The sequence below is a fragment of the Tumidithrix helvetica PCC 7403 genome (assembly GCF_965232925.1).
In the GTDB taxonomy this organism is placed as follows: domain Bacteria; phylum Cyanobacteriota; class Cyanobacteriia; order Pseudanabaenales; family Pseudanabaenaceae; genus Tumidithrix; species Tumidithrix helvetica.
Map to the genome: position 1 here is coordinate 56,798 of NZ_CBDDRA010000016.1, position 56,877 is coordinate 113,674.

The 56,877-nt window shown below is 45.4% G+C and carries 55 protein-coding genes and 3 pseudogenes (1 of these 58 running past the window's edge); 28 read left to right on the forward strand and 30 right to left on the reverse strand.

Annotated features, from left to right (window positions below; all coding sequences use genetic code 11):
• Positions 1 to 395: 395 nt before the first annotated feature.
• Together ACP2WE_RS15470 and ACP2WE_RS15475 are read left to right on the forward strand one after the other, a co-directional pair.
• Entirely contained in the window at positions 396 to 659 is a 264-nt protein-coding gene (locus ACP2WE_RS15470; protein ID WP_425216446.1) for a hypothetical protein, read from the forward strand.
• Positions 643 to 771: pseudogene (locus ACP2WE_RS15475) on the forward strand (type II toxin-antitoxin system RelE/ParE family toxin); the annotation flags it as partial. The gene ACP2WE_RS15470 and the pseudogene ACP2WE_RS15475, both read left to right, overlap by 17 nt.
• Before the next feature lie 10 nt (positions 772 to 781).
• Here ACP2WE_RS15475 and ACP2WE_RS15480 read toward each other — a convergent pair.
• Positions 782 to 952, reverse strand: a complete 171-nt coding sequence (locus tag ACP2WE_RS15480; protein WP_425216447.1) for a hypothetical protein — start codon at positions 950 to 952, stop codon at positions 782 to 784.
• Between the two features lie 188 nt (positions 953 to 1,140).
• On the opposite strand from ACP2WE_RS15480, the gene ACP2WE_RS15485 reads away from it, so the two are divergent.
• From ACP2WE_RS15485 to ACP2WE_RS15520, 8 genes are all read left to right on the forward strand, one after another.
• Positions 1,141 to 2,340: an amino acid ABC transporter permease gene (locus ACP2WE_RS15485; RefSeq protein ID WP_425216448.1), complete on the forward strand. Its 1,200-nt coding sequence runs from the start codon at positions 1,141 to 1,143 to the stop codon at positions 2,338 to 2,340.
• A gap of 105 nt (positions 2,341 to 2,445) precedes the next feature.
• Positions 2,446 to 3,969: a cobyric acid synthase CobQ gene (gene cobQ, locus ACP2WE_RS15490; RefSeq protein ID WP_425216449.1), complete on the forward strand. Its 1,524-nt coding sequence runs from the start codon at positions 2,446 to 2,448 to the stop codon at positions 3,967 to 3,969.
• Between the two features lie 142 nt (positions 3,970 to 4,111).
• The gene (locus ACP2WE_RS15495) at positions 4,112 to 4,651 is read left to right on the forward strand and encodes a cyclic nucleotide-binding domain-containing protein (protein WP_425216450.1); all 540 of its coding nucleotides are present in this window, start codon (positions 4,112 to 4,114) and stop codon (positions 4,649 to 4,651) included.
• Between the two features lie 126 nt (positions 4,652 to 4,777).
• The gene (locus ACP2WE_RS15500; RefSeq protein WP_425216451.1) at positions 4,778 to 5,227 is read left to right on the forward strand and encodes a pentapeptide repeat-containing protein; all 450 of its coding nucleotides are present in this window, start codon (positions 4,778 to 4,780) and stop codon (positions 5,225 to 5,227) included.
• 305 nt (positions 5,228 to 5,532) lie between these two features.
• Entirely contained in the window at positions 5,533 to 5,901 is a 369-nt protein-coding gene (rplU, locus tag ACP2WE_RS15505; protein WP_425216452.1) for a 50S ribosomal protein L21, read from the forward strand.
• Between the two features lie 90 nt (positions 5,902 to 5,991).
• Positions 5,992 to 6,279: a 50S ribosomal protein L27 gene (gene rpmA, locus ACP2WE_RS15510; RefSeq protein ID WP_425216453.1), complete on the forward strand. Its 288-nt coding sequence runs from the start codon at positions 5,992 to 5,994 to the stop codon at positions 6,277 to 6,279.
• A gap of 347 nt (positions 6,280 to 6,626) precedes the next feature.
• Positions 6,627 to 7,409, forward strand: coding sequence for a carbonic anhydrase (locus ACP2WE_RS15515; protein ID WP_425216454.1), 783 nt, complete (start codon positions 6,627 to 6,629; stop codon positions 7,407 to 7,409).
• A 188-nt stretch (positions 7,410 to 7,597) separates the two neighbouring features.
• Positions 7,598 to 9,301, forward strand: a complete 1,704-nt coding sequence (locus ACP2WE_RS15520; RefSeq protein WP_425216455.1) for an NAD(P)H-quinone oxidoreductase subunit 4 — start codon at positions 7,598 to 7,600, stop codon at positions 9,299 to 9,301.
• Here ACP2WE_RS15520 and ACP2WE_RS15525 read toward each other — a convergent pair.
• Positions 9,298 to 9,504, reverse strand: coding sequence for a hypothetical protein (locus ACP2WE_RS15525; protein WP_425216456.1), 207 nt, complete (start codon positions 9,502 to 9,504; stop codon positions 9,298 to 9,300). The two genes, ACP2WE_RS15520 and ACP2WE_RS15525, sit on opposite strands and share 4 nt — an antisense overlap.
• Before the next feature lie 155 nt (positions 9,505 to 9,659).
• Here ACP2WE_RS15525 and ACP2WE_RS15530 point away from each other — a divergent pair, with 155 nt between their 5' ends.
• The 3 genes from ACP2WE_RS15530 (at position 9,660) to ACP2WE_RS15540 (ending at position 16,139) form a co-directional block, all read left to right on the forward strand.
• Positions 9,660 to 11,984 carry a PAS domain S-box protein gene (locus tag ACP2WE_RS15530; RefSeq protein ID WP_425216457.1) on the forward strand — a complete coding sequence of 775 codons (2,325 nt, stop codon included), beginning with the start codon at positions 9,660 to 9,662 and terminating at the stop codon, positions 11,982 to 11,984.
• Positions 11,985 to 12,115: 131 nt separating this feature from the next.
• Positions 12,116 to 14,548: a response regulator gene (locus ACP2WE_RS15535; protein WP_425216458.1), complete on the forward strand. Its 2,433-nt coding sequence runs from the start codon at positions 12,116 to 12,118 to the stop codon at positions 14,546 to 14,548.
• 58 nt (positions 14,549 to 14,606) lie between these two features.
• Positions 14,607 to 16,139, forward strand: a complete 1,533-nt coding sequence (locus ACP2WE_RS15540; RefSeq protein ID WP_425216459.1) for a hybrid sensor histidine kinase/response regulator — start codon at positions 14,607 to 14,609, stop codon at positions 16,137 to 16,139.
• 47 nt (positions 16,140 to 16,186) lie between these two features.
• Here ACP2WE_RS15540 and ACP2WE_RS15545 read toward each other — a convergent pair whose 3' ends face one another.
• Together ACP2WE_RS15545 and ACP2WE_RS15550 are read right to left on the reverse strand one after the other, a co-directional pair.
• A complete protein-coding gene (locus ACP2WE_RS15545; protein ID WP_425216460.1) occupies positions 16,187 to 16,465 on the reverse strand; it encodes a peptidoglycan-binding domain-containing protein in 279 nt (92 codons plus the stop codon).
• A gap of 193 nt (positions 16,466 to 16,658) precedes the next feature.
• Positions 16,659 to 17,291 (reverse strand): annotated as a pseudogene (locus ACP2WE_RS15550) (cysteine hydrolase family protein); the annotation flags it as partial.
• A gap of 268 nt (positions 17,292 to 17,559) precedes the next feature.
• Here ACP2WE_RS15550 and ACP2WE_RS15555 point away from each other — a divergent pair.
• Entirely contained in the window at positions 17,560 to 18,942 is a 1,383-nt protein-coding gene (locus ACP2WE_RS15555) for an NAD-dependent succinate-semialdehyde dehydrogenase (RefSeq protein WP_425216512.1), read from the forward strand.
• Between the two features lie 50 nt (positions 18,943 to 18,992).
• A complete protein-coding gene (locus tag ACP2WE_RS15560; RefSeq protein ID WP_425216461.1) occupies positions 18,993 to 20,630 on the forward strand; it encodes an acetolactate synthase large subunit in 1,638 nt (545 codons plus the stop codon).
• Positions 20,631 to 20,708: 78 nt separating this feature from the next.
• Here ACP2WE_RS15560 and ACP2WE_RS15565 read toward each other — a convergent pair whose 3' ends face one another.
• The gene (locus ACP2WE_RS15565) at positions 20,709 to 20,963 is read right to left on the reverse strand and encodes a hypothetical protein (protein ID WP_330483096.1); all 255 of its coding nucleotides are present in this window, start codon (positions 20,961 to 20,963) and stop codon (positions 20,709 to 20,711) included.
• 241 nt (positions 20,964 to 21,204) lie between these two features.
• Here ACP2WE_RS15565 and moeB point away from each other — a divergent pair, with 241 nt between their 5' ends.
• Complete coding sequence (gene moeB, locus ACP2WE_RS15570) at positions 21,205 to 22,371, forward strand: molybdopterin-synthase adenylyltransferase MoeB (protein ID WP_425216462.1); 1,167 nt, start codon at positions 21,205 to 21,207, stop codon at positions 22,369 to 22,371.
• Between the two features lie 196 nt (positions 22,372 to 22,567).
• On the forward strand, positions 22,568 to 23,122 hold the full coding sequence (locus tag ACP2WE_RS15575) for a pentapeptide repeat-containing protein (RefSeq protein ID WP_425216463.1): 555 nt from the start codon (positions 22,568 to 22,570) through the stop codon (positions 23,120 to 23,122).
• 68 nt (positions 23,123 to 23,190) lie between these two features.
• On the opposite strand, the gene ACP2WE_RS15580 is transcribed toward ACP2WE_RS15575, so the two are convergent.
• Complete coding sequence (locus ACP2WE_RS15580; protein WP_425216464.1) at positions 23,191 to 23,577, reverse strand: hypothetical protein; 387 nt, start codon at positions 23,575 to 23,577, stop codon at positions 23,191 to 23,193.
• Between the two features lie 366 nt (positions 23,578 to 23,943).
• Here ACP2WE_RS15580 and ACP2WE_RS15585 point away from each other — a divergent pair, with 366 nt between their 5' ends.
• Together ACP2WE_RS15585 and ACP2WE_RS15590 are read left to right on the forward strand one after the other, a co-directional pair.
• On the forward strand, positions 23,944 to 27,108 hold the full coding sequence (locus ACP2WE_RS15585; protein WP_425216465.1) for an FHA domain-containing protein: 3,165 nt from the start codon (positions 23,944 to 23,946) through the stop codon (positions 27,106 to 27,108).
• A 333-nt stretch (positions 27,109 to 27,441) separates the two neighbouring features.
• Positions 27,442 to 29,091, forward strand: a complete 1,650-nt coding sequence (locus ACP2WE_RS15590) for an FAD-binding oxidoreductase (protein WP_425216466.1) — start codon at positions 27,442 to 27,444, stop codon at positions 29,089 to 29,091.
• Between the two features lie 28 nt (positions 29,092 to 29,119).
• Here ACP2WE_RS15590 and ACP2WE_RS15595 read toward each other — a convergent pair whose 3' ends face one another.
• The 13 genes and pseudogenes from ACP2WE_RS15595 to ACP2WE_RS15655 form a co-directional block, all read right to left on the reverse strand.
• The gene (locus ACP2WE_RS15595) at positions 29,120 to 30,505 is read right to left on the reverse strand and encodes a GlnX family signal transduction membrane protein (RefSeq protein WP_425216467.1); all 1,386 of its coding nucleotides are present in this window, start codon (positions 30,503 to 30,505) and stop codon (positions 29,120 to 29,122) included.
• A gap of 101 nt (positions 30,506 to 30,606) precedes the next feature.
• Positions 30,607 to 30,894 (reverse strand): XisI protein, encoded by a 288-nt coding sequence (locus tag ACP2WE_RS15600; RefSeq protein ID WP_425216468.1) that lies wholly within the window; start codon positions 30,892 to 30,894, stop codon positions 30,607 to 30,609.
• Positions 30,851 to 30,946: a type II toxin-antitoxin system PemK/MazF family toxin gene (locus ACP2WE_RS15605; protein WP_425216469.1), complete on the reverse strand. Its 96-nt coding sequence runs from the start codon at positions 30,944 to 30,946 to the stop codon at positions 30,851 to 30,853. Before ACP2WE_RS15605 ends, ACP2WE_RS15600 begins: the two co-directional genes overlap by 44 nt.
• Positions 30,940 to 31,170, reverse strand: a complete 231-nt coding sequence (locus ACP2WE_RS15610) for a DUF2281 domain-containing protein (protein ID WP_425216470.1) — start codon at positions 31,168 to 31,170, stop codon at positions 30,940 to 30,942. Before ACP2WE_RS15610 ends, ACP2WE_RS15605 begins: the two co-directional genes overlap by 7 nt.
• A complete protein-coding gene (locus ACP2WE_RS15615; RefSeq protein ID WP_425216513.1) occupies positions 31,167 to 31,328 on the reverse strand; it encodes a DUF2281 domain-containing protein in 162 nt (53 codons plus the stop codon). Before ACP2WE_RS15615 ends, ACP2WE_RS15610 begins: the two co-directional genes overlap by 4 nt.
• 81 nt (positions 31,329 to 31,409) lie before the next feature.
• A complete protein-coding gene (locus ACP2WE_RS15620) occupies positions 31,410 to 31,706 on the reverse strand; it encodes a type II toxin-antitoxin system RelE/ParE family toxin (RefSeq protein ID WP_425216471.1) in 297 nt (98 codons plus the stop codon).
• A 9-nt stretch (positions 31,707 to 31,715) separates the two neighbouring features.
• On the reverse strand, positions 31,716 to 31,946 hold the full coding sequence (locus ACP2WE_RS15625) for an addiction module protein (protein ID WP_425216472.1): 231 nt from the start codon (positions 31,944 to 31,946) through the stop codon (positions 31,716 to 31,718).
• Positions 31,947 to 32,040: 94 nt separating this feature from the next.
• A complete protein-coding gene (locus ACP2WE_RS15630; RefSeq protein ID WP_425216473.1) occupies positions 32,041 to 32,415 on the reverse strand; it encodes a hypothetical protein in 375 nt (124 codons plus the stop codon).
• Positions 32,416 to 32,469: 54 nt separating this feature from the next.
• The gene (locus tag ACP2WE_RS15635; RefSeq protein WP_425216474.1) at positions 32,470 to 32,802 is read right to left on the reverse strand and encodes a XisI protein; all 333 of its coding nucleotides are present in this window, start codon (positions 32,800 to 32,802) and stop codon (positions 32,470 to 32,472) included.
• Positions 32,790 to 33,206 carry a XisH family protein gene (locus ACP2WE_RS15640; protein ID WP_425216475.1) on the reverse strand — a complete coding sequence of 139 codons (417 nt, stop codon included), beginning with the start codon at positions 33,204 to 33,206 and terminating at the stop codon, positions 32,790 to 32,792. The genes ACP2WE_RS15635 and ACP2WE_RS15640 overlap by 13 nt, the downstream gene beginning before the upstream one ends.
• Before the next feature lie 9 nt (positions 33,207 to 33,215).
• A partial coding sequence (locus tag ACP2WE_RS15645) for a HEAT repeat domain-containing protein (RefSeq protein ID WP_425216476.1) occupies positions 33,216 to 34,606 on the reverse strand: 1,391 nt, incomplete at its 5' end.
• A 19-nt stretch (positions 34,607 to 34,625) separates the two neighbouring features.
• Positions 34,626 to 36,350 (reverse strand): annotated as a pseudogene (locus tag ACP2WE_RS15650) (NACHT domain-containing protein); the annotation flags it as partial.
• A 333-nt stretch (positions 36,351 to 36,683) separates the two neighbouring features.
• Positions 36,684 to 38,075, reverse strand: a complete 1,392-nt coding sequence (locus ACP2WE_RS15655) for an NAD-dependent malic enzyme (RefSeq protein ID WP_425216477.1) — start codon at positions 38,073 to 38,075, stop codon at positions 36,684 to 36,686.
• Positions 38,076 to 38,394: 319 nt separating this feature from the next.
• Between ACP2WE_RS15655 and ACP2WE_RS15660 the strand changes: the two genes are divergently transcribed.
• Positions 38,395 to 38,928: an HAD domain-containing protein gene (locus tag ACP2WE_RS15660; RefSeq protein ID WP_425216478.1), complete on the forward strand. Its 534-nt coding sequence runs from the start codon at positions 38,395 to 38,397 to the stop codon at positions 38,926 to 38,928.
• 60 nt (positions 38,929 to 38,988) lie between these two features.
• Here the strand turns inward: ACP2WE_RS15660 and ACP2WE_RS15665 are convergent, their stop codons facing one another.
• Together ACP2WE_RS15665 and ACP2WE_RS15670 are read right to left on the reverse strand one after the other, a co-directional pair.
• Positions 38,989 to 39,975: an aldo/keto reductase gene (locus ACP2WE_RS15665; protein WP_425216479.1), complete on the reverse strand. Its 987-nt coding sequence runs from the start codon at positions 39,973 to 39,975 to the stop codon at positions 38,989 to 38,991.
• A 38-nt stretch (positions 39,976 to 40,013) separates the two neighbouring features.
• Complete coding sequence (locus ACP2WE_RS15670; RefSeq protein WP_425216480.1) at positions 40,014 to 40,607, reverse strand: MerR family transcriptional regulator; 594 nt, start codon at positions 40,605 to 40,607, stop codon at positions 40,014 to 40,016.
• 180 nt (positions 40,608 to 40,787) lie between these two features.
• On the opposite strand from ACP2WE_RS15670, the gene ACP2WE_RS15675 reads away from it, so the two are divergent.
• From ACP2WE_RS15675 to ACP2WE_RS15685, 3 genes are all read left to right on the forward strand, one after another.
• A complete protein-coding gene (locus tag ACP2WE_RS15675) occupies positions 40,788 to 41,393 on the forward strand; it encodes a DUF2703 domain-containing protein (protein WP_425216481.1) in 606 nt (201 codons plus the stop codon).
• Between the two features lie 31 nt (positions 41,394 to 41,424).
• Positions 41,425 to 42,042, forward strand: a complete 618-nt coding sequence (gene sigZ, locus ACP2WE_RS15680) for an RNA polymerase sigma factor SigZ (RefSeq protein WP_425216482.1) — start codon at positions 41,425 to 41,427, stop codon at positions 42,040 to 42,042.
• Between the two features lie 229 nt (positions 42,043 to 42,271).
• Positions 42,272 to 42,664: a VOC family protein gene (locus tag ACP2WE_RS15685; protein WP_425216483.1), complete on the forward strand. Its 393-nt coding sequence runs from the start codon at positions 42,272 to 42,274 to the stop codon at positions 42,662 to 42,664.
• A gap of 64 nt (positions 42,665 to 42,728) precedes the next feature.
• Here ACP2WE_RS15685 and ACP2WE_RS15690 read toward each other — a convergent pair whose 3' ends face one another.
• The 6 genes from ACP2WE_RS15690 to ACP2WE_RS15715 form a co-directional block, all read right to left on the reverse strand.
• Entirely contained in the window at positions 42,729 to 44,168 is a 1,440-nt protein-coding gene (locus tag ACP2WE_RS15690; RefSeq protein WP_425216484.1) for a flavin monoamine oxidase family protein, read from the reverse strand.
• Position 44,169: 1 nt separating this feature from the next.
• The gene (gene lptC / locus ACP2WE_RS15695) at positions 44,170 to 45,306 is read right to left on the reverse strand and encodes an LPS export ABC transporter periplasmic protein LptC (RefSeq protein WP_425216485.1); all 1,137 of its coding nucleotides are present in this window, start codon (positions 45,304 to 45,306) and stop codon (positions 44,170 to 44,172) included.
• Between the two features lie 47 nt (positions 45,307 to 45,353).
• The gene (gene dusB / locus ACP2WE_RS15700) at positions 45,354 to 46,418 is read right to left on the reverse strand and encodes a tRNA dihydrouridine synthase DusB (RefSeq protein ID WP_425216486.1); all 1,065 of its coding nucleotides are present in this window, start codon (positions 46,416 to 46,418) and stop codon (positions 45,354 to 45,356) included.
• Between the two features lie 84 nt (positions 46,419 to 46,502).
• Complete coding sequence (fghA, locus tag ACP2WE_RS15705) at positions 46,503 to 47,363, reverse strand: S-formylglutathione hydrolase (protein ID WP_425216487.1); 861 nt, start codon at positions 47,361 to 47,363, stop codon at positions 46,503 to 46,505.
• Between the two features lie 68 nt (positions 47,364 to 47,431).
• A complete protein-coding gene (locus ACP2WE_RS15710) occupies positions 47,432 to 49,099 on the reverse strand; it encodes a GMC oxidoreductase (RefSeq protein WP_425216488.1) in 1,668 nt (555 codons plus the stop codon).
• Positions 49,096 to 49,410 (reverse strand): STAS domain-containing protein, encoded by a 315-nt coding sequence (locus tag ACP2WE_RS15715; protein WP_425216489.1) that lies wholly within the window; start codon positions 49,408 to 49,410, stop codon positions 49,096 to 49,098. The genes ACP2WE_RS15710 and ACP2WE_RS15715 overlap by 4 nt, the downstream gene beginning before the upstream one ends.
• Before the next feature lie 237 nt (positions 49,411 to 49,647).
• On the opposite strand from ACP2WE_RS15715, the gene ACP2WE_RS15720 reads away from it, so the two are divergent.
• The 3 genes from ACP2WE_RS15720 to ACP2WE_RS15730 all read left to right on the forward strand — a co-directional run bounded on the left by ACP2WE_RS15720 (position 49,648) and on the right by ACP2WE_RS15730 (position 51,910).
• A complete protein-coding gene (locus ACP2WE_RS15720) occupies positions 49,648 to 50,574 on the forward strand; it encodes a glycosyltransferase family 2 protein (RefSeq protein WP_425216490.1) in 927 nt (308 codons plus the stop codon).
• A 116-nt stretch (positions 50,575 to 50,690) separates the two neighbouring features.
• Entirely contained in the window at positions 50,691 to 50,867 is a 177-nt protein-coding gene (locus ACP2WE_RS15725; RefSeq protein ID WP_425216491.1) for a sugar transferase, read from the forward strand.
• Positions 50,868 to 50,914: 47 nt separating this feature from the next.
• Positions 50,915 to 51,910, forward strand: a complete 996-nt coding sequence (locus ACP2WE_RS15730) for a glycosyltransferase family 2 protein (RefSeq protein WP_425216492.1) — start codon at positions 50,915 to 50,917, stop codon at positions 51,908 to 51,910.
• Between the two features lie 91 nt (positions 51,911 to 52,001).
• On the opposite strand, the gene ACP2WE_RS15735 is transcribed toward ACP2WE_RS15730, so the two are convergent.
• The 3 genes from ACP2WE_RS15735 to purF form a co-directional block, all read right to left on the reverse strand.
• Positions 52,002 to 52,358 (reverse strand): hypothetical protein, encoded by a 357-nt coding sequence (locus ACP2WE_RS15735; protein ID WP_425216493.1) that lies wholly within the window; start codon positions 52,356 to 52,358, stop codon positions 52,002 to 52,004.
• An 87-nt stretch (positions 52,359 to 52,445) separates the two neighbouring features.
• Entirely contained in the window at positions 52,446 to 52,922 is a 477-nt protein-coding gene (locus ACP2WE_RS15740; protein ID WP_425216494.1) for a VOC family protein, read from the reverse strand.
• On the reverse strand, positions 52,919 to 54,385 hold the full coding sequence (gene purF / locus ACP2WE_RS15745) for an amidophosphoribosyltransferase (RefSeq protein WP_425216495.1): 1,467 nt from the start codon (positions 54,383 to 54,385) through the stop codon (positions 52,919 to 52,921). Before purF ends, ACP2WE_RS15740 begins: the two co-directional genes overlap by 4 nt.
• Before the next feature lie 289 nt (positions 54,386 to 54,674).
• On the opposite strand from purF, the gene glpX reads away from it, so the two are divergent.
• Together glpX and ACP2WE_RS15755 are read left to right on the forward strand one after the other, a co-directional pair.
• Positions 54,675 to 55,712, forward strand: coding sequence for a class II fructose-bisphosphatase (glpX, locus tag ACP2WE_RS15750; protein WP_425216496.1), 1,038 nt, complete (start codon positions 54,675 to 54,677; stop codon positions 55,710 to 55,712).
• Between the two features lie 173 nt (positions 55,713 to 55,885).
• Positions 55,886 to 56,877 carry the 5' portion of a glutamyl-tRNA reductase gene (locus tag ACP2WE_RS15755; RefSeq protein ID WP_425216497.1) on the forward strand. The gene runs 328 nt beyond the window's last position, so the window shows 992 of its 1,320 coding nt (coding positions 1-992); its start codon is at positions 55,886 to 55,888; its stop codon lies beyond the right edge, outside the window.

Below are 56,877 nucleotides of genomic sequence, written 5' to 3' on the forward strand. Positions count from 1 at the left end.
GCTGTACAGGCTCAATCCTGTTGGAATTCTTGCATTTCTGCCTTCAAACTGTCTAAGCTATCAAATAGCATTGTTATAAAACATTAGATCGAACAAGCTTACTGCTGGTATAGAAAGTTCAATCCTGAGTTTGCCGATCGCTGTTTTTGGAGGTTATCGATCTCCAGATTTCGAGCGGGATGTATAATTCTGCTGACGAGTTTTTGACTGCTTTAATCGAACAAGATTGAGAACGGCAAGCTAAGCAAAAAATTAATACCATGCTGCGATCTACACTTCAAAAAGATAGAGCGATCGCAGCTACCAATGAATGCTGGGAACAGCAGCATCAATCTTCCAAAAGCTTAAAGATGTTATAGTTGTGGCGATCGCAGAAAATACTAACCCAAAAACCTATGCTAAAAACAGTCGAAGGCATTTATCAAAATGGGCAGGTTTATCTTAACGAATTACCTCAAGATATTAGCGAACATTCTCAAGTTTTTGTCACATTTCTCGCTTCTGGGAAAATCGATCCACTCAAACTACGCCAGCTAATCGAGCAACTGGAGATACTTGCGGCGACTCAGCAAGGCTTTGACGAACTAAATGCTGGTCAAACTCAACCGATTGGGAACTTTTTCCAAGAGATGCAACAAAAATATGACATTTCAGGTTGAGATTACCCCAATTGCGAAAGCTCAGATCGAACAAGCTTATCGTTGGTATCGAGAATTAAATCCTGAGTTTGCCGATCGCTGGTTACGAGGATTGATGAATGCGATCGCAACAAGAATTCAAATCAGCTAAAAACTTCTGCTACAGATTGCTCGAAATTGGGTAGCAATGGACTGCTCAAAACATCGCTACTAAACAACGTCGCCACTAAAGGTAAGCCTGCACTGCGGGACGCATCCTGCAAGGCATCGCGTCGAAAGATCTCGATGGATTTCCAACGAATTGTTTGGTACATTCAAGTTAGCCTCTAGCAATTACTTCTATTTTGACATAGCGTAAAGCGATCGCTCTATTAAGCGTAAACCCTCAACCCAAAAGCTTAAAAACGCTATATAGAAATGCAGTTTATATGCCATGATTTGGTTGCAAGTTTATAGCTGCGATCGCTGAGATTCGTTAAGAATTGCGAGAAATTCAAAAAACATGGAATCAAACCAAAGCCTAAATTTCCCTAGCCCTCCGCCGAATAAACCGATTGCTCCCTTGCAATGGATTAAAGAGAATCTGTTTAGCGATTGGTTTAATAGCCTCTTGACTATAGTTTGTATCGGGCTGATTTATTGGATTGCTAAAGGTCTGATTGTTTGGTGCACAACCCAAGCGCAGTGGTCGGTCGTGAGTGCAAACTTTCGCCTGTTTTTTGTGGGGCGATATCCCCTAGAGCAAGGTTGGCGACTTTGGATCGTGCTTGCCATGATTAGTGCGCTATCTGGACTGGCTTGGGGTGTTTGGGGAAGGTTCAGCCGCACGGTGGGCATGGCGATCGCTTCTCTTTCTGTGGCATTGGCTATTCTCGTTCCAGTGGAATTACCATCAAGGCTCTGGATTCTCAGTACAACGGTTTTGGTTGGGGCAGGTTTTGGCTTGGGACAAAGGCTCAAAACGGTTCGTTTCATTTCCCTTGGCTTATCCTTTCTGTGGTTGTTATCGCTTCCGATCGCACTTTGGCTGGTGGGCGGTGGACTTCGCATTCTCGAACCCGTAGAAGTGAATCTGTGGAATGGATTGCTCCTAACAGTTTTGATTGCCGTACTGAGTATCGTCGCTTCTTTCCCCTTAGGGGTTTTGCTAGCCTTGGGACGACAGAGCACGATGCCCGTGATTCGCTGGTTTTGCATTCTCTACATTGAGATTATTCGCGGCTTGCCTTTGGTGGGCATTTTATTTATGGCTCAGGTGATGCTGCCTTTGTTTTTACCGACAGGCGTGAGCCTCAATCAGGTGGTGCGCGTAATTGCGGCTTTCGTTCTGTTTAGTGCCGCCTATCTTGCTGAAAATGTGCGCGGAGGTCTGCAATCCGTGCCGAGAGGTCAAATTGAAGCAGCCAAAGCTTTAGGATTTGGTACTCCCCTGATTATTGTTTTGATTGTGTTGCCGCAGGCTCTGCGGGCGGTGATCCCTGCGATCGTCGGTCAGTTCATCGGCTTGTTTAAAGATACCTCCCTTGTCTCGATCGCTGGTTTAGTAGAATTAATGGGTATCTCTCGGTCGATTTTGTCACAGCCTGACTTTATTGGTCGTAATGCTGAGGTCTACCTGTTTGTTGGCTTGATTTACTGGGTATTTTGCTATGCCATGTCTCAAGGGAGCCAAAAACTTGAGAAGGTGCTTAATTCAGATTAAAAGCGGCTGTTACTAGCTCTACGTTATGATGCGAAGGCTGAAAGAATAGAAAATTATTCAAGTTTTTCAGATTTAGACCTTGTAGCATCATAACGTTTAGTCTCTATGCAAGCAATTATGGTGGTGGGAACCACTTCCAATGCAGGAAAATCTCTAATCTGTGCCGCGCTCTGCCGTCTCTATCATCGCCAAGGATGGAAAGTCACACCTTTTAAAGGGCAAAACATGGCACTCAATTCCTATGTCGTCAAGATGGAAGGGGAAGAAATTGGGGGTGAAATTGGCTATGCTCAGGCAGTGCAAGCATGGGCAGCGAATGTCGAACCCAGTGTCGCAATGAATCCAATTTTGCTCAAGCCCCAAGGCGATATGACTTCGCAAGTGATTTTCTTAGGCAAAGCTGTAGGTGTGACTCAAGCCTCAGAGTACTATCAAAATTACTTCGATCGCGGTTGGGAATGCATTCAAACTTCCTTGGCGAAGCTGGCAGAGCAGTTTGACTTGGTAATTTGCGAAGGGGCAGGCAGTCCCGCCGAAATTAATCTCAAACATCGCGATTTAACCAATATGCGGGTAGCGATGCATTTGAATGCCGCTACAATCCTAGTTGTCTGTATCGATCTGGGTGGAGCCTTTGCCCATGTGGTCGGAACCTTGCAACTGCTCGAGCCTGAGGAACGAGCGCAGATTAAAGGCATCGTTATTAATAAATTTAGAGGGCAGCGATCGCTCCTGCAATCTGGCATTGATTGGCTAGAGGAGTATACGGGTATTCCTGTGATAGGCGTGATTCCCTATCTCGATATAGCCTTCCCTGCCGAAGATTCGGTGAGCTTGTTTGAACGTCGCAGTCGGCTCTCGCCAACGGACATTAGTATTGCAGTATTGCGACTACCTCGTATTTCCAACTTCACAGATTTCGATCCGTTGATTGCTGAGTCAACAGTGGATTTGCGTTTTGTCGCTCTCGGACAAACCTTAGGCAAACCCGATGCCGTAATTTTACCTGGCTCCAAAACCACGATCGCCGATCTAATCGCCTTACAGGAATCAGGCATGGCTGACCAATTGCGTGACTATTGGCAAGGTGGTGGCACAGTCCTAGGAATTTGTGGCGGGCTGCAAATGTTAGGTCAAGCGATCGCCGATCCTGAAGGCAGAGAAGGAAAATCTGGAAGTTTTACAGGGCTGGGGCTTCTACCAATTACAACCACGATTACCGACACCAAAATTCTCCGCCAGCGTCAAGCTATGTCTATTTGTTCCCTATTTGGGAGGGGGTTTGAGCAGGAAGTTGAGCAAAGCAATTTCGATATCACTGGGTATGAAATTCATCAGGGTATTTCTAAGATTTTGCCAGAACAGGGAAATCAAGTCAGCGAGCTGTTTGATGATGCTGACCTTGGCATGGTGACAACCGATGGCAGGGTATGGGGAACTTATCTGCACGGATTATTTGACAGCGGTAAATGGCGACGCCATTGGTTAAATCAGTTACGGCATAAGCGCGGTATCTCACCTTTACCGATTGATACTTTAGATTATCAGCAACAACGCGATCGCATCTTTGACCAACTTGCCGATGCGATCGCGCCCCATCTCGATCTGAGTAAACTACTCAGTCTTTAGGAGAATCTCTAGAGTTTTTCAGGGTAAAGTTATAATTCCTGTAGAGCTTTGTAAGACCAGTGAAATGCAACCTAAAATGGCTTGATTCCGTCCCAAAGATGACTATTATCTCTCTCTCAATCCTACCCTCTGGAGACTGGCGATGAATAACTCACTCTTATTACTAGGCGAATTTTCGGAGCAAGATATTCTTTGGTTACAGCAGTTTTGCCAGAGAATTGATTTAAAAGCAGGAGAAGTACTCATACAAGAAGGTGTTCCGATCGAGATGCTTTATTTTCTCCTAGAGGGCAGGCTCACGGTCAAAGTTTTATCATCCAATAACCACGATCGCCATCGGATGCTGGCAAATCTAACCCCAGGAGAGATTATTGGCGAGATGTCCTTTATCGATCGTCGCCCTCCTTCTGCAACGGTCATTGCTAATAGCGAGGCAGTCTTATTGGCAATTCCCCATGCGTTATTAGCGCAAAGAACTGAGGAGGATATTGACTTTGGGCGACGTTTCTATCGCGGACTTGCCTATTGCTTATCAAATCGCCTGCGATTGATGAACGTCAGCTTACCTCAAGCTGGTATTGAAGTCAGTGGCACGGTTCCTTCGGAATTTGCCAATTCCGAAGTTGCGGCTAAACTTCCAGTTGCCCAGGCTCGACTTGAGACTCTCATTGCGTCTATATAGAAGGGTGGGTATAGGCTGAAAGCCCGTGTAGGTAAGATGCCTGCGCTGCAAATAAACTACAATTTATCTAGGATTTTTATACTTACCACTATTGTTCTCTTCAACCATTAAAAACAAATTGGCATTATGAAACCAGCGATCGCACTAATTGTTCTAGTCTTTATGACCTTGTTGCTACTTCCTACGGCTGTTTATGCCGCAAATCCCAGCCATGTTGTGAGGTTGCGTGAAACCCAAGAATGTGTAAATTGCGACCTCAGTAATGCGTATCTAATTGCCGCGAATTTGGAGGGGAATTATATGCTTGGCTCTAATCTAAGCAAGGCAAATTTAAAGGCGGCAAATCTCGGATCCGCCCGTCTCAGTCGGACAAACTTAACAGGAGCCAATCTAAGTTTGGCAAATCTCAACCACGCTAGTTTAGTGTTAGCTAACTTGACCAATGCTAATTTAGACCATGCCGACCTCAGCTATGCCGATCTCTTAAGCGCCTCGTTAGTGGGAGTTAACCTCAACAACATTAAACTCTGTCAAACTACTCTGCCTGATGGCGTCATCTCCAATCGAGATTGTTAAACTTTATTCCCGCAAATAGTAGTCTGTCAACGATTCGTTGATGGGTATGTAGAATCTAGAAAGCTTTTTGGGTGTGTTTTTGAAGGTTTTCAACCCTCAAAAAATTCTTGACAAAACACTAAGAAGTTAAGCCTTTACGACAAGATCTAAAAAATCTCGATCTTTTTAGATTTGCCCGTTATATAGAATGTATTTTGATGTTAAGATTAAAGACTGTGCAATTATTTACGCTCGGATCAGGTGAATGCACCAAAGTCGGAGACCATCCGATTACCTGTACGGCATCTAAACATCAAATTCAAATTATGAGTTACGCAATTATTCAAACAGGTGGTAAGCAATATCGGGTTGAGACTGGCAGATTCTATGATGTAGAGTTTCTCCATGTCGAGCCAGATACAAAACTCACCATTACAGATGTCTACCTTGTTAATCTTGATGGCAACGTCAGTATTGGGCAACCTTTGGTAGAAGGTGCAGCGGTAGAAGTGACGATCAGGCAGCACTTGAAGGCAAAGAAAGTAATTGTCTACAAGATGAAGCCCAAAAAGAAAACTCGTTCAAAAAATGGACATCGTCAAACATTAACGCGCATTATGGTCGATGCCATTAGCCTTAATGGTGTGGTATCCAATGCCAATAATATTAAAGTAGACGAGCCTGTAGCAGTCTAGAGTTTCGAGAATTCAGACGATTCGATTTAGATTGGTCTGATTAAGTTCAACCTGCGTAATTTATTCAGTAAAGTTAGAGGTTAATAGGTCATGGCACATAAGAAAGGTACGGGTAGTACGCGTAACGGGCGCGACTCTAATGCTAAGCGTTTAGGTGTTAAGCGTTATGGTGGCGAAAAAGTTACCGCAGGTAGCATCTTAGTCCGTCAACGTGGAACCAAGTTTCACCCAGGCAATAATGTTGGTATTGGCAGTGACGATACCCTATATTCCACAGTTGCTGGCATTGTCACGTTTGAAAGATTAGGCAAAACTCGCCAAAAGATCAGCGTTTACCCTGTTGCAGTCGAAGCAACTACAGAGGCTGTAGCAGTATAGGCGATCGCAAATTACGCTTATAAAGATAACTTGAGGGGAGCCAAGCATTGCTTGGCTCCCTTTTTTATTGCTAGATTTTTCTGACCCGTTAAAGTTTGTGGCGCTTTGTCTATTTTGGGGGAATCCATCAAGCTACGAAGATGCGAACTTCAATCAAGCGTTCTCGCCTGTGAATTTGGACTCTTCATAGTATGTCTAGCTTATTTCAAGCCTTTTATAGTTAGAATTTTACTTTTTTTATCTCGAACTAGCATTTATTGTCGGTTTAATAACTTTCTTATGAAAATTTCTTGCTTTGTTTACAGGGTGATTACTATATATCCATGTCGTAGTTTTAGAATATTCAAATGAGCCCAATCAAAAAAATTAGTCGCAAAATCTTGTTGATTGTTGCGGCATTTGTTATCGGTTTAATTGCTGCATCATCCATTTCCATTCTTGCTGTTGAAGCAGCGCCACAGTGGAGTTATGGTGGTGCAGAAAACCCCACGAGATGGGGCGATCTCAGCACTGATTTCGCAATGTGTGAGATCGGCAAGGAACAATCTCCTATTAATATCGCAGGTGCTGCAAAAGGAAGCCCCGCAAAAATCGTCTTTCACTACAGTCCAGCACCCTTAGTCGTTTTTAACAATGGTCATACGATCCAAGTAAATTATGCAAAAGGAAGCACCGTGACGATTGATGGCAATGAATACGAACTTCTCCAGTTCCACTTCCATACCCCAAGCGAACATACCATTGATGGGAAAGCTTCAGCAATGGAACTGCACCTAGTTCACCGTAATACGGCAGGCAAATTAGCTGTTGTTGGCATCATGCTGGATGAAGGATCTGAAAATCCTCTAATTAATGAGATTTGGCAGAATATTCCTGCTGCTGGCAAAACCAATAAGGTCAGCGATCGCACGATTAATGCTGCTGATTTCCTACCTAAGAGCAAAGCTTACTTTAGCTATAATGGTTCGCTCACAACCCCCCCCTGTAGTGAAAGTGTGAAATGGAATGTTCTTGTAGAACCCATTACAGTTTCCGAAGCAGAAATTGATGTATTTCAAAAGCTCTATCAGGTGGATGCGCGTCCAGTTCAGCCCACAAACGGTAGAGTGATTACATTACATCGCGAATAGTTAATAGCTTTTAGGGGTCTTAAAAAAAACCTGCGACGCAGGTTTTTTTAATGAAATTACTGCAGGCTAGAGCTTTTACCTTGCAGAGAAATAAATCAATGGTAGTCATTGTAAAGATTAATGATTAAATCTTCATGAAGTTTAGTAAAATGAATTTATCTCTTCGGTAAGTATTTATTCTCATTGACATGACATTAGACCGATTCCCTTGGCTTACCGCGATCGTCCTGCTCCCCCTCGTAGCTTCTTTACTTATCCCCTTTTTGCCTGACAAAGATGGCAAAAATGTGAGGTGGTATGCCTTGGGTGTAGGCATCGCAGACTTTATTTTGATGTGCTACGCCTTCTGGAGGCATTACGATCCGAGCAGTGCGACATTTCAGCTAGCGGAAAAATATGATTGGATTCCGCAGTTAGGGTTAAGTTGGGCAGTTTCGGTCGATGGTATTTCTGTACCTCTGGTGCTTTTAGCAGGAATCGTGACGACGCTTTCAATTTTTGCCGCATGGCAAGTCGATCGCAAACCACGTCTTTTTTACTTCCTCATGCTCGTTCTGTATGCCGCACAGATAGGTGTATTTGTGGCGCAAGACCTACTGCTATTTTTCATCATGTGGGAGGTCGAGCTTATCCCCGTTTACTTACTGGTTTCGATCTGGGGCGGTAAGAATCGGCAGTATGCAGCCACCAAGTTTTTAATTTATACCGCTGCCGCCTCTATTTTTATTTTGGTAGCAGGGTTAGCCATGGCATTTTATGGAAACACCCTCACCTTTGACATTGCCGAACTTGCCTTAAAAAATTACCCACTGGCGTTAGAGCTACCCCTCTATGCAGGATTGTTGATTGCCTTTGGGGTCAAATTGGCAATTTTCCCCTTTCATACTTGGTTACCTGATGCCCACGGGGAAGCATCATCCCCCGTATCGATGATTTTGGCTGGCGTCCTACTCAAGATGGGAGGGTACGGATTGATTCGTCTCAATATGGGACTGCTCGACCAAGCCCACGTTTATTTCGCGCCGATTTTGGTAATGTTGGGCGTAATCAATATTGTCTATGGCGCATTTAACTCCTTTGCCCAAAACAATATGAAGCGTCGTCTCGCCTATTCCTCGGTTTCGCACATGGGGTTTGTCTTGATTGGGATTGCGTCCTTTACGGATTTGGGCATAAATGGTGCGATGTTACAGATGATTTCCCACGGACTGATTGCCTCAGTCTTGTTCTTCTTAGCAGGGGTGACCTACGATCGCACCCACACGATGTCCTTAAAAGAGATGGGCTATATTGGGAAAGTGATGCCTAAGGTGTTTGCCCTATTTACGATCGGGGCATTAGCCTCCCTCGCACTGCCTGGGATGAGTGGGTTTGCCAGCGAATTTGCGGTTTTTGTCGGTATTACAACCAGCGACATCTATAGTTCACCTTTCCGCACGGTAACGGTTTTCTTGGCGGCAGTGGGTGTAATTTTGACACCGATTTACCTGCTCTCGATGTTGCGCCAAATCTTTTATGCTTCGGAGGCAATTCCCTCCTGCGATATCTCGCCTTCTTGCGATATTTCCGATATCAGCTTAAAGGCACAGGGGAACCAAGAAGCGGTTTGCTTTGGTACCAATTGCGTTTTGCCGATTGATGCTGACTTTAGCGATGCCAGACCCCGTGAAGTGTTTATCGCACTGCTCTTCTTCGTGCCGATTGTGGCGATCGGAGTCTATCCCAAACTGGCTTCGCAACTCTACGATGCCTCGACGATTGCACTGAACGTACAGGTGCGCCAATCTTACGCGCAGGTTGCGATTTCTAAGAATGCCCCTCTTTTTGCTAGCCAGTCGTCATTTCCCACAATTGCAAAGGTTGAAGTTAATGCTGCGCTAGTTAGCGATTAATTACTTTTGCCAATGGACAATTGAATATATCGGTGCTTTCTTAGCATTTCCAGCGATCGCCACTTTAAAGTGGCGATCGCTTTGCTTTGTAGTAATCCCATTTTCAAAAAGTGATGCAACGCATCTTTTTGAAAAGACCGCGCTCCGCGCGGAACACAAACCCCGATCTGTCGCAATTTCAAGAGAAATTGGTATAATCCCATCGTCTCAAGTGGTAGATTAGGAATATCTCAGATTTAGGTATCGAATTGTCGTTGCTGAGAATTACTTCTTGAAGAATAGTGCTTGAAATGCTGGTTAATCATTCCATTGTTCGGTAATAAGGAAAAACAAAATATATAAGAACTGGAGGAACCTCATGGAATCAATTCAAGAGTTCTTAACTTCGGGGGGATTTATCCCTCATGGGCATTGTTATTTATGGAAAATGGAACTCGTATGGTTGCATCTTTTGTCAGATCTGCTGATTGCGATCGCTTACTACTCAATTCCGATCTCATTAATTTACTTTGTCCGCAAACGCGAAGATTTACCCTTTCGTTGGATATTTTTACTCTTTGGTGCGTTCATTATTCTTTGTGGCACGACCCACTTAATGGAAATATGGACGCTGTGGCATCCCACCTATTGGCTTTCAGGTACAGTCAAAGCTCTTACTGCGATTGTTTCTGTTTTTACCGCCGCTAGTCTCATCCCCCTTCTTCCTAGGGTGCTAGCAATGCCCACACTTTCCCAATTGGAAGCAATTAACATCGCGCTCGCCAAAGAGATTGCCGAGCGCAAAGAGGTGGAACTAGAACTATCTCATAATCTCGATCTTAGAGAGGCGATTTATAATGAAGCGACAGATGCGCTGTTTCTAGTTGATACGACGACCCTTCTGATTATCGATTGCAATCCTTGTGCTGTAGGGATGTTTGAAGCGAATAGCAAAGAAGAACTGATCGGAATTGAGGGGAACATGCTACAAAAACGGCAATTTACCGATCGCGAACTAGCTGCGATCCTTGAGGACATCCGTAAAAAAGGCTTTTGGAGAGGCGATATAGAATATGTTACGAAAAAAGGGAAGCATTTCTGGGGTAATTTGGCAGCAAAGCACATCAATGTCGCAGGTCAAGATATGAATCTCGTGCGCGTTAAGGATATCAACGATCGTAAACTGGCAGAACAAGAAGCCCAAGAAAGCAAAAGAATTCTCGATGCCCTGATGGAGTATATTCCTGACGGCATCACGATTGCCGATGCCCCCGATGTCAACATTCGGCGTGTGAGTAAGTATGGCGAACAATTGACCGGGCGATCGCGTGAAGTTCTCGAAGGTATTCCTGTAGATCGGCACGTTCAAGAATGGGGAATCTTTCATGTCGATGGTATTACACCAGCAACAAATGACGAACTACCTTTGACCCGTGCAGTCCAGAAAGGAGAAAATGTAATAGACGAGGAATGGGTACTACAGAAACCCGATGGAAGTCAGATCGTGATTTTATGTAACGCGGGCCCGATTCGGAGTGAAGATAATACGGTTACGGGAGGTGTGATTGCATGGCGAGATATCACCGATCGCAAACGGGTGGAAGAATATATCAGCAATCTTAACATCGAATTAGAGGCAAGAGTAAGCAAGCGCACGCTCGAACTTTCTAAAGCCAATGCTGAGTTAGAAGCTGAAATCAACGAACGCAAACGAACCGAAGAGCGATTTGACTTAGTTTTAAAGAACTCACCGATTACCGTATTTACGCAAGATCGGGAACTGCGCTATACATGGGTGTATAATCCCGCTCTGGGAGTGAATGACGAATCTATCATCGGGAAACTAGATGCTGAGATTTTGACATTTGAAGAAGATGCTCAAAGATTGAGTCATCTCAAGCAGCAAGTTCTTACCAGTGGTATCGGTAAACGCGATGAGGTGCATATCAGCACCCATGATGAAACCCGATATTTCGATCTGACGGTGGAACCATTGCACGATCGCCATGAGGAAATCATCGGAATTGGCTGTGTTGCCTTAGATATTACATGGCGCAAAGAATCGGAAGCGCAGTTGAGAGCCGCTTACGATCGCGAGATCGTTCTGATGAAAGAGATTCACCATCGGGTAAAGAATAACTTGCAGATCATCTCAGGATTGCTCTACCTGCAATCTCGGCAAGTCGGAGATCCTAAAACGCAAGCAATTATTCAGAGCAGTCGCGATCGCATTTTGTCGATGGCTTTACTCCACGAAAAGCTCTACCGATCTAGAGATCTAGAGCATATTGATTTTATTGGTTATATTCAGAGTTTGACCCTCAGTCTAGAGAGTTCCTACGCATCAAGATCTACAGATATCTCTTTAAATATCAACGCCGCACCCGTTAAAGTTGACATTGACACCGCCATGTATTGTGGCTTAATTGTGAACGAGTTGGTTTCAAACTCCCTGAAGTATGCTTTCCCTGAAGGTCGTTCGGGGCAAATTACGATTGAGTTTTATCTGGATAAGCCCGACAGTTATACTTTGATCGTACGAGATAACGGTATTGGTATGAATGAAGCGATCGACCTCAAACATGCCAAGAATTTGGGTCTACAGCTTGTCTATTCCCTTGCGACAAAGCAATTAAAAGGACAGATTTCTTTAGAGCATCAAGGAGGCATGGTTTTTAAGATTTCATTTACAATCAAACCCTAACCTAGTTAAACAAGTTAAAATTGAAGAATTTGGTATGAATTGAAGTGTATTTCGCTAGGATATTATTTTTTTATATCAAAATACCAAATCATCATAAATTTTAAATAAATTCTAAAAGAGAACTATTAAGAATGGCACCAATCAGAGTTTTAGTTGTTGAAGATGAGGTGATTACTGGAAGAGTCATTTCAGAAGAATTATCCCTGCTTGGATATGCTGTCACCGATCTTGCGACCTCCGATGAAGAGGTATTCGCCAGCGTATCTAAAAACAGACCCGATTTAGTGTTGATGGATATCATTTTGAAAGGCTCCCCAAGAGATGGTATCGAAATCGCCACAATCCTGCGTCAAGAATTTCAACTCCCATTTATTTATATCACTGCCCATACTGATGATGCCACGCTAGAGCGAGCTAAAAACTCCGAACCCTATGGCTATCTTGTCAAACCCTTTGACGAGAGAGATTTACGCGTGGCGATCGAGACTGCCACGTACAAACATCAGATGGAAAGGCAACTTGCAATGCGAGAAGCCCAACTTTCTGCGATTCTCAAATCGACTAGCGATGCTGTCATTGCTACAGATAATATTGCCGAAATCACCTACATGAATCCTGCCGCAGAGAAACTAACAGGTTGGCGCTTTTCAGAAGCTTTAGGCAGAGATGTAACAGAGATTTTATATCTGATCGATGAAAATAGTGGGAAGGAAATTGCCCATCCCGTTCCCCTTGTCTTACAAACTGGACAAGTTAGCTTCCTGAACGACTCCACTGCTGCGATCGATCGCCAAGGAATCAAAAAACCAGTGGGTGATAGTGCTTCTCCTATTTGTATGCCTTCAGGGGCAATCGATGGAGCCGTAATGGTTCTTTGGGATATGACCGATCGCAAAAGAGCCGAAGCCGCCCTAAGCGAATCTGAATCTCGCTTTAGAAATGCTTTTGAAACCGCAGCGATCGGTATGGCTTTGAATACTGTCGATGGATATTTTTTACAGGTTAATACAGCCCTTTGTCAAATCTTGGGCTATTCAGAGTCCGAATTACTGTCGCTTACTTTCCAAGAAATTACCCATGTGGACGATCTGGGAGTAGACTTAGATGCTACAAACCGTTTGCTGAGAGGAGAAATTAGTTCTTTTAATTTAGAGAAGCGATTTTGGCATAAAAACAGACATATTGTCTGGATCTTACTGAGCGTCTCCTTAGTCCGCGATACCATGCAGCAGCCGATGTACCTGATCGCACAAATGCAAAACATTAGCGATCGCAAGCAAGCTGAAATCGCCCTCTCTCAACTCAATAAGGAACTCGAAAGTCGAGTTGCTCGGCGTACAGAAGCATTACAAAAGAGCGAATCTCGTCTGATCGCAACCAACGAACAGCTTGCGATTACCAATGCCGAACTTGCCCGTGCGACAAGACTCAAAGATGAGTTCCTCGCTAACATGAGCCACGAACTCCGCACGCCGCTCAATGCCGTTTTAGGAATGGCGGAAGGACTTATAGAGAGCGTATTTGGTTCGATCAACGAACGGCAAAAAAAGGCGATCGACACGATCGAACGCAGTGGTAAACACCTGTTAGAGTTAATCAATGATATCCTCGATCTTGCCAAGATCGAATCTGGTAAATTGGAATTACAAATTTCCGATGTTCCCGTCCAAAGTATCTGCGACAACAGCACGCTCTTGGTAAGGCAGATGGCTTTAAAGAAAAATATTCGCCTCAGTACCCACATCCCAGAAGATATTGGCATGATTTGGGTAGACGATCGCCGCATCCGCCAAGTGCTGATCAACTTACTCAGTAATGCAATCAAATTCACTCCCGCAGAAGGAAGCGTAACCCTAGAAGTTTGGGTAGAAACGGAAGAGAGCAGGGGAGAAAAACTTACAGACGAAGCTTCTTCTTCTCAAGTCGCTTTCGCTATTGTTGATACGGGCATTGGCATTAGCCGTGAAAACATCCAAAAACTATTCCAACCTTTCGTGCAAATTGATAGCAGTCTCAGCAGGCAGAACGTTGGGACTGGTTTGGGGCTATCTCTCGTACAACGCATTGTTACCCAACATGGTGGAACGGTCTCCGTTGAGAGTGAGGTCGGACATGGTAGCCGCTTTACCATTCGTCTTCCCTATGGCGATGCTTCTGGGGCAACACAGTTGCCTTTGACCAAAAGCGATCCATTGTCTGCAGATTTGATTTTGCTGGTAGATGACAATGAGGCAAATATTCAAAGTATTTCCATCTACCTGACTGCGAAGGGATACCGTTTTATTACTGCAAAGAATGGAGAGGAAGCGATCGCACTAGCACGTACCGAGCATCCAAATCTAATTCTGATGGAAACCCAAACTCTAGGTATAGATGGTCTGGAGTCAATCCGACTGATCAGAGCAGAATCTCAGTTAAATAATGTTCCCATTATTGCCATGGCTGCGCTATCGACGCCAAGCGATCGCGAGAGATGTCTGGCAGCAGGTGCTAGCGACTATCTGGCAAAACCCTTTAAACTCAAACAACTCGTAAATTTTATCCAGCAACTTTTAGCGATCTAAAATCACTTTTTACTAAAGCAATCCATTAAGCAATCAATTAAACAGGGGAATTTTTTGAATGCCTGCCACCAAAGTTCTAGTTGTTGAAGATGAAGTAATTACAGGAAGAGTTATTTCAGAGGAACTAACCTTACTAGGATATATTGTCACCGATGTCGCTACCTCCGATCTAGAGGTAATTGCTAGCGTAGTTAAAAACAAACCCGACTTGGTGTTAATGGATATCATTCTGAAAGGATCGGCGCAGGATGGTATCGCGATCGCTACGCTCCTGCGCCAACAGTTTCAAATCCCAGTGATTTATATTACTGCGCATACAGATGATGTCACGCTAAAGCGAACTAGGAATTCCGAACCCTATGGGTATCTTGTGAAACCATTTAATGAGAGAGATTTACGCGTGGCGATTGAAACAGCCCTGTATAAACATCGCATGGAACGGCAACTTGTCGAGCGCGAAGAATTCCTCTCAGCGATTCTAAAATCGACCAATAATGCTGTTATTGCCACCGATAATGTCGCCACCATAACCTACATGAATCCCGCCGCCGAAAATTTGACGGGATGGCAGCAAAAAGAGGCAACTGGAAGAAATGTGGCTGAAATTTTACAACTGGTTGATGAAAATACGGGTTGTGCCATTGCTAACCCCATTCCTCAGGTCTTGCGATCGGGAGAAGTCGCCCATCTAAATGACGGCACAGCGATATTAGATCGCCATGGAATTCAAAAACCCGTAGGCGATAGTGCATCCCCTATCTGTAGGGAACCTGGAATAATCGATGGCGCAGTTATGGTGCTTTGGGATATTAGCGATCGCCGCAAGGCAGAATCCTCAGAAGCAGAAAAAGTTGCAATACAAGAAGCCCTAAAAAAAGAGAAAGAACTTAACGAACTTAAATCAAAGTTTATTGCCATTGCCTCCCATGAATTGCGAACACCTTTGACGATCGTCATGCTTGCAGCCGAGTATCTCCAAAATCCAAATCTAAACAATGATGTCATCCAAAGCCGCCTAGAGCGCATCAAAAAATCAGTCAAGCATATGACTGCCGTTCTAGAAAATATGTTAGCGCTGGGTAGATTTGCCTTAGAAATTTCCAGTTTTAAGCCCATTCTCACAAATTTGGAAACATTCTGTTTAGATCTCGTGGAGGAAATCAAATTCCTTTACCCCAACGATCGCAATAAGTCGGTTGTAATAAGTTTTTCTAGTCAAGGAACTTGCGATCGCGCTTGTATCGATCGAGACCTACTGCGTCATATTTTGATGAACTTACTCTCGAACGCCATGAAATATTCTAATCATGGTGGCAGCGTTCAAATTGAACTCACCTGCGATCGGGAAGATTTTCTTTCTGCGCCTATAGCGAAATTTCTAATTCGCGATCGGGGCATTGGCATTCCTGCCAATGACTTACCTTTTGTGTTCGATCTCCATTATCGTGCTTCTAATGTCAGCAAAACTCCTGGTTCTGGCATTGGCTTAGCGATCGCAAAACGTGCTGTAGAGATGCATAACGGTCAAATTAAAGTCGAGAGCGAGGTCGAGAACGGTACAACATTTACGGTTACATTACCAATTGGCTAAAACGTTGGCTTTCACTCAGTTCGACCTCGCCCACTAACCTCCGCCAACTAACTCGATGCACCAGGATTTGTACCGATGCCACCAAAAATCTGCCCAAAGGATTTACCAGTTGCTTCTACTACTGGATTGGCTTTTTTAGCTTCTAAAGCAGCCCATGTGGCTGAACCCACGATACCGTCAGCATCGAGACTATGCTCGGTCTGAAATTCGATCACAGCCGCCTCAGTTTGGTCGCCAAAAACACCATCAGCATTGACTCCTAACAATGTTTGTAAAAGAGTTACCTCTTCACTCGTATCTCCTTTATATAATTCTGCATGTGCCATGGATAAGTCCTCCTTAAAAATGTGTAAAAACCGAACATTGCCAAAAATAAAAATCCACCCTTTAGTTTAGAGTATGTTTGAGAACTTTTTAATCTCTCTGCTCAATCGGATCGCTTAGTTTAACGTCAGTTAGATACTTCCACGCTCGGGTGTTCCAATCACCGATCTTGGCTGTAGCGAAAACTCAACACATTAAAGTAGCGAGCACGCATCGATCGGCATTTACACCCGCAAAAAATATCGTAGTTCTACCCAAATTGCGCAGAATGCTATCGAGGGGCGTATCCCAAAATCCACTCATGCGATACTTGGCGACATGAATATCCGTAGGCTCTGGTTGCAACTCATCGACGATCGCGGCTGCCCAGCTATGCTCGATTAAAACTGGCGCACCGTTGGCAGGCAGGGGATCGCCCAGCCCTATTCCATGACCCGTGGGATTATAGACATGACGCAAGCCTGCGCTAATGTTCAACAAATCTGGTCGATTTCCCCAATTCAACCAGATTATCGGTACTTTTTGCGATCGCAACGCGGGTAATAGGGTTTGCAAGGGAGCAATAGGAGCGCGCGCAGGTGCAACATCAACGCCAATATGCGCTAGCCAACCATCGGGGTGACAGAAATCATTCTGCATATCCACGATAATTGCTGCACTTTTTGCCAAATCTATCCTGAGCTTCTTTGTCTCTGTAGACAGCACGATCGGCTGCGGTATCAGGGGTGGGCGGGTTAGATCTGCGATCGCCTCATTTACAAGCCAGGCATTAGGCAGTATGCCAAGGGGATACAATTTAGAAGAAGCCCTATTTGAATTTGAGTCCATCCCTTTCCACCTCATGCTCTGCTATGAAATGCTAGCACCATCGGTCAGACTGCTCACCGCTTGCAGATCGGGGGACGCGACCAATTCTAGATAGAGGAGGAGGATTAAAATTGTGCGATCGCCTCACGCTACTTTTTCTCGCTTTCAGGGAGTCAAATGTATTCTTTATAACAGATTTAGAATTTGTTGATAAGATCGATTGGAGTACTTAAATTTTACGTTTAAAACACTACGCCTCAATAATTACCAAACTGGAGGTTCTGAGGAAATGTCGATCGCCTCTACAAATCCAACGACTGGGGAAGTCGTTCAGACTTTTATCGCCCTGACAAGTTCTGAACTCGATACCAAGTTAGCGCTTGCCGAACGAGCATTCACAACCTATCGCCACATTAGTTTTGCTCAAAAAGCAGGTTGGATGCATAAAGCTGTAGATATTCTAGAAGCGCGTAAGCTAGAATTTGCCAAATTAATGACCTTAGAAATGGGAAAGCCTCTGCTCAGCGCGATCGCCGAAGTTGAAAAATCGGCTTTGGTTTGTCGTTTTTATGCTGAGAATGCCGAACAATTTCTAGGGGATGTATCCATCCCAACTGCCGCCAGTCGTTCTTTTGTACGCTATCAGCCTTTGGGGATTATTCTCGCGGTCATGCCTTGGAACTTTCCATTTTGGCAAGTATTTCGATTTGCTGCGCCAGCGCTGATGGCGGGCAATATTGGTTTGTTAAAACATGCCTCTAACGTTCCTCAGTGTGCTTTGGCAATCGAGGAGATCTTCCAAGCCGCAGGATTTCCCACAGGAGTATTTCAAACCCTGTTAGTTGGGGCAAATCGCGTTGCAGAAATTGTGAAAGACGGGCGGGTTAAAGCTGCTACGCTCACGGGTAGCGAACCTGCGGGTCAGAGTCTCGCCGCGATCGCGGGTCACGAAATCAAAAAAACCGTATTGGAACTGGGTGGTAGCGATCCATTTATCGTGCTCAAAAGCGCCAATCTAGAAGAAGCTGTTTCTACTGCGATCGCAGCGCGAATGCTCAACAGCGGTCAGTCTTGTATTGCCGCCAAGCGCTTTATTGTCGAAGCTGCGATCGCAGCGGAATTTGAGCAACGCCTCGTTGAAGGATACAAAGCCTTAAAGGTAGGCGATCCGATGCTCCCTGAAACCGATATTGGTCCCTTAGCTACCGATCGCATTCGTCAAGAACTCGATCTCCAAGTACAGAAATCGGTTCAACATGGTGCCAAACTGCTGATCGGGGGTGATATGCATATCTATAGCCATACGCCTTTAGCCAAGGGAAACTTCTATCCACCCACAATTTTGAGCGATATTCCCAAGGGTTGTCCTGCCTATGCCGATGAGTTATTTGGACCTGTGGCTTCCCTGTTTCGGGTTGCAGATATTGACGAAGCGATCGCCCTCGCCAATTGCACGCCCTTTGGTCTAGGTGCTAGTGCATGGACAACCGATCTGCAGGAACAAGAGCGTCTGATTAACGATCTTGAAGCTGGAGCCGTGTTTATTAACAGTATGGTCAAATCCGATCCGAAATTGCCTTTTGGGGGAATTAAGCGATCGGGATATGGCAGAGAACTGGGCATTCAAGGCATCCAAGAATTTGTCAACATCAAAACCGTTTGCGTGCAATAAAACTTGACTATTGTTCGCTACAGAGAATTTACCGAACCATTAATAAACCTATGAATACCGCCGAACTATTAGTCCGTTGTCTTGAAAATGAGGGGGTTCAATATATCTTTGGACTCCCTGGCGAGGAAAATTTAGAGGTCATCAATGCCCTAGAGAATTCCTCCATTCAATTTATCACCACCCGCCACGAACAAGGGGCGGCGTTTATGGCAGATGTCTATGGGCGGCTCACGGGGAAACCAGGCGTATGCCTATCAACCTTAGGTCCAGGGGCAACCAATTTAATGACAGGTGTCGCCGATGCCAACCTTGACTGCGCTCCCTTGGTGGCGATCACAGGACAAGTAGGCACCGATCGCATGCATATCGAATCGCATCAATATCTCGATCTCGTGGCAATGTTTGAGCCCGTAACCAAATGGAATGCCCAGATCGTGCGTCCTAGCATTACCCCCGAAATTGTGCGTAAAGCTTTTAAACTTGCACAAACAGAAAAGCCAGGAGCCGTGCATATTGACCTACCTGAGAATATCGCGGCGATGGAGGTAATGGGAAAACCTTTGACCGTAGATGACAACAGCAGAATGTATGCCTCTTACCGAAGTTTAGGCGATGCTGCCATGCTGATTGCCAAAGCCAAAAATCCTCTAATTTTGGTGGGCAATGGTGCGATTCGCTCCAAAGCTAGTCAAGCGCTCACAGACTTTGCTACAAGGCTCAATATTCCTGTGGTGAATACCTTTATGGGTAAGGGCGTGATTCCCTACACCCATCCTCTGGCGATGTGGACGATTGGTTTACAACAGCGAGATTTGATCAACTGCGCCTTTGATGAAACCGATCTGGTGATTGCCGTAGGCTACGACCTGATCGAATACTCGCCCAAAAAATGGAATGCTCTGGGTACAATCCCGATTATTCACATTGGCGAAAATCGGGCGGAAGTTGATAGCAGCTATATTCCTAAGGTGGAAATTGTGGGCGATATCTCTGATGCCCTCAATGAAATTATGCACCGCGTCGATCGCTCTGGGAAGCCTGACCCCCACGCCTTACAACTCAGACCTAGCATTCTGGCTGACTACGAGCAGTACGCTGATGACGAAGGGTTTCCAGTGAAACCCCAAAAAGTTGTCTATGATGTCCGCCAAGTTATGGGAGCTGAAGATATCGTGATTTCTGATGTGGGTGCCCATAAAATCTGGATGGCAAGGCACTACCACTGCGATCGCCCTAACACCTGCATCATCTCCAATGGGTTTGCCGCCATGGGGATCGCCATCCCCGGGGCAGTTGCAGCCAAATTGGTCTATCCCAATCGCAAGATCATTGCAATCACTGGCGATGGTGGTTTTATGATGAATATGCAAGAACTGGAAACCGCCGTGCGCATAGGTACGCCGTTTGTCACCTTAATCTTTAATGACGGTGGCTATGGCTTGATCGAATGGAAACAAAACATTCACTTTGGTAAATCCGCCCATGTCAGGTTTGGGAATCCTGATTTTGTCAAGCTTGCCGAGAGTATGGGGCTAATTGGCTATCGGGTTGAGTCCGCGATCGATTTGATCCCAACGTTAAAAGAAGCACTGGAACAGTCAGTACCCACCGTAATTGACTGCCCCGTTGACTATCGTGAAAACATGCTATTCACCCGAAAAGTTGGTGATATCACCTGTGCTATTTAGACTTGAAATAAGCTGCGATCGCAAAGGTTGAAATTACAAAGGTAAAGTGTGAAGATTTCAAGGATCTTTGGGGTTAAATTATGTCGTAATTGGCACAAATCTTGACTGATGACGGGGTAATTGTCGTACAGAGACCCGCTTAAGTCTTAATTTAACTTCAAATTCTTTAATATAATCAACAGCCTCTCCTTTACTTTCTCGCTTATCGAGTTGTTCTAACAAAGCAAAAATCTCCTTGTCTAGCCCCGGTTCTCCACTAAATAAGTGCATGAGGGTTTCGCTGCAGTCATCATCAGGATAGATGGGAATGTAGTAGATGTATGGGGTATCCATAAGCGGTTACTTTATACTTAAATTAAGTGGGTGACGATAGGCACATGGCGAGCATCTGCAACTAAAATGACTGCGATCGCAATCCATGCTTATGCATCAAATCAAATTATTCATCAAATATAGACCAGTTAGATGTGATTCGACAGACATAGAATCTTAAGCTCTGACTAAGAAATGTTTTTGATTCCCGCAAAACAACCAGATCGTTCCATGATTAACAAAGGTAATTCTGACTCAACCTATGCTTGACCCTGACCTTAATAATATTCAACTTAGTCCAGATGACTACGAGCGGTATTCGCGTCATCTGATTTTGCCCGAGGTGGGCGTAGAAGGACAAAAACGACTCAAAGCCGCCAGTGTACTTTGTATCGGTACGGGGGGCTTAGGCTCTCCCCTACTGTTGTATCTTGCAGCGGCTGGCATCGGACGCATCGGCATTGTGGACTTCGATGTGGTGGACACATCCAATCTTCAGCGTCAAGTGATTCATGGCACAAACTGGGTTGGTAAACCAAAAATCGAATCTGCCAAAGCAAGAATCTTAGAAATCAACCCCTACTGCCAGATCGATCTATACAACACGCATTTATCTTCGGCAAATGCCCTAGAGATTATGGCTCCCTACGACATTGTTGTTGATGGCACAGATAATTTCCCCACCCGTTATTTAGTTAACGATGCTTGCGTGCTGCTAAATAAACCCAATGTTTACGGCTCGATATTCCGCTTTGAAGGGCAAGCCACTGTCTTCAATTATCAGGATGGCCCCAATTATCGCGATCTCTATCCAGAGCCACCGCCTCCTGGGCTAGTTCCCTCCTGCGCTGAAGGTGGAGTCTTAGGGATTTTACCTGGGATTATAGGGGTGATCCAAGCAACAGAAACGGTCAAAATTGTGCTTGGACAAGGAAATACGCTAAGCGGGCGTTTATTACTTTATGATGCCCTCAAGATGACTTTTCGTGAGTTAAAGTTGCGTCCTAATCCCGAGCGACCTAAGATCGAGAAGTTGATTGATTACGAAATGTTCTGTGGTATTCCCCAAGCAGCAGCCACAGAATCACAACAACAAATTTCTGAGATTACCGTTCGCGAACTCAAGCAGATTATTGATGCAGGTGCAAAGGATTATTTAATCGTGGATGTTCGTAACCCCAACGAATGGGAAATTGGCAAAATCCCTAACACCGTCTTGATCCCCTTACCTGAAATTGAGAATGGTAAGGGTGTGGACAAAGTTAGATCGTTGCTCAATGGGCACAAACTCATTGCGCATTGCAAGATGGGAGGACGCTCTGCAAAGGCATTGGGTATTCTCAAGCAAGCTGGCATTGATGGCATTAATGTCAAAGGTGGCATTAACGCTTGGAGCCAAGAGATCGATCCTTCTATACCTAAATACTAAAATGGCTTTGGCTTCGCTCAGCCACCGTTAGCTGAGAATTAGGCGCATAAGCAAAAATTACTAAACCAGTTCCTAGATCGCTACTTTGGGTATAAGTTAGTTGTAAAGGGGTTAGAAATAATTACTACCCCTTTATAGCTTTATAGTGAACTGTTAGGGATTATTCTGACGATCTAGTTCTAATAAGGGTAAATCATTGAGCGCTGAGTGGGTTTTAGAGCAATATAGTCAAGGGGTCAGGGATTTTTCTATTCTCGATCTCGGTGGGCTGAAATTGAGAGGCGCAGTGTTAAGTGGGGTCGATCTGAGGGGAGCCAATCTCAAGAATGTCGATTTGAGCAGTGCCAACCTAATTGATGCCGATCTGAGTGGGGCTAATTTAATTGAGACAAATTTTAGGGGTGCCATACTCAGAAACACAAACTTTTCCGATGCCGATCTAAGTTGGGCTAACTTAACTTGGGCAAATCTAACAGAGGCAAAATTTGTCCGAAGCAACCTCAGTGTTGCTAACTTTAGTGGTGCTAACTTGATTGATGCCGATTTTACCCGTGCAAATCTTAAGGGCACAAATCTTAGAGGCACAAATCTTAGAGGTGCTAGGTTCGTAGGTCTAAAATCAATTACTGATGCAGATTTTACAGGTGTAAAAAATCTTCCTGATGCAACCAGAGCTTATTTATGCTCGATCGCCGAAGGTATGCACCCATTTACTAAAAACGATACCAGAAGCACGCTAGGCTGTCTTTAGAATTGCAGTTGATAGTTGGTAGTTGGCAGTTTCTTGAAAGCCAAGGGCTATTAGCCAAGAGCTATTTACTACTTTGTCTCTGAGAGTTGTAATAAGTAAGGAAAAGACATATTGGCTTCATAGGAACCAACCCAAATCTCATAGGTGCCCGGTAACCATTCTCCTGCGATGATAGGGTTGCGATCTCTGACATCATCGCTGCACCAACTGCCCCCAGGACCTCGGATCAGCATCACCGTATCGCCTGAACTTTTTACTTGTAACTCTAGATATTTAAAGGGCTTGGTTAGCGTAATCGTGTGATCTGGCACGGTATCGATAAAGCCTATACAGGCACCTGTTTCGGTTTCGACCCGACCTGACATTTTTTGTGTTTCTACGATGCCACCGCTGATCCCATGCAAAACCTTGAGTGTAGGTGTGAAGTGAGGGGCAAGGATAACATTTTCAAACATAGTCAAGGTAGTCTCTTTCTTGGGCGTTACCTTGGTTTCTTTAGGTGTTATCTTGATTTCCTCAGCTGAAACCCTTTGATTGCTGAAACAAATTGGGGTAAATATCAGTGTTAAAAATACTGATGCGATCGGTAAATTGAACTTTTTCCAGTGATATTGCGTCATTATGCGACCAAGAAGGACTAAAAGGTAGATCGAACGTAGGTACGTAAGCTTGATAACACGATCTTGAGTGTCAAGGAGTATAGATTACTCCTAAAGTCCACGCATCGCCAACCTGTGATTAACCCATCTTAGTTGGGAATAATATTCACAAGTTATTACGGCATATTCAGTTAGTTATAAGGCATAAATGAGGTTGAAACCGTGCTAAACAAAGTTTCAGAAAAGCAAATGCACAATGTCAGATTAGTGCTGACGATTGGCTGGCTAGTGCTGATACTCTCCCTATTTTACGATCCCTTTTCGGCATATTTAACCGATCCTGATGATGTCTGGAGCCCTTTTCACATTCGTAGTCATCTTGAATGTTTTCAGTTTCAGGGACAATGCCGCGATTTAGATGATTATCCAATGGGTGCACGCATTTTTTGGGGCATGGTCGTACCTGCTTCAGTTTTGATTCTCTTGGTATTGGGGCATGAGGCTTGGCGGCGCATCTGTCCTTTATCATTTATGTCCCAGATTCCCAGAGCCCTAGGAATTCAAAGACGGCGCAAGGTCGTCAATCCCGTCACAAAGGCAACCAGGTTGGAATTGGTGACGATCGCTAAAGATTCTTGGTTGGGACGCAACGGTTTAAATTTCCAGTTTGCGCTGTTATTTATCAGTCTAAACATTCGGCTGTTGCTGGTTAACTCCGATCGCTTACTCTTGGGCATTTTTTTAATCGCAAGCATTTTGACCTCAATTACCGTGGGCTATCTATTTGGGGGTAAAACATGGTGTCAATATTTTTGCCCGATGGCTCCTGTACAGATGGTTTATACAGGGACACGCGGGCTACTAGGCAGTGAGGCGCATCAGGGAGCCTCTACGATCACCCAATCGATGTGTCGCAGTTCCGATCGCGAGGGCAATGAAAAAAGTGCCTGTGTCAGTTGTCAATCGCCTTGTTTTGATATTGATGCCGAACGAGCCTATTGGGATACGATTACCCAAAGCGATCGCAAATTGCTCTATTACGGCTATGTCGGTTTGGTGATTGGATTCTATATTTATTTTTCGCTCTATTCAGGCAACTGGAGCTATCTCTCAGCAGGTGTGTGGAATGAAACCGACCAACTCTCAGCCTTGTTTAAGCCAGGGTTTTACATTGCCAACCAAGCGATTCCCATTCCTAAGATTTTGGCAGTTCCTTTAACCTTAAGCGTTACAACCGCTGCAACCTATATGCTTGGTGTGTGGCTCGAAAGGCTGTATAAGCATTACAACAAAAAGCGAAGCGTGCCCCTAAGTCACGAACAAATTCAGCATTGGGCGTTTTCCTTCAGTACATTTTTTGCGTTTAATTTCCTCTTCTTTTTGGGTGTGTATCCTACCTTGGGTTGGCTCTCGCCTTGGGGGCAGTCTCTGGTGAGTTGGCTAGCTGTCATTGCCGTGACGCTATGGCTCTATAGAACCCTCGGACGCAACACAGATCTCTATAACCGCGAGAGCATTACCACTAGTCTCCGTCGTCAGTTAAACAAGTTGGGTATTGACTTCTCTAAACTTTTAGAAGGGCGATCGCTAGAAAATCTCAAACCCGATGAAGTCTATGTTTTGGCAAAAACTTTGCCAGGGCTAAATCACGAAAAAAGGATGCAAATGTATAAGGGCGTGCTACAAGAGGCTTTAGCCTCAGGCAATGTGCGTTCCTCTGGCAGTTTGGAAGTGTTTAAAACGATGCGTGGTTCTCTCGGGATGACCGATGAAGAGCATCAAAACGTTCTATTAGAATTGGGAATTGCCGATCCCAGCCTCTTAAATCCCGAACACCAGCTCACAAGAGAGCATCTACTGCGAATTGAGAGCTATCGCCAAGCGCTAGAGATGATTTTGTTGGAACTGGTGGAAAGCGGTACACCGATGCAGACTGCGTTACAGTTAAAACAGAGGCAAATCCTAGCACTCAAGCGAGAATACAACATTACGACCGAAGAAGAGGAGCAAGTACTGGCAGCTATGTTTCATGCCAACAGTACGATGATTCGGGCGGCAGAATCTCTCGTTTCCCAACTGCAAATCTTAACTGGACGCGATCACGCCCTCAATCGATTAGTCAGTGCCGATGATAAACTCGCCCTTTTGCTCCGTCGTTCCATTCATCAAAAGCAGCACTTAGTGTTAACGCAATTACTGGGGATTTTAGAAATTTTAGGCGATGCTCCCGAAGCACTTAAACTAGCGAATTCCCTACAGGATCTAGCTGTGAGCGTATTGCAACAACTCCTAGAGCATAGAGGAGAAGGAGGGGATTGGGACACTCGTCTCAGCCCTGAAGTCATGAAGAAACTTGTCGCGATCGCCAATACTACCCAAGTGAGAGTTGCCCCATCTAATCCATCCGCAACAATTGAGGTGCTATTAGAACTTTTGCAGGAATTAGAGCCTGTGACTCAAGCCGCTAGTCTCTATGCCTTAAATCTGTTAGAACCAACAAAGGCGATCGAGCAAGCTAAGAAGCTACTTAGCAACAGCCATCATTTGGATGAGTTAGTTAGAGAAACGGCACAAGAGATTGCAGGGAATGGCTTAAGGGCTGCTTCTTTGTCCAATACACTGTTGGTCAAGATTAGACATGAAGGACTTACCGTAGATCGCGTCTTCCAACAACCTAGTATTCGTGTCGGGCGGGAAGATGACAACGATTTGGTGCTGCAAGACAGACAGGTTTCACGTCAGCATGCTGTCTTTTTTGTGGATGAAACTGGCGTTAAGGTTCAAGACCTGGGCAGTGCAAATGGACTTCGCATTGGGCATAAGGTACTTAGAAACGAGCAAGCCCAGCTAAGTCAAGGCGATGTTGTATATTTTAGTAACTCGCACGAACCTAGTATCTCGGTGCGGTGGGAGCTACTGCCTCTGATCAAACCGACTGCAACCAGACCCCTAGACACTTTCCAGAAGTTATTGCGCTTGTTTGAAAGCAATTTCTTTAAGGGACTCAAGACAGACGTTTTGGTGGAGTTGGCGCGTCAAGCTGAGGTGAAAACCTACAATCAAGATGAGTCCATTTATCAACAGGGCAAAGTCGCACAGGAAATTTTGGTGGTGGTAAGTGGTTCGATTCAGATGCTACGAGTGCTGGGCGATCGCGCATCTGTTTTGGCGTTGATTTCCCCTGGCGAAACCATTGGTGAGTTAGAAGTTTTAACCCACCGCGCCTATAGAACCTCGTTTGTTGCTGCCACATCCAATACGGTTGGACTGGCAATCAAGGCAGATCTATTTGAAGAGGTAATCAGACAAGACGCCCTGTTTGCCCAAAATTTATTAGTAAAGGTCAGCGATCGCTTGCAAACTATGCTTACATCATCCTTAGCCTAAAATAATTTGTAATTTAACGTGAATTCGGGATAATAAAACCTGAAACTCGGAAATCTAGTTTCCTCCCTCTTTACTTAGGGTGGGTTAATACGTTTGACTCTAAACTCTAAAAGTGTGGTTTGTTTTCCAAAATCCTTAACTCGAATTCACATTAATCGATCGCTAGTAGGGAATTCTCTATAGAATTGTCTTGTTCTGTGGGTGAGATCCCCACACCTTAAAACCGCCGAAACCCTCGCACTACGATTTTTTGCGAATCTAAAAGAAGTGCTATCGTTGCTAGCTTTCTAAGACTCAACTAACAACCGAATTACTGAACCGCAAATAGAATCCATGCTCAAAGTTAAAATCTACAACGCCCAAACCCCAAAAGATCGTAAAAGCCTTGACCTAGCACCAGAACAAATGACTGGAGGCGAATGCATGGTAGGGCGATCGAGCACCTGTGGCATCGTTCTCAATAGTCCCGAAGTTAGTCGCATGCATGCCAAAATCGGTCTGAAGGATGGACAATATTACTTCTCAGACCTTGCCAGTAAAGACGGCAGTAGATTAAACAATCAAGTGATGCTGGCAAATCAGGCCTCTGAACTTAAGGCAGGAGATATCTTACGGATTGCAGATTTCATCTTGGAAATCGAAGCGATCGCTTTTGTCTCAGAAGAAGATGCGACGATTATCGATCCCAGACGGACGATTGTTGCCCCACCAGCACCCGTGCCTTTAGAGCCCAGTCAATATATGCCTGTGGCACTGGTCGATCCCACCCAAATGACGCGTTGGACAAAAGGCGAGCTAACAGTAAAGTGCGTGCGAATTATTGATGAAACCCCTGACGCTAAGACCTTTGCTTTTGTTACCGATCCACCCACCTTGTTTAGCTATAAGCCAGGACAGTTTGTTACCCTCGATCTAGACATTGACGGGGAGCAAGTACTGCGTTCCTATTCCATCTCTTCTACCCCTTCACGCCCTCATACTTTGGAAATTACGGTCAAGCGCGTACCTGCCCCAGACAATGAACCCAACGTTCCGCGCGGGTTGGTGTCAAACTGGTTGCACGACAATTTGACAGTGGATAGCGAGATCAAACTGAGCGGGCCCCTCGGTAAATTTACTTGTTTTGCCAATCCATCCCAAAAATTATTATTCATCTCGGCTGGAAGCGGTATTACGCCGATGATGGGTATGTCCCGTTGGGTCTATGATACGGCTTCTGACTGCAATATCGTGTTTTTACATAGCGCACGTAGCAGGCAAGATATTATTTTCCATCAGGAATTAGAATTGATGGCATCGCGACAACCCAACTTTCATCTCGCAATTACCACGACCCGTAATGAAGCAGGACAAAACTGGGTTGGCTTAAGAGGTCGGATCACCGAATCCATGCTGCAAATGGTTGCTCCTGATTTCCGCGATCGCACCGTGTATGTATGCGGCCCCGATAGTTTTATGCAAGGCACAAAAACGCTTTTAGATAGTATTGGGTTCCCCATGCAAAACTACTACGAAGAAAGTTTTGGCGGAGCGAAGAAGAAGAAAGCTGCCCCAGAATCTAAGTCTGTAGATGCTCCTCCAGCAATATCCCCCACACCCAAGGCGTTTGGGATCGGAGCCTTTTTAGAGAACCTACAGCCAGTATTCGCGCCAGTTGCTAATGCTCCTGCAATTGCTGCCGCGCCAGTTGCTGCCCCATCCGCTCCATCTGCCTCTAAAGTAGCGGTAGTCTTTGCCAAATCTGGTAAAGAAGTGGCTTGTGATGGCGAAGAATCCATTCTGGAAATTGCCGAACAAGCAGGGGTGAAGATCCGCAGTAGTTGCCGCGTCGGTAGCTGTGGCACTTGCAAAAAGCTTAAGAAAGAAGGAACTGTAAAAATGGAAGACTTCGACCCTGAAGCCCTAGAACCAAGCGAACAAGAAGCGGGATTCATTCTCACCTGTGTTTCTTTCCCACGCGATCGCGTGGTGATGGATGTGTAATGGCTAAATGCCATCTTGCTGTCAGGCTCTAGCTCGTATATTCCTTGGTACGGGGCAGTAGACCAAACAGGGTAAGTAGGGAGATCGCCCCCAAGGCAATGGGCGTTGTGATTTCAAACCCATCCATTTCTTTAAAGCCTTGCTCAACGGCGCGATCGAAGGCTTGTTGGTTGACCTCAAGGGTTTTATCTAGCGCCCGATCGAAGCGATTGAATGCCCAGTTTGATTCTCCTTGTTTATTTCCAATACAAAGTGCAACAGCCGCATCATGCTTTCCACTTTCTTGAAGTTGACGAATTTGGAGATCGATCTCAAAATATTTACCAAAAGCCTCCAGTGTCTCGATCGCCGCCTCTCGCTCGCCCTTAAACGTAATGTTGTTGAGTTCGTCAGCAAATAAGCCTTTAAAGCCAGCATCCGCTTTACTGTCCGTTCCAGCCCTCTTTAGTTCAGATACAATCGTTTTGAACGTTTCTACATCAGGGATTTGAGCCAGTTTTGTAACCTTTGTAAAAAAAGCCTGTTCGTGTTTGGCTGCCATCGCTGAATCCAAAAGATATCGGCTTTCATCGCCGTTGGCGCTATTGGCTAAAGCACGGATTTGCCAGAGGGCGTGAATCGACTCAAACGCATCCTCTTTGGCAACTTTAAGCTGATAGGAAGTGGAAGACAAAGCTCGTACCGTGTTGCCCATAAATAGAACTGCGATCGCAGTGGCAGCTAAAAGCATGGGATTGAGCAGACGGCGCATCCTCGCATTCAGGAAAATTTGTAAGGCAACAAGCACCCCCAACAGTCCCAGCCCCGATATCAAGACAAAAAACAAATATTTACCCGCAGCAAACTTCTGCTCGCGGTAAATGCGATCGAGTACTTCGCGATTTGCCCGATCTAGGTCATCCGCAGCAGATAAGAGTGTATTGTCGATAATGTCCGCACCACCACGGTAAGCTGCCAAAGTCGCTCCTTCATTTTTTTGCTTTTGAAAGATGCGTGCTTCATGGATCTTGATGCGATAGTCGCCCAACGCCACAAATAGCTTCCGAATAGGAACGCGTTCGGCATCGCCGTAGGTAATATTTTCTGCCGCAGACAACGAAGCATCGATAACTTCTTGGCGGCGTTTATCATAGGCTTTCTCTGCCTCAGGATTTTTGCCTACCTCAACCAGCAATTTATTGGCAGCATTGGCGTCGAGATCGGCAAGCCCCGCTTTAATTTGCTGAGCGGCGATAATACTTGGAGCCGTATCTTTCCCAATTGTTTTGATTGCATATCGTTGTCCCTGTACTGCCGCAATTGTGGCAATCAGCACCAGCACGCTTGCTCCCCAAGTCAGGTATAAGCCACCCTTGAGCAACTGCGGCGTATTCAAGCGGGCGATCGCTTTTTGAGGCGTGGTGGTGTGGGTCATGGAAGTAGCCTTGAATAAATTATGGAGAACGTAATGGAATAGAATCGTGAAAGCATGTTTTGCCTAGTGGCGATCGCTTTTTTCAATTTCTAGCTCAACATTTAGGAAACAGCAAACTCGGTCAGTTTGCGACGATCTATAGGCTTGAAACCTAATACAATCTGGTGTTTAGGAATACCAAGAGCGATTAAATCGTCAGCAATTCCTGCTTCAGTTCCATCTTGTTGAATCCAGAGCTTATTGTTAATGATATCAATATGCAGAAGTGTGCCGTAGATGCGACGACCATTTTGCCAACTGACCTCAACCAGTTGATAGCGATCGCGCACGGTGTCAAAAATCAACTCACTCTGTAACCACAGGTCGGATGCCTGATTGTTCTGTACCAATTACGGGATTTAGGTCACATAAGACAATATCGCCTCTGGCGACTGTTACCATTGGATTTCTCCGCGTACTAGTCTTTCTTCGTAGTCTTCTAGGTTTTTGAGATAGTCGCTAAAGTCAGATTCGCCGATCGCTAAGGATTCACTAAATTGTGTCCATTGCTGCCAGCGTTGATTGTCTTGTTTGAGCATGAGAAAGTCAATAAAATCACTTACTTCCTGAACAAGTTCGTTGGGAAGATTTTGGATTTTGGCGATCGCTAGGTCTTGTACTGTCATAAATATTCCTGAAAGTCGGCTAACGTTTCATCAAAGTCATCGGGTAATGGCAAAACGAATGTACCTTTTAATATCCCTGCTCGACGTTTTTTAACGGGAGATGGGGGTTGATGATCTGCATAAAGTAGCTCATCAACTCGTTCTGATAGGTTGGTCATGCCACTGTCGCCCATGCCTATACATTTGGGGCGTTGTTTGTTGCCAGTCGGTTGATTATCCATGTGTCTAATTGTTCAAGATTAGTTCCGTTTGCGCCAATAGTTAGGTTTTTGCTTGTGATGCGCGATCGCTAAAATATAAACTTGCTCACCATCCACAAGACGGTATAGAAGCGAATACGGGAACTTTGATATCACTAATCGCCGAATTGAACCTCGAAATTTTAAACCGAGTTCAGGATAACGGGTTAGTAAGTTGGTTGAGGACTCTACGGCATTTAAAAACTCTAAGGCGATCGCTTTGTCTTGAGTTTGGTAGTAGCCAATCGCATCGTTTAGCTCTTGTTGTGCTAGTGGATGAAAAATGATTTTCTTCATCGCAAGTTTCTAGGCTAGGGATGCACGAAGGTCTGTAAATACTTGGCTGGCGGGATAGCCTATAACTTTTCCACTGGTTAGATCGCGATCGCGTGCTTCAGCTTCTTCGAGCCAGTCGTTTTCAACTTCGCGATCGATCTCGTTGGTTTTGCCTAGTTGTTCGATTAGTCGGGTGAATAGATGAATTAAGGAGTCTTGGGGTAATGCAAGTACTTCGTTTTCTAGTTGTTCGAGTGTCATTATTTAGTTCCTCAAGTTTGGCAATCTGTTGTGGAAGTACTTTCATTATAGTTTCTGTCATGAATAGTCTATCAGACAGCTATGAGAAGCATTTTTACTTTTTAGGCTTGGCTTCAAGGGCTGCTTTGAAGGCGGCGAGGAAGACTTCAACAAAATCATTTTTGGCGATTTTTTTGATCGCTTCAAATGCACCTGCTGTAAGCGCAGCAACTAATCGATCTTTAAGCGTTGGCTTCTTTTCTATCTCTTTCAGTGCAGTGGCAGTGATGATTTCTTTGCCTGCTTCGCTGGTGGGATCGGAAATTTGTGGAACGATTCCTTGCAGTAGTTCGTCGAGTTCGATCGCTAGTTGTTGGGTGTCGGGGTCATCTATACCGTAGTAGTTATTTTGCGTGCCGATGTTGTCGCCTGTGACGGTTTGATCGCCTGCGATGACTTGTCCTACGGGGGCGTTGAAGTTAAAGGTCATATTTTTCTTACTGGGTAATGTTTAGTGGTTAGTTTTGTTACAGGAGATAGCCGTCTAAGCCACACCATAGCCTGTATAGGGTCTTTTGTAGGGAGGATGTAAGCCCAGCACAATGTCTTCTTTGGGAATACCAAACTCTAGTAACTCTTGTCCTATGTCAATATCAGTTGTATTTTGCTGTAGCCAGATCTTTCCATCTTTGATGTCAAAATGCAGAACAGTATGATAGACCCGCTTCAAACCTTTCCAGCCCACACGCATCAGTTGATAGCGATCGCGCACGGTGTCAAAAATCAACTCATTCTGTACACCGTCTTGAGTTTTAAAATGACTATGCCTTTCCAAAAGATTTTGAATGTATAAACGGTAATTTTCTAGTTTATCCATTTGACTATCTCCTCAGCGATGGGTTCATAAACAATCAGCTTTAATTGATACCGCTCGATCGATGCTTGGGCAAAGCGGCTTTGAAAAAATGTTTCATAGGCATCTAGGGGAATTGCTAAATAAAGTTGGCGATCGGGTTCATTAACTTCTAGCATGATTCTATAGTTGAGAAATTGTCCCAGTGCTGTATGAAAGTCGCTAATGGCAGATGTACTGATAAAGCTTTTAATTTCAACCGCAATTTTTTGTTGGTCTCGTTCGGCAGCAATTAAGCGCTCCGCAGCTAAGTCAATCTTAACTTTAACTTCTTCCCATTCCAGTTCTAGTGGATCGTCAGTTATTTGCCAATGGTCTTTTTCTAACCCTCGTCTAACTGCATCGTGAAACAGATCTTTTGCTGACATTTTACTTTTTTACTCTTCATCGGCGCTAAATCCATCAAGGAAGGCGACTCCAGCTTTGAGAAATACGCTGTTTTCGGCATAATGTTTGGCGATTTCGCTAATTGTGGCTTTACCGCCATTTAGCCAGCGTTCAGGGTTGAGGAGTTGCTGACGGAAAGTCGTCCATCTATGTGGTTGGTTGTTTTGAATTTCTTTAAATTCTGCTTCGATAATGTCTTTGGCTTCGGCTTCAGTTGCAGTGGGATGATCTTTTTGCAAGTTGGCGAGAACTTGCACGATCTCGTTTATTGTCTGTAGCAAGGCTGGATCGTTGGCATATTTTTTGGCAATGACTTCGCCTGAGTTGTTTTCAATATATTGGATAACTTCTGCGTTGAAATTGCTTTTTCTAGTTTCTGGCATGGTTTTAAGGGTTTGATGGATTTCTTGTAATATTCTCTCTACAGGATTAGCACGATTTTCTGTTTCCTGCAAAGGTGTTTGGGCTATGTCGTAGTTGTAGTATTTGCATCGGGCTTGGATGGCGGTGATGACTGAGAGGGCTTGTTGGCTGGCTTCTGTGGGGATGAGGGTGAGGAGGTGGGGGAGTTGTTGGGTGAGGGTGGGTAAGTTGCGATCGGATTCAGCAATATTGTCCAAAGCCTCTATTACATTCCTAAATACGGAATCATTTGAATCTTTGAGAGCTAGTAGTATGAGATGGTCAACTGCTTTATCATTGCCAATCTTGCCCAAAGCAACTGCTGCATTCCTACGTACAGAATCATTTGAATCTTTGAGAGCACGTATGAGAGGGTAAACTGCTTTGTCGCCACCAATATTACCCAAAGCCTCTGCTGCTACCTCACGCATATAATCATTTAAATCTTTGATACCTAGTAGTATGAGAGCGTCAACTGCTTTTTCACTGCCAATCTTGCCCAAAGCATTTGCTGTATTTCTACGTACAAAATAATTTGAATCTTTGAGAGCAAGTATGAGAGCGTCAACTGCTTTTTCACTGCCAATCTTACCCAAAACCTCTGCGGTATTCCTACGTACATAATCATTTGAATCTTTGAGAGCAAGTATGAGAGCGTCAACTGCTTTTTCACTGCCAATCTTACCCAAAACCTCTGCGGCATTCTCACGTACAGAATCAGTTGAATCTTTAAGCACTTGAATGAGAAGTTCGACCACTTTTTCACTGCCAAGCTTGCCCAAAGCATCTGCTGCATCCCCACGTACAAAATAATTTGAATCTTTGAGCGCTTGAATGAGCGGTTCGACCACTTTTTCACTGCCAAGCTTGCCCAAAGCATTTGCTGTATTTCTACGTACAAAATAATTTGAATCTTTGAGAGCAAGTATGAGAGCGTCAACTGCTTTTTCACTGCCAAGCTTGCCCAAAGCATTTGCTGNATTNCTACGTACANAATNATTTGAATCTTTGAGAGCAAGTATGAGAGCGTCAACTGCTTTTTCACTGCCAATCTTACCCAAAACCTCTGCGGCATTCTCACGTACAGAATCAGTTGAATCTTTGAGCACTTGAATGAGCAGTTCGACCACTTTTTCACTGCCAAGCTTGCCCAAAGCATTTGCTGCATTCCTACGTACATAATCATTTGAATCTTTGAGAGCACGTATGAGAGGGGCAACTGCAAAATTTGATTTTGTTTCAATAAAAAGCTCGATCGCCGACACTTGAGGAATTTTCCATTCTTCTATTTCCCGAATCAACACTCCAAAAGTTTTCTCTTGAAATCCATACTTCACCGCCCCAGCCAACCTCGCCCCCAACCGCAAATCCACCTCCAGCGCCAGCCTTACCACCCGCACTGCCTGCTCCTCACCCTCCACCAACTCCAACATCAACGCCAAAGGTTCTGTCCATTTCAAATAATTGAGATAGACCTGCTGTAACCGCCCATCACTCAAACTCGGCAACAGCCCCAACAACCACTCCGCCGCATAATATTCCTGAATCAACTGATGCCGAAACTCAATGCGGTCATTGCTAATCTGAATCAAATGATGCTTCAGCAAATCCTCTAGCCACCGCACCGCGCAATCGTCCGCAAACTCTACTTTCCCTTGCAAAAACTCCACCAAAAACTGCTCCGCATCCCGCCGCGAAATCGCCACCTGCAATTCCGTCAGATTTTCGCCGCAGGTCATCTTAAAGGCTAAATACTGCAACAACCGCCCCCACCATGCCCGCGAATCCTTCGATAGCGTCACATCCTGCTTAATTCTGTCGCCATAACCCACCGTAAAGGCACGAAACACCATACCCAAATTCGGCGGAATCTGTTCCGATCGCTGAAACAACGAACAAAGCATCCATAACAACAAAGGCGTTTGCCCAAACTCCCGCAACCGTCCCGACAACTGCCGCAACAACCTCTCCCCCTGCGTCGGCAAATACGCCATCACAAACTGCTGCATCTGCGGCTCCGTCAAAGGCTGCATCTCTAGCCGCTTCGCAATCCCTAAATCCCCACCCGCACTCAACTCCCGTGTCGTAAAAATCATCGGGCAAGTCTTTTGATAAAGCTCCCGAAATTGATTCACCTGAGCGCGACCGCGATCCGATGGCAGCTCATTCACCCCATCCACCAGCAGTAAAAAACGCCCCTGACGCAATAGATTTTCAATCGCCGACACATCCAAATCCAAAGTAGGATCGTGTGTCAAAATAAACGCCCGAATCCGCTCAATTACCGAAGACTCATTCGCCTCAGATGGCAAATACCGCAACTCCACCAGTACGGGGATTTTCGCTTGGCGATCCTCAAGAGATTTTTGGGATTCCTCCAACAACAGCCTTGCTAAAGCCGTTGACTTTCCCGATCCCGGTCGCCCCACCAGTAACACATGCTCCGCTGCATATTTGCAGATCCCTTCCAGCACAGGCAACCGTTCTATTTTTTCTTTTTTCTCTTGCTTATCCCGATCTTGCTCAAATTCCCGCCCTTGTTCTTGCTGCTGTACAGTCTGCACCATTAAGCCAAAATCAAAAAAAGCAGGTGCAATCTGCTCGCGTTCCACCCGTTGCGATTCCCGACCTGTCGCATCCGTCAGCGTATACAAGCACCACCATTGCCTGTATCGATCGACAACAGTCCTTAAATAAGTCTCAAAACTAATCTCTACACTCATGCGTAAGCTGTAGCGGCGGGGATATTGATGTATATCTTAACCGTTTCAGTCAGATTTCAGAACGATTTGTATGACTTTTTCCTTAAATCCCTGCTTGTTGAAATATTTACTGAAATCGCTTCCCTGCCGCAGCTCGCGTACCCCCAGATTATCGATTTTGTGAGAAGTTCACCCCACCCAACAAAAACTCCCCCCTACAAAAAGTAGGCTGGGGAGAACTCACTTGTCCCCCTTTCGTAAGGGGGATGCCCGATAGGGCAGGGGGATCAAACCCCTCGCTTTCAGCAAGTCGGCTTGCTTTGTTCCGAAATCCTTATCCCGAACTGATATTACCTAAGAATTTGCCAAGCCCTGTTGATAGGCAACCTGCTGGACTGCCGATGCCACCACCTTAGAGACCCTCGGATCGAATACCGAAGGGATGATGAAATCGGGAGCTAGTTCGCTACTGCTAACTAAAGAAGCGATCGCTTGGGCAGCGGCTAGATTCATCTCAGTGGTAATACGTTTGACTCTGGCATCCAACGCACCTCTAAAGATACCAGGGAACGCCAAGACATTATTGATTTGGTTGGCATAATCGCTGCGTCCCGTTGCCATCACTGCCACATCATTTTCCACCAGTTCGGGTTGAATTTCAGGTGTGGGGTTTGCCATCGCAAAGACAATGCGATCTTCAGCCATGCTGCGAACCATTTCAGGCGAAAGGGCTTTCGCGACGCTCAGACCGACAAACACATCGGCTCCCTTGATGGTTTCCGCAAGGCTGCCTGCTTTTTCGCTGGCAAATTCTAGCTTCTCAGGCGATAGATTGGGACGATCCGTAGAAATGCAACCTTGGGAATCGCACATTTGAATGTTTGCCGCACCTGCCTTGCGGAGAAGCCTTGCCACAGCAATTCCCGAAGCACCCGCTCCATTCATCACAATGCGAACCTTCTCAATCGGCTTGTTGACGACCTTGAGTGCGTTGAGCATCGCTGCCACCACCACGATCGCAGTTCCATGCTGATCGTCATGAAACACAGGAATGTCTAGTTCTTCGCGCAGGCGTTTTTCGACTTCAAAGCAGCGAGGCGCACTGATGTCTTCTAAATTGACGCCACCAAAGGTAGGTGCGAGAAACTTCACGGTTTGGACAATTTCATCGACGTCTTGGGTAGCAAGGCAAATGGGGAAGGCATCTAGGTCAGCGAATTGTTTAAACAGCATCGCTTTGCCTTCCATGACGGGCATTGCAGCTTCAGGTCCAATATTGCCTAGACCTAAAACAGCACTACCATCGGTGACAACGGCGATCGTGTTGCACTTAATCGTATAGTCGTAGGCTTTGCTCTTGTCCGCCGCGATCGCCATGCAAATTCTGCCCACACCGGGAGTATAGACCATTGCCAGATCGTCTTGTCCCTTGACTGGAATTTTAGAGTGAATGCTGATTTTGCCACCTTGGTGGAGATTGAACGTGCGATCGTGCACGTCAATAAATCGCACATCCTGAATTTCCTTAACCACCTTGACGAGTTCTTCTTCGTGCTCGGAACTGTAAGCGTTTACCGTAATGTCACGCACAGAAATCTTACGCGTCTGCTGAATCAGATCGATTTGACCGAGATTCCCCCCGGCATCGGCTAAGGCTTTGATCACTGAAGACAACATTCCTGCTCGGTTGGGCAGTTGCACTCTGATAGTAAGACTAAAACTGGGGTTGGGGGTAAGTTGTTGCATTAGAAATTGTGTACGTTTGAGAGTAGTTTCCGTTGATATAACAATCCGAATTAATTCATAAGAACTGATGTGGGTTAGGCTTCTTGCCTGACCTTGGACAACCAACTATCCCACAGTTTACAACTAAGTTAGGATTGTTGCTTGTTTGCACTGAGCCTAAAATACACCATGTCCGCTTAGGATAGGCGTTACAAAAATAACCATACCTCCATCTTTTTTGCCATCTTTTTGCACAGGTCATCTCTCTGTGTGAATTGTTTTTGATGTAAGATTTATCGGTGCGAATACTTTTTATGAATACCCATAGGAAGCGAAGCAAATGGAGCCAGTCGTTCTTTTTCTTGATATTGATGGGGTCGTTAACACAAGTATCAATTCGCGATCGCAACTTCTTGGCACATACCAAGGCAGGGATTTATATGGCAGTCCATCACCGATGGTGAAGCCTTTCCTACATGATGTGGATCGAGCAAAGCATATCAAACCCATTTGGATGTCTTCGGGTTGGCGAGAACATTCCAATATCTGGAATCGGTGGGCTGGCATAGCTCCTTGGACGGTGGGCTATCCTATCTCTTTTGAAAAGAGTAGGTATATAACAGGAAAGTACGGCAAACAATTGACACTCGATGAATTGGAGGATGGCAAAACCATCGCGGTTCTTTATCATGCTGGGAACGCTCCCAAAATCATATGGATTGAAGATGGATTCCCAGAATCTGCCCTTACTTGGGCTAAATTAGATACGCGCGTCCATTTAATTAATACTATCCATCCTTCCGATCCATTATTACTGGGAATTCAATCTTGGAATATCGAGTTAATCTTAAATGCCTTGCGGGCACCTCTATAAAAGGAATGGGAAATAAGACCAAGTTCTGGAACTTGGTCTTATTTCCCAATAACTCCAATATTAACGATTGAGAGAACTCATGTTTTGGGCGGGATAGCGATCGCCTGCGGCAACACCTTGGGGCGCGACAGCATCGATGCGGCTCAGATCTTCGGCAGTCAGCGTTACTGTTGCTGCTCCGATATTTTCTTCCAAATAGGTACGGCGTTTGGTTCCAGGGATGGGAACGATATCCTCGCCTTGAGCCAAGAGCCAAGCTAGCGCCAATTGCCCTGCGGTAATCCCTTTTTCAACAGCGATCGCTTTTACCTGCTCCACGACTTGCAGATTTTTAACAAAGTTTTCACCTTGAAAGCGCGGCGATCTACGTCGAAAGTCATCGGGGGCAAAATCATCGGGACTTGCGATCGCACCCGTCAGAAAACCTCTACCTAAAGGACTATAGGGAACAAAGCCAATGCCTAATTCTCGCAAAGTTGGCAAAATCTCGTCCTCTGGATCGCGACTCCAAAGAGAATATTCCGTTTGTAATGCCGAAATGGGATGGATAGCTTGGGCGCGGCGAATCGTTGCGGGTGCAGCTTCTGACAAGCCGAGATACCTGACCTTTCCCTGTTGGACTAATTCTGCCATTGCGCCAACGGTTTCTTCGATCGGTACGGTGACATCCACGCGGTGTTGATAATAGAGGTCGATGACATCAACGCCCAAACGCTGTAACGAGGCATCGCAAGCCTGACGCACATATTCGGGTTTGCCGCTAATGCCTAGCCAGCCGCCATCAGCACTGCGGACATTGCCAAATTTGGTAGCTAAGACGACGCGATCGCGTCGGTCGTTAATCGCTTTCCCAACCAGTTGTTCGTTCGTGAAAGGTCCATACATGTCTGCGGTATCGATGAAGTTAACGCCAAGGTCTAGGGCAAGATGAATCGTGGCGATCGCCTCTTGTTCGTCTCCACTGCCATAAAACTCAGACATTCCCATACAGCCAAGACCGAGTTCGGAAACCTCTAGTCCTTGATTACCCAGTTTTCTCAATTTCATGGATTGACTCCTTTAGTTATTTTCTCAAGATTTTAGGGTTAGGACGAACGATGCTTCGTGTCGCCCATCCTAGCATTTGGATTGTTGTTCGAGCGTTGCAATTGTTCGATTAGCTTGGATATACTAGCTGGATCGAGATGTTCGATTAATTTTTGTGCGGCAATTTCTGGATCTAAGGGCAGGTGAATTGAACGATCGATCGTTCCTCCTCGAACCATTGCCATATAAGTCGGAAGTTGATAGGATTCTGCTTCGCTAGTAATCTTCTTTTCCTCCAGTTCCTTGTAGTACGCAATTTTCTTGCGAATTACTTCAAGGCTGTGATTCAGTTCTTGCTGGCTAGCAGTCACCACATCGTAATGCTCTTCCAATAGCAATCGTCTTTGGTGTGCCGAAGAAATTCCCTGTCGGCGTAGCTCCGCGAACTGCTGCATCTGGCGGATAGGCATTTTCGTAGCGCGAAGCTTGGTCAGAAATCTGACACAGTCCAGATCGTAATTTGTAAATGTACGATACCCACTCCGATCACGAGCGATCGGATCGAGAAGATGCATGCGTTCGTAGTAGCGCAATGTATGCGTACTTATGCCTGTCTCTTCTGCCGCTTCTTGAATCGTAAATGTCCTTTCCATAAAACTAACTCTAAACCTTAGAGTGCACTCTAAGTCAAGGGCGATCGCCCACAATAAAATTTAGCTTGCGTCCTTTTTGGGAGATCTCCGTCTTTTGTGTAAGTACATTGTTAAGCGGCATCGTTAGGGTGCATCGCTGACGACATCACTTACGACACCATCAAACTGGGGAAATCAGTCATGAATATTAGTCCTGTTATGAATCATCCAACTCGAACCCTTGACTTGGAATTACTAGCTTTAGACCTGAATACCTGCACCCGTTGTGTGGGCGCTTTGGTAAATATTCAGCAGGCGATCGCACTCCTGCAAGCTCTCCTTAAAACGATGGGGATGACTATCTCTGTACGTCCTATCGTGATTGAATCTGAGTCACAAGCTCGGCAACTCCAGTTTGCAGCTTCTCCGACTATCCGAATCAATGGGGCAGATATTGCCCTCGAAACCTTGGAGAGTCCATGTGACTCCTGCACCGGCCTATGTGGATGCGATCGCATAAACTGCCGAGTGTGGCGCTATCAAGGCGAGGAATACACCGAAGCCCCCGTAGGTACGATCGTAGATGCTATCTTAGGGGAAATTTACAACCATCAACAACGCGCTATTGTGTTACCAAACACCTATGCCGATGTACCCGATCATCTGAAGCAGTTTTTCAATTCTAAAGCCGAACAATCTTCAGCCTGTTGCTCGGTGAACGAGCAAGCTAGCTGCTGCGACGCGGACAAAAAATCGGAGTGTTGTGGAATCGAAGTGGCAGCGCCAGCAACCTGCGGCTGTCAGTAGTTAAGAATTTTGAATGTAGTATGTGCTAAACATGGGAAACAAGGTTAATCATCTTTGGCAGACATTTCACCATCGATTGCGTGGATTTATTTTGCAACGCGTTCAAAATCCCAGTGATGCCGATGATATCCTGCAAGAAGTTTTTCTCCGCATTCATCTGCGTATCTCTACGCTTAGGGATAGCGATCGCATTGTCTCTTGGATGTTTCAGATTACGCGCAATGCCGTTATAGATTACTATCGATCGCCAGTACGACAGCGAGAAATTATCGCTGGAGACGCGGTGGATCTGGAGCTGAATGCCCCAAATCCTCAAACTGAGGAATTCCTTTTGGAAGGCGAGTCACCTAACTTTAATCGAGAACTTTCTGCTTGTCTGAAACCTATGCTTCAAGAACTACCCGAATCTTACCGAGAAGCCCTCGATCTAGTCGAAATTCATGGGCTATCGCAACGAGTTGCTGCCGAAAATCTGGGTCTATCCCTATCGGGGGCAAAATCACGGGTTCAACGCGGTCGGCAAAAGTTGAAAGCCTTGCTCTTGGAATGTTGCCAAGTCCAATTAGATGCTGGGGGAAATGTCCTAGATTACAAGATGAAAGAAACCAAGTGTAGTTCAGAAGAGATGCTAAAGACTTCCTGCTGTTAGTTCCAAGTATCCAAAAGAGACTGAAGACAATCCAACGCTAGTTGGGGACATTGTGTATGTCTATACTGGGTTTTCTGAGTTGGGAATGTTGCTTGCTATGTTAGGAGGTGTGCTGTTAATGTTATGGATGCTCATTTTGGGAATTTTGGGCTGGAAGAAATCAATATTTTGACCGACAATTTTACTTTGAGAATTTTGTTCCCTTTATAACTTTGGAAAAAGCAAATCTATGTCTACTTCCATCACGGCAGGTGCAGTTATATATGCCAAGAATCTCGATCGCGTCAGTACTTTCTATGCAGAGGTCACAGGACTAAAGGTCACTGAGAAGGAAGATGACTATGTTGTCCTCGAATCCTCATCTTTTCAGCTCGTTGTACTGCAAATCCCATCGGAGATTGCTTCTGCGATCGAAATTGCGAACCCACCCGTTCGTAGAGAAGATGCTGCTGTAAAGCCGATCTTTCTGATCCCAAACCTCAGCATTGCCCGTACCCTTGCTGCACAATTTGGCGGTGAGTTAAACCCCGCCGAGCAAGAGTGGCAGTTTCAGACTTTTCGAGTTTGCGATGGTCGCGACCCTGAGGGTAACGTCATTCAACTGCGAGAACTGGTGTGTTAATCTTTCCAAAAGTCAAGGGAAAGGAAACAGATGAAATTGAACTACATTCGTAGCATCTGTTCTGTTAGCGAGCAAGGCTAGCAATTCTTTTGGCTTCGCGTTCCCCTGATAGGAAAGCGCCATGTACTGAACTGGGATAAGCTTTATGGGTTGCCTCACCCGCAAAGAACAAGCGATCGCCTACGGGCTCAGCTAAGACCTCACGATCTGTCAACGAAGATCCGCGTGGCATAATCGAATAGGAACCTCTAGAAAGCGGATCGCTATGCCATTGGGTTGCGATCGCATGGGTTGGCTCAGGAATAGAACTGCCAAACATCATCTTTAGATCGGCTATCACAATTCCCACAACCCGATCGAGGGGCATTTTCTCTAGTTCTCGAGAATAGGTTCCACCCACCAAGGCAGCCAACACGGGCACATCCACATACTTTTGCCAATTCCAATAATCCATTATCTGAGATCGGTTGTCCTTCAGCAGTCCTATAAAGTGAGGAGATTCATCCCAAAATTGTTTGGGGAACTTGAGGACGACTTTATTGAGAGCGCCCATGCCCAAATGCTGAATCGCTTGTAGCTTTGCCTGCGGCAAAGGAGGTTCAAAGGCAATGCTGCCCTGTTTGAGTACGCCCAAGGGAACCGTAATGATAGCGCGATCGCTTTGGAATGTACCTTGACTTGTGGAAATACTTACGCCTTGTGCATTGTATTCCACCTTGTTTGCCGTAATCCCCAAACGAATATCGAGTCCCTGTGCCAACCCATTGACAATCTGAATGTAGCCTTTTGGGAAGACCAAATCCATACCTGTAAATTCTAAATCTTCATCATGGGTCTTGAGTGCTAGTTCCGATAGACTTGCACCATTCTCAATTTCAATTTGAGAGGCAAGTTGCCAATTTATACCCTGTAAGGTTTTGGGTGAAAAATTTTTCGTCGCTAAGATTTTTGATACAGCTTCTTCTAAGCTGGTGTTTAAGGATTCATTGTCAGATTCATTGGCTGCGATTCTGAGCTTGGAAATTTCACTTTCTACCTCTTTGTAAGCCAGCTCAATTTGTTCGATTTCTGACTGGCTCAGGCTTTTGCCATCGCTGCCGTAGAGTGCGATCGCATCAAAATCCGTTACCAGAGTTTGTATTTGAAATTGTTGGGCGAGTTTGGTAATCGGATTTCCATTTTTGCGATGAATCCATGCCGCACCCAGATCGATGGGAACGCCCAAAGAATTATCCGTCCTAATTCTGCCACCAATGCGATCGCGGGCTTCAAGAACGATGACTTTATAGCCTTCTGCGCTCAAATTTTTAGCAGCCGCAAGTCCCGCTACACCCGCACCGATCGCCAGAATATCGGTTTGATTTGATTTTGTCGCTTCTTTTTGATTGGAGAGGGGTGGCGTATTAGCATTGATTGCGGGAGAGCAGCCATACTGTCCCAGTGCGATCGCTGAGGCGGACAAGATAGAAGTGCTAACAAATTGCCTGCGACTAAATTTCGACATATCACTGCGGCGTAATTTGGGTAATCACATTGGTTCCTGTGACCTGAACGGTTTGCTTTTCGAGATTGGCAACCGCACGATCGCCCGCCACATTCAAATTCTTGTCAGGTTGTCGATAGGTGACGTTACCATCGCCTGTCACCATTTGGGTAGGAACCAACCATTCTACCTTGTCGGCATTGACTACACCTTGAGTGGATTTAAAACTAGCTTGGACGCGACCGACGAGATTGATTTTCTCTTTATCGAGTTGGGCTTCTCCTTTCATGGCTGTTACTTCTAAGCCCCGACTAGTACTAATCGCTTTAAATTCCACAGGCAGGGTGACTAATTGTTTCTCAATATTCCACAACACCTTCGAGGTTTCAATCTCCACATCTAACTTCGGATCTTTGCCCTTAATTTCATCCTCTAGGGTCACGAGTTGGGTTTTGGTATCCCATTCTCCTTTTTTTGCCTTAAGTGTCAGTTTATCTTTGACCTGCAACACATCGATCGGCAACTTGCTAAATACCTTATGGGTGTCAGCGTTCCAAGTAATCGCTTCCCCTTTAATTTCTACGGGTGGCTTCACGGAGGTAACGATCACGTCTTTCTCAATCGTGAAGGTATTCACACTGGGGTTTGCCTTGAGGGTTTTGCCCACGATCGAAATTTTTTGATCGAACTTATCGATCTTAAGATGCCCCGTAGCGGTAAGCAGGTCTCGATCGGAGTTCCACACCATATTATCGGCAACCAAGGTGATTTTATCTTTGAGTGCGATCGCCTTGACATTACTTTTTAAGGTAATTTCGCGATTGGCTTGGTTGATCACGCCTCCATCAGCGGTTGCCTCAATCAGGGGCTTGCCGTCTTTATAAAATTTGCCCTGAACCTTGACGACATCCGCCACCTTTTGGTCTTGTCTATAGTCAGCCCGTTCTGATTTAACTTCCCAGAGTAAATTGCCCTTATCATCAAACTCTTTGAGTGTAGTATTTAAGAGGCTAGACCCTGGGGGCTTTTGGGTCTCTACGACAGGGGCTGGGGGCTTTTGAGTTCCAATCCAGATCACCCCAAAGCCAACCGCAGCAGCAATTAAAAGCAGGACAAGAATTCTGAGTAACCGATTTCCGATTAACTTAAATTTTTTCATAATTTGTCATGTCACCTTTTGATTTAGCTGCTTTGATATTGCTGTCCCTACATGGCAACGGTAAATGCCAGATCCTCAGCACTCGCCGCGATCGGATAATCAGGATTTTCTAATTTTGCGATCGCATTGTCCAGTAAGTCTAACCCCTGCTGCAAATTTTCGACCAAACATAATTGTCCGCGCAATAGAGCCGCACCCGCAAAACCTTTGGCATACCAAGTCATATGTTTGCGGGCTTGGCGAATGCCGCGATCGCCTTTGTATTCATGCAGCCCCACCAAATGTTCGCGGGCGACTTTGAGCCGCTCGATTGGCGTTGGTTTGGGCTTATGCGACCCTGTTTTTAAATAATGATCGACTTCACCCACCAAAAAGGGATAGCCCAGAGTTCCACGGGAGCACATGACACCATCAGCTCCTGTGGCTTCTAAACAAGCGATCGCGGCTTCGGCAGTAAAAATATCGCCATTGGCAATCACGGGAATCGATAGAACTTCCTTGACGCGACGAATCCATTCCCACTTGGCAGGCCCATTATAGCCCTGAGCGCGAGTACGTCCATGCACGGTAATCATCTGCGCTCCAGCTGCTTCCATGCGTCGGGCAAATTCTAAAATATTGATTTCAGTTTCGCTCCAGCCAATCCTTGTTTTGACAGTGACAGGGACATTGACGGCATTGGCGACCGTGCGCACGATCGCTTCGGCAATCTCAGGCTGGCGCAGCAAAGAAGAACCTCCGCCATTTTTGGTGATTTTATTCACGGGACAACCCATGTTGATATCAACCGTATCTGCACCTTCCTCAACGGCTCTTTGGGCAGCTTCGGCGAGAAAGTCGGGGCGACAGTCAAATAGCTGAATGCTGATCGGTGTTTCGGAGCGATCGACTTCCATGATCTTGGGCAATTCTTTGATGTAATGCAGCCCAGTGGCATTCACCATTTCGGTGTACATCATCGACTCGGGTGCATAGTTTCGTACCAATCTGCGAAACACCATATCGGTCACACCAGATAAGGGCGATTGCAATACCCGACTATTTAGCTCAAAGTCGCCAATTTTCAGCGGTTCGGCTAGTTTTCGTTGGAGATCGGGCGATAGCGCAGACATAGATTTCGAGCAGGTTTGACAAGAGTTATCTGCACCCATGATACGGCAGAATTAAGCTAGCGAAACATGGCTTTTGGGTGCGATTCATCCCTCTAGTAGGGCTTGGGCATGATGGCGCATGTGGTCGGCGATAAAGGTGCTGATAAAGTAATAGCTGTGATCGTAGCCCGTCTGCCTGCGTAAAATCAAAGGCTGTTCGGCTTTGATACAAGCTTGTTCGAACCGATCGGGCAATAGCTCGTCTAGAAAGCGATCGCTCATGCCCTGATCGATCAAAATAGGACGACCGTACTTGGCACTTAGCACCAGTTCGCTGGCATCGTAGGTGCGCCATAGCTCTGGATTTTCGCCCAGATAGCCTGTAAAAGCCTTTTGCCCCCAAGCCGATTGCATCGGTGCTGCGATCGGGGCAAAGGCGGAAACCGAGAGATATCGCTGTGGGTTGCGCAGGGCGCAGATCAAAGCTCCATGCCCTCCCATAGAATGGCCAAAAATACCTTGGCGATCGCTTCGGACGGGAAAGTTTGCCGCAATCAGGGCTGGTAATTCTTCCGTGACATAACTGTACATTTGATAATGCGATCGCCAAGGCTCTTGAGTAGCATTCACATAAAAACCCGCACCTGCGCCAAAGTCCCAATCCTTATCTTCATCGGGAATCCCTGTCTTGCGCGGACTGGTATCGGGCACAACCAGCATTAATCCATATTCTGCCGCGTGCTGAAGCGCCCCTGCTTTTGTGATGAAGTTCTCTTCGGTGCAGGTTAACCCTGAGAGAAAGTAGAGAACGGGAACTGCCTCCAATTTGGCTTGAGGTGGCTTATATACCGCAAATCGCATCTCACCGTTACAGACTTGAGAAGCATGTCTATAGAAGCCTACGATCCCGTCAAAGCAAACAGATTCCGATATTGTGACTAGGTTTAGGTCTGAGCGTAAAGACATATAGACTGATAAAGTTTGGATTAAGCTACTTTAACGTGAAATCGAGTTAAGGATTTTGAAAAACCAAATCAAAACTTGCCCTTACCTATCTCATCGGCAATAAAAGCACTGGCACGGGCTGTGATTGCCATTTCGGTCAAGGTAGGACTTTGCCACCCTGCGGATGGCCAGCAGGCTCCATCAGTCACAAATAGATTTGGGGCTTCCCAGCACTGATTGCGATCGTTCACAACGGAGTTACTAGCAGAGGTTCCCATGCGCGCACCACCCACTTCATGGATATAATAACCAGGAGGTGCAGAAAACGCCATGTCTGACTCCTTGCGATGGACAAAATCAGAAAAGATTGGAATCCGAAACATATCCGCTAGTTTCATGGATTTACCCCCTGCAAGGGCGATCGCCGCATCGATTTGGCTGTGCATATGGGTTAACATGCGGTGTTCGTTATCCGACCAAGCACATTCGATATGGGGAACTGGAATTCCCCATGCATCAACAACATCAGGGCTTAATTGAATGCGATTGTGATAGCGAGGCAGAACCTCTCCATGCGCCACCATAAAGCCGATCGCACCCTCGCCTACTTTACGAAAAACGTTAGGTATAGCTGGGAAGCGCTGAATCCCACCCCAGATACCATAGCCACGTAGGAAATCCTCTTGTTGAGATGCTAAATTACAAAAGCAGGGAATAAAGAAGCTATCGCAACCAGATAAATCGTAGGACTTGGTGGAATCCTTAATTCCCGGCAAGAAAAAGAAGGTGGAAGTGGAAACGTGATCCATAAGAAAGCGACCGAGTGTTCCCGATGTGTCGAGCAATCCACCAGATTGGTAGCGTTCGGTAGAATGCAGTAAGATGCGAACCGACTCAATTGTGGAAGCACATAAGACAACCGTACGACCAAACACCTCATGGGATGTTTTACTGATGCGATCGATATATCCTACCCCACGGGCTTTGCGCGTATTTGGATCGAAAAGAATATGGCTGACCACAGCATCCGATCGCAGGGTAACGTTACCCGTCGCGATCGCGGCTTTGAGCGAAGAACCTTGACTAGAAGAAGGAGCCCAAGGCTCGGCGGCTGTGGATCGGTGCAAAGAAAATCCGCGTGAAGGGATCAGGCAGCGATCGGACCAATGTTTTTCTACTACAGCTTTAAAATGAAGCTCAGCGGGAGTCAGAGGTAGTGTTGGCTGATATTCGCCATCGGGCAGTTGCGCCAAACCGTTGCGCTCGCCGCGCACTTTAAAGAAACGTTCCAACTCGCTGTAGTAGGGGGCTAAGTCTTTGTAAGAGATCGGCCAATCTTGCTCGTGACCATCTCGACTAGCCGCTTTAAACTCATAGTCGGACAAGCGCAACGTAATTCCACCCCAAGTTAGGCTTTTCCCGCCCACCTGCCGACCTCTCGTCCAATAGAAAGGCTTATCGGGGGGGGTGCTATAGGGGTTTTCCTTTTCATCGATATATAGATCGGGGTTCGCTTTCCAATAGCCTGGATGTAAAGCTTGGTGTGATTGTCGCTTGGAGATGGCAAGGTTATAAAAACGCTTCGCCATATCCCTGACCTCATGCCCCAGTTCAACCTGTGGGTCGATCGCTCGTCCTGCCTCTAGTACGAGAACTTTTAAGCCTCTTTCGCTGAGTTCCTTCGCGGCAACTCCTCCATTTGCACCAGAGCCAACCACGATCGCATCGTAAATCTCAGAAGGGTAGGGATTACTCATGCCGACTGATCGAAAGCAGCGCGATCGGGAAGGATATCAAAAAACCTATCCATTTTTGCTAGTTCCAGAGCAATCTGCAACTGATCGTGCAAGGAACAGATGTAGAGTTTTGCTCCTTTCGCTCTTGTCAGTTGTTGCGTTGCAACCATGGCTCTAAGCCCAGCACTATCCATAAACGTAATATTTTTAAGATCGACCAAAATCCTCTCTGCGCCAGCATCCAGTAAAGTACTGACATCTGAGCGCAATTTATTTCCCCCTGTAGTATCAATGATGCCCTCAGGCTCTAATACACTAACAGATCCACTCATGATTTACTCTTGTTTGTAAATTACTGCTATAGATTTTTGTACTGATGATAAGATGACTTTAAAATAGCCGTATAAGTTGCATAAGTTATAGATTACCAGCTACTGCGATCGCGGTTTTGTAATATTCAATATTCAGTAATCACACATTTGATTTATCTTGCTAATAGAGATAGGGCATACTAAATTTCATATCTAAATCATAATTTTAATACCAAAGCAGGAATTTAATTTGTTTTTATGTCTCCCAAGATATCTATTATTATTCCTGCTTATAATGCTGCTTCCACGATCGCCGTATCCATCCAATCTGTAGAAAATCAAACGTTTCATGATTGGGAACTATTTCTTATCAACGATGGTTCCACCGATAACACCTTAGAATGTCTTCAGCCCTTTGCCGAGAAAGATTCTAGGATTCAAATCATTTCTCGCAAAAACCAAGGAGTTTCAGCCACTCGAAATCTAGGAATTCATCAAGCCAAAGGAGAATTTATAGCCTTTCTAGATGCTGACGATGTATGGCTTCCAGATAAATTAGCTGCTCATCTTCAACATATGCAAGCAAATCTCGACCTAGCAGTCAGCTTTAGTCGGGTGGCTTTTATGAATCAGGATGGGAAACTAACGGGACAGATTTCGACTTCGCAGTTGTTCGATCTAAAGTTAGCCAATCTTCTGTACGAAAACCCCACGACCACGACTTCTAATTTATTTGTGAGACGCAAAGTATTTGAGCAGGCAGGTCTTTTTGCCACAGATATGAGCTTTGCCGAAGACCTCGAATGGTTGTGTCGGGCAATATGGCTGACAAAGGGCAAAATTGAGGGAATCGATCGCGTTTTAATGCATTATCGCACCAGTCAAGCAGGACTTTCTTCAGATTTAGATCGCATGGAAGCAGGGTGGGAAGTATTGATGGGGAAGGTAAAAGTGTATGCTCATCATGAAGTTCAGAAACATTATGCGATCGCCAAAGCTATCCATTTACGATACTTAGCGCGACGGGCTTGTCGCTTGGGTTTGCCACCTAAAGTGGGAGTAGATTTTATGAATAGAGCATTTCAATCCGATCTAAGAATCTGGTTCCGACAACCTCATCGTACCCTACTCACGGCTCTAGTTACCTACGGACGCTATATTTATTTTGCAATTGTAAAAAGATAAGGGGAAAAGATTATGCATTTCGTTACAGTTGGAACAGAACAATATCAAACTAGTAAAGTAATCTTTTGCATAAACCAAGCCTTGATTAGTTTTCACAGTTTCGGAATATCTTGATTATGAAATATCAAGACGAGAAATTGACAGAATGGAATCGCTTAGATGTAAAAACAGGCATGACGGGCATGTGGCAAGCGAACGGTCGTTCTAGTGTTAGAAGCTTCGCCAAGGTCGTAACCTTCGATCTTGAATATCGGAAAAATTGGAGTGTTTGGTATGACCTTCAGTTATCTTAAAAACAATAGTCGTTCTGTTCGATCGCAAAAAGTAAGGCAGTGTAGTTATGGTAAAAGTATCGGCGATCGTGCCCGTTTACAATGTAGAAGCCTATATTGCGGAGACGATTCAAAGCGTTCTCGCGCAGACGTTTCAAGATTTTGAGCTAATTATTGTCGATGATGAGTCCCCCGATCGCAGTATTGAGATTGCGCGAGAATTTGGAGATCCACGCATTCAGATCGTGCAACAAAAAAATCGCGGTTTGGCGGGAGCCAGAAATACAGGGATTCGTCATGCTAAAGGTGAATATATTGCGCTTTTGGATAGCGACGATCTTTGGTTGCCTGAAAAACTAGAAAAACACGTACAGCACCTCGATCTCAATCTTCTGGTGGGTGTGAGCTATTGTCCTTCGAGTTTTATCGATGAGTTGGGAAAGCCTTTGGGAATCAAACAAACTCCCAAATTAACGGGGATTACATCTGCCCAAGTGCTCTGTCGCAATCCGATTGGCAATGGTTCTGCGCCTGTAATTCGGAGGGAGGTGTTTGATGCAATTAAGTTTCAAGCCAATCTCTATGGCAGTGAAGAAGATTTCTACTTTGACGATACCTTTCGCCAGTCTGAGGATATTGAATGCTGGCTGCGCATCGCTTTACAAACCAATTGGCAGTTTGAAGGTATTCCCGAAGCCCTAACGCTATATCGGGTAAATGCTGGAGGGCTATCGGCAAATATGATGAAACAGTATGAGGCGTGGGAACGCGCGATCGCGAAGGCTCAAATCTATGCCCCTGAGTTTATCGCGGAATGGGGACAAATTGCCAAGGCATATCAATTACGCTATTTAGCCCGTCGAGCAGTACGCAATCGCGATGGTAAGGCGGCAGTAAATTTGCTACATCAAGCATTAGGATGTCACTGGAAAATTCTCTTAGAGGAGCCGAAACGCACGATTCAAACAATGCTTGCAGCTTATTTTCTCTTTCTATTTCCTTTGTCGCTCTATCAAGCTCTGGAATCTTTGTCTTTAAAATTCGCGTCGAAATTTCAAAAGTAGTAGCATTCTCAAAAGACTATAAGACACATTGCTCAACGTTGGCTTCGACTCTGCTCAGCCAACGTTGGGACTTTAATTTATGGGAGATCCCTTAGTTGCTCACACAAGCGTTAATAATCTCAAGAAATTTAGGGGGTGGCTCCTTCCCAGGGGTTAGCTCTTGGCTTATCTTGACAAACTCATCCAAGGTGTATTTGTCCTGAATTTTGTTGATGGTGCATTTGCAATAATCTACCTTGCCACCAGATGACTCTACACAGCTATCCATATAGCTTTTAACAAAAGCTGCACCATAGTCATTCTTCGGTTTTGATGTATTTTCTCCCTTGGGAGTTGCTGCTGGTGAAGTTGTTGGTGTTGCTGCTGGTGAAGTTGCTGGTGCAGAAGCCTGAGTGGTAGGTGTTTGAGCAACAGGGGTAGGCGCGTTAGGTGTACACCCTACAGCCATCAGTAAACTGAAACTTAGGAGGGGAAGAGAAAGGTGTAAACGATTTTGCATTGGTATAGAAGTAAGTTATAAAGAAACAAAAACTAACTAAGCTTCACTTAGGGCAAGGGTGTTTGCAAACGCTTGCCTTTGAGTAGGAACGTCGCCAATTTGATGATACTCAGTTTCGCCAAAAATAGCTGACTCAAATTTGTAGTGTTTAAACTCTAAAACGTTTCCTGAAGGATCGGTTAAGAAAAATGTGCGATGCTCTAGGGGGGTATCGGTAAAGCGAACTTTAGGCTTTTGATAAAACTTAAGTCGTCTTTCCTGAACCTGCTCTAGCAGAGCCATCCAGTTACTTTCGGAGTGAAAAACCAAACCAAAATGACGAGGATAAATGCCAGTTTGATCGCTCAAAGGCTCATCCACAACATGGGCAACCAGTTGATGACCGTAAAGACTCAAAATGATCGAGTTAGGAGTTTCGCGCCCCGCTAAACAGCCGAGCCCATCAACATAAAAAGCCTTTGTACTTGCGATATCTGTTACAGGAAAAGCTAAATGAAACAGGATCTTAGTCATGGTGCCGTGTTTTCGTGGATGAGTTTAGAACGTTTGAGTTTATCAGGTACAGCAATTGGATAGTCACCAGTAAAACAAGCCGTACAAAAATGGTTGATATCTGTCTCGGTTGCTTTTAGCATAGAGTTTTTGCTGAGATAAGCCAAGCTATCAACCTCTATTATTTTACCGATCTCCTCGACAGATTTTGTCGCACCGATAAGATGATCTTGTGAGTCTGTATCGATACCATAAAAGCAAGGATGCGTTACAGGGGGAGAAGAAATTCGCATGTGAACTTCGATCGCACCCGCCTCTTTTAATGCCCTGACAATTTTGCGGCTAGTCGTGCCCCGCACGATCGAATCATCAATAACCACAACCCGTTTGCCTTTTAAGACATCCTTGAGTGGGTTGAGTTTCATCTTAATGCCAGATTCGCGCATCATTTGGGTCGGCTGGATGAACGTGCGCCCGACATAACGATTTTTAATCAAGCCCTCACCATAGGGAATGCCAGAAGCCTCAGAAAACCCGATCGCGGCGGGTACGCCAGAGTCGGGGACGCCAATGACTAAATCTGCCTCCACAGGAGACTCTTTAGCCAAAATTCTTCCCAACTGCATCCGATAGGTATAAAGACTTTCGCCATGCATGACACTATCGGGTCGAGCAAAGTAGATCATCTCAAACACGCAGAGTTTGGGCTGCGTCTCGTTGAGCCACTGATGGGAATGTAGACCTGTGCGATCGATCCAAACCAACTCGCCTGGGTTTACCTCTCGAACATAATCTGCACCGATAATGTCTAGACCGCAGGTCTCAGAGGACAATACATAGCTGCCATCTGGCATGATACCAATGACCAAAGGACGTACCCCATAGCCATCTCTAGCGCCTGCGATCGCTTCCGATGTTGCCATGACTAGGCTAAATGCACCCTGACATCGCCTTAAAGCCTTAATAATGCCGTCAACCCAGCTTAGACCTTCATTGATCGCCTCAGCCACAGCAAAGGCAATCCCCTCTGAGTCAGAAGAGGATTCGAGGGCATGACCCTGCGCTAAAAGTTCGCCTCTTAGCTCGGTGGCGTTGACCAAGTTGCCATTGTGAGCCAAGGAAAAATCCCCAAGCTTGGTTTTGACCACCAAGGGTTGGGCGTTGGCAATTTTACTCGATCCCGTAGTGGAGTAACGCGTGTGCCCGATCGCGATCGAGCCCGTCAAACCTGTCAAAATTTTTTCATCAAATACTTGAGAAACCAGTCCCATCGCCTTATGGATATGCGCGACAAGGGGATCTGGCTTTTGAGTATCAAAGGAAACTATCCCAGCTGATTCTTGACCGCGATGCTGGAGGGCATACAAACCAAAATAAACAAGGTTTGCTACATCAGCCTCTGGGGCAATCACGCCAAAGACACCGCAAGCTTCTTCGGGTCTGTCTGGTCGATCGTCGAAACTTAAAAAAGGCTTTGGCAGCATAGGGGTAATTCTAGAATCAAGGACTCTCAATAGAGAAAACATAAAGCCCACAGCTTAATCGTACCAGTTAAGCCTTTCTTAACCATCAGAGATTTGTACGTAAGTTTGGATTTCCTAACTTTTGGCGAGATCCCATCATAGCTCGACAAAACTTAACATTTACAACGCTGATTTCAGTAATGTATAGGGACAGTCTCGCTTGTAAACTAGAGACTGAAGTTGTGAGATCGCAACTATTTTGTTTAAAACTTTAAAGCTCTGAAATATTTAAGGAAAAGGGATTCTACGCATGGATAACACAATCAGCCTTGAAATTATCGAGGTCGTCGAACAGGCTGCGATCGCATCCGCTAAGTGGATGGGAAAAGGTGAAAAAAATACGGCTGACGAAGTTGCAGTCGAAGCAATGCGCGATCGTATGAACAAAATTCATATGCGTGGACGAATCGTAATTGGCGAAGGAGAGCGCGATGATGCTCCCATGCTCTACATTGGCGAAGAAGTAGGGATTTGTACGCAGCCTAATGCTAGTGAGTTCTGCACCATTGAAGAACTTCAAGAAATTGATATCGCGGTTGACCCCTGTGAAGGTACAAACCTCGTTGCCTACGGTCAAAATGGCTCCATGGCAGTCTTGGCGATTTCTGAAAAAGGCGGCTTGTTTGCTGCTCCTGACTTTTACATGAATAAGCTGGCAGCCCCTGCGGTTGCTGCGGGTCATGTGGATATTCGCAACACACCTACTCAAAACCTCAAGATTTTGTCCGAATGTATGGATCGGGCGATCGAAGAGTTAGTCGTCGTAGTTATGGATCGTCCTCGTCACGATGGGCTCATTGCCGAAATCAGACAAGCTGGGGCAAGAGTCCGCTTGATCAGTGACGGGGATGTCTCGGCGGCAATTTCTTGCGCCTTTGCAGGTACAAACATTCACGCATTGATGGGTATTGGTGCAGCACCTGAAGGTGTTATTTCGGCTGCTGCTCTACGTTGCGTTGGCGGACATTTCCAAGGTCAACTGATTTACGATCCAGCGATCGTCAAAACTGGTTTGATCGGTGAGAGCAAAGAAAGCAATATCGAACGTTTGAAGTCAATGAACATCAACGATCCTGATAAGGTCTATAATGCCAACGAACTAGCTTCAGGCGAGAACGTCCTATTCGCAGCTTGCGGTATCACATCGGGTACTTTGATGGAAGGCGTTCGCTTCTTTGGTGGTGGTGCCAGAACTGAATCTCTGATTATTTCTAGTCAATCTAAGACTGTGAGATTTGTGGACACCATTCACATGAATAACAACCCTCGCACCATTAGCTTGAACTAGTGCGGTAGTCGTTAAGCGATCGGTTACAAGCGATCGGGTTTTGATTCTTTCCCGATCGCTTGTAGCGCAAAAGCAAGTTCAGCATTGGTCGAAACACCACTGAAGAACAACATAAACAATCAATCATTTTATTTTCTAATCAAAACCATTTAAATTTAATTTTTAAGTAAGTTATGAATATTGCTGTTGTTGGCTTGAGTCACAAAACGGCGACGGTAGAAGTACGGGAGAAGCTGAGCATTCCAGAAGCAAGAGTGGAAGCAGCGACTGCCCAATTAATGAGCTATCCACATATCGAAGAAGCCGCGATTCTCAGTACCTGCAACCGTTTAGAGTTGTATGTTGTTGCACGCGAAACTGAGGGCGGTATTCGAGAAATCACGCAGTTTTTGTCAGAATTTAGTCAGTTACCGCTGCAATTTTTACGCCGCTATCTATTTATTTTGCTGCGCCAAGATGCCGTGATGCACTTAATGCGCGTTGCTTCGGGTCTAGATAGTTTGGTTTTAGGCGAAGGACAAATTCTGGCTCAGGTCAAACATACGCATCGGCTCGCCCAACAGCATAATGGGGCTGGACGCATTCTCAACCAACTGTTTAAGCAATCACTCTCAGCAGGTAAGCGGGTTCGTACTGAAACAGAAATTGGTACAGGCGCTGTGTCGATTAGTTCTGCTGCGGTAGAGTTAGCGCAGATTAAGCTATCCAGCCTTGTCGATAAACGCATTTCCATTTTGGGCGCAGGCAAAATGTCGCGCTTGCTGGTTCAGCATCTTTTGTCTAAAGGTGCTCAAAAAATTACAATTATCAATCGCTCTACAAAACGAGCCGAGGAACTCGTCGCCCAATTTAGAAATGGCAACGAAAGTGTCGATTTTCATGTGTGTACATCTGAAAGCCTGTTTGAATGCGTCGCAGTTTCCGATCTAGTATTTACTAGCACTGCCTCTACAGAGATTTTGGTGGCAAAAGAACATTTGGAGCCGTTTATTCACAATCATTCGGGCTTAATGTTGGTCGATATCTCTGTACCCCGTAATGTCAGTAACGATGTTAAAGAGTTATCGAATGTCAATATCTTTAACGTAGACGATTTACAGGCTGTGGTTGCCGAAAACCAAGAAAGCCGCAGACAAATGGCATTACAAGCTGAAGTCCTTTTAGA

Excerpts from the sequence above, each read along its gene's own strand:
- ACP2WE_RS15690 (WP_425216484.1), bottom strand. The coding sequence starts at position 44,168 with ATGTCGAAATTTAGTCGCAGGCAATTTGTTAGCACTTCTATCTTGTCC.
- ACP2WE_RS15555 (WP_425216512.1), top strand. The coding sequence starts at position 17,560 with ATGTCGATCGCCTCTACAAATCCAACGACTGGGGAAGTCGTTCAGACT.
- moeB (WP_425216462.1), top strand. The coding sequence starts at position 21,205 with ATGCTTGACCCTGACCTTAATAATATTCAACTTAGTCCAGATGACTAC.
- ACP2WE_RS15530 (WP_425216457.1), top strand. The coding sequence starts at position 9,660 with ATGGAATCAATTCAAGAGTTCTTAACTTCGGGGGGATTTATCCCTCAT.
- ACP2WE_RS15710 (WP_425216488.1), bottom strand. The coding sequence starts at position 49,099 with ATGAGTAATCCCTACCCTTCTGAGATTTACGATGCGATCGTGGTTGGC.
- dusB (WP_425216486.1), bottom strand. The coding sequence starts at position 46,418 with ATGTCTGCGCTATCGCCCGATCTCCAACGAAAACTAGCCGAACCGCTG.
- ACP2WE_RS15590 (WP_425216466.1), top strand. The coding sequence starts at position 27,442 with ATGCTCAAAGTTAAAATCTACAACGCCCAAACCCCAAAAGATCGTAAA.
- purF (WP_425216495.1), bottom strand. The coding sequence starts at position 54,385 with ATGCTGCCAAAGCCTTTTTTAAGTTTCGACGATCGACCAGACAGACCC.
- cobQ (WP_425216449.1), top strand. The coding sequence starts at position 2,446 with ATGCAAGCAATTATGGTGGTGGGAACCACTTCCAATGCAGGAAAATCT.
- ACP2WE_RS15535 (WP_425216458.1), top strand. The coding sequence starts at position 12,116 with ATGGCACCAATCAGAGTTTTAGTTGTTGAAGATGAGGTGATTACTGGA.
- lptC (WP_425216485.1), bottom strand. The coding sequence starts at position 45,306 with ATGAAAAAATTTAAGTTAATCGGAAATCGGTTACTCAGAATTCTTGTC.
- ACP2WE_RS15725 (WP_425216491.1), top strand. The coding sequence starts at position 50,691 with ATGAAATATCAAGACGAGAAATTGACAGAATGGAATCGCTTAGATGTA.
- ACP2WE_RS15520 (WP_425216455.1), top strand. The coding sequence starts at position 7,598 with ATGACATTAGACCGATTCCCTTGGCTTACCGCGATCGTCCTGCTCCCC.
- sigZ (WP_425216482.1), top strand. The coding sequence starts at position 41,425 with ATGGGAAACAAGGTTAATCATCTTTGGCAGACATTTCACCATCGATTG.
- ACP2WE_RS15565 (WP_330483096.1), bottom strand. The coding sequence starts at position 20,963 with ATGGATACCCCATACATCTACTACATTCCCATCTATCCTGATGATGAC.
- rplU (WP_425216452.1), top strand. The coding sequence starts at position 5,533 with ATGAGTTACGCAATTATTCAAACAGGTGGTAAGCAATATCGGGTTGAG.
- glpX (WP_425216496.1), top strand. The coding sequence starts at position 54,675 with ATGGATAACACAATCAGCCTTGAAATTATCGAGGTCGTCGAACAGGCT.
- ACP2WE_RS15670 (WP_425216480.1), bottom strand. The coding sequence starts at position 40,607 with ATGGAAAGGACATTTACGATTCAAGAAGCGGCAGAAGAGACAGGCATA.
- ACP2WE_RS15620 (WP_425216471.1), bottom strand. The coding sequence starts at position 31,706 with ATGAAGAAAATCATTTTTCATCCACTAGCACAACAAGAGCTAAACGAT.
- ACP2WE_RS15740 (WP_425216494.1), bottom strand. The coding sequence starts at position 52,922 with ATGACTAAGATCCTGTTTCATTTAGCTTTTCCTGTAACAGATATCGCA.
- ACP2WE_RS15625 (WP_425216472.1), bottom strand. The coding sequence starts at position 31,946 with ATGACACTCGAACAACTAGAAAACGAAGTACTTGCATTACCCCAAGAC.
- ACP2WE_RS15665 (WP_425216479.1), bottom strand. The coding sequence starts at position 39,975 with ATGAAATTGAGAAAACTGGGTAATCAAGGACTAGAGGTTTCCGAACTC.
- ACP2WE_RS15470 (WP_425216446.1), top strand. The coding sequence starts at position 396 with ATGCTAAAAACAGTCGAAGGCATTTATCAAAATGGGCAGGTTTATCTT.
- fghA (WP_425216487.1), bottom strand. The coding sequence starts at position 47,363 with ATGTCTTTACGCTCAGACCTAAACCTAGTCACAATATCGGAATCTGTT.
- ACP2WE_RS15675 (WP_425216481.1), top strand. The coding sequence starts at position 40,788 with ATGAATATTAGTCCTGTTATGAATCATCCAACTCGAACCCTTGACTTG.
- ACP2WE_RS15735 (WP_425216493.1), bottom strand. The coding sequence starts at position 52,358 with ATGGCTGTAGGGTGTACACCTAACGCGCCTACCCCTGTTGCTCAAACA.
- ACP2WE_RS15480 (WP_425216447.1), bottom strand. The coding sequence starts at position 952 with ATGTACCAAACAATTCGTTGGAAATCCATCGAGATCTTTCGACGCGAT.
- ACP2WE_RS15485 (WP_425216448.1), top strand. The coding sequence starts at position 1,141 with ATGGAATCAAACCAAAGCCTAAATTTCCCTAGCCCTCCGCCGAATAAA.
- ACP2WE_RS15595 (WP_425216467.1), bottom strand. The coding sequence starts at position 30,505 with ATGACCCACACCACCACGCCTCAAAAAGCGATCGCCCGCTTGAATACG.
- ACP2WE_RS15560 (WP_425216461.1), top strand. The coding sequence starts at position 18,993 with ATGAATACCGCCGAACTATTAGTCCGTTGTCTTGAAAATGAGGGGGTT.
- ACP2WE_RS15610 (WP_425216470.1), bottom strand. The coding sequence starts at position 31,170 with ATGACAGTACAAGACCTAGCGATCGCCAAAATCCAAAATCTTCCCAAC.
- ACP2WE_RS15615 (WP_425216513.1), bottom strand. The coding sequence starts at position 31,328 with ATGACCAACCTATCAGAACGAGTTGATGAGCTACTTTATGCAGATCAT.
- ACP2WE_RS15655 (WP_425216477.1), bottom strand. The coding sequence starts at position 38,075 with ATGCAACAACTTACCCCCAACCCCAGTTTTAGTCTTACTATCAGAGTG.
- ACP2WE_RS15540 (WP_425216459.1), top strand. The coding sequence starts at position 14,607 with ATGCCTGCCACCAAAGTTCTAGTTGTTGAAGATGAAGTAATTACAGGA.
- ACP2WE_RS15515 (WP_425216454.1), top strand. The coding sequence starts at position 6,627 with ATGAGCCCAATCAAAAAAATTAGTCGCAAAATCTTGTTGATTGTTGCG.
- ACP2WE_RS15580 (WP_425216464.1), bottom strand. The coding sequence starts at position 23,577 with ATGTTTGAAAATGTTATCCTTGCCCCTCACTTCACACCTACACTCAAG.
- ACP2WE_RS15640 (WP_425216475.1), bottom strand. The coding sequence starts at position 33,206 with ATGTCAGCAAAAGATCTGTTTCACGATGCAGTTAGACGAGGGTTAGAA.
- ACP2WE_RS15525 (WP_425216456.1), bottom strand. The coding sequence starts at position 9,504 with ATGGGATTATACCAATTTCTCTTGAAATTGCGACAGATCGGGGTTTGT.
- ACP2WE_RS15685 (WP_425216483.1), top strand. The coding sequence starts at position 42,272 with ATGTCTACTTCCATCACGGCAGGTGCAGTTATATATGCCAAGAATCTC.
- ACP2WE_RS15605 (WP_425216469.1), bottom strand. The coding sequence starts at position 30,946 with ATGGTAACAGTCGCCAGAGGCGATATTGTCTTATGTGACCTAAATCCC.
- ACP2WE_RS15630 (WP_425216473.1), bottom strand. The coding sequence starts at position 32,415 with ATGACCTTTAACTTCAACGCCCCCGTAGGACAAGTCATCGCAGGCGAT.
- ACP2WE_RS15720 (WP_425216490.1), top strand. The coding sequence starts at position 49,648 with ATGTCTCCCAAGATATCTATTATTATTCCTGCTTATAATGCTGCTTCC.
- ACP2WE_RS15660 (WP_425216478.1), top strand. The coding sequence starts at position 38,395 with ATGGAGCCAGTCGTTCTTTTTCTTGATATTGATGGGGTCGTTAACACA.
- ACP2WE_RS15715 (WP_425216489.1), bottom strand. The coding sequence starts at position 49,410 with ATGAGTGGATCTGTTAGTGTATTAGAGCCTGAGGGCATCATTGATACT.
- rpmA (WP_425216453.1), top strand. The coding sequence starts at position 5,992 with ATGGCACATAAGAAAGGTACGGGTAGTACGCGTAACGGGCGCGACTCT.
- ACP2WE_RS15495 (WP_425216450.1), top strand. The coding sequence starts at position 4,112 with ATGAATAACTCACTCTTATTACTAGGCGAATTTTCGGAGCAAGATATT.
- ACP2WE_RS15730 (WP_425216492.1), top strand. The coding sequence starts at position 50,915 with ATGGTAAAAGTATCGGCGATCGTGCCCGTTTACAATGTAGAAGCCTAT.
- ACP2WE_RS15545 (WP_425216460.1), bottom strand. The coding sequence starts at position 16,465 with ATGGCACATGCAGAATTATATAAAGGAGATACGAGTGAAGAGGTAACT.
- ACP2WE_RS15500 (WP_425216451.1), top strand. The coding sequence starts at position 4,778 with ATGAAACCAGCGATCGCACTAATTGTTCTAGTCTTTATGACCTTGTTG.
- ACP2WE_RS15635 (WP_425216474.1), bottom strand. The coding sequence starts at position 32,802 with ATGGATAAACTAGAAAATTACCGTTTATACATTCAAAATCTTTTGGAA.